Here is a 57,671-nt window from a genome sequence, read left to right on the forward strand (position 1 = left end):
AGCGTTCATCCTGAGCCAGGATCAAACTCTCATAAAAAAGATTGATTCGTTCAGAATTAACACTTGGCTAATTCATCCCTTTTTACTGTTTTAAAGGATCGTAATCAATTCGTTATCTCCCTGCGAACAGTTCGATAACCCGTTGAATACTTTCGATCGTTCAAACAAAAATTTTATAAAACTTCATTTGAATTTTCGAGGATGTGTTTTACTGTTCAGTTGTCAATGTTCATAACGGGATCACAACTCTGTCGCGTTCTGCAGCAGTGTTCCGATCCAGCGGAGATGAAGAGATTTGAACTCTTGCGCCGCTATTAACGACCTACTCCCTTTCCAGGGGAGCCCCTTCGGCCAGCTTGGGTACATCTCCATTCTGCTCGAATATCTCGACCAATTAAATTGTACTGCAATGCCGCGTTAATATTTCTCGCGCGAACAAATGATATGTTAGCACAACACATTTGTTTTGGCAAGCACTTTTTTCATTATTTTCATTTTCTTTTTCCCAGGGTCAAACGAAACATCCAACACCTATCTTTTTGCAGAGTACCGCGTCCACAGCACGCGAAACGGCGCATGGGCGTGGGGGAATGCCAAAACAAATCTTAAACGATTTTTATTAGTAGAGATACGTATTAGAAAATACCTCTTCCAGAACCTTAGCGGCTGTTTTACCGGTCTCTCAGATACAGCTTCGGGTCCGATCAACCGGCACATAATCCGGAATATCCGTTCCCGCATACCTGCTGATAAACGACGCCAGAATATGTCCAGTGAGCCCCCAGATTACTCCCTTTTCGGTTCTGTAGAAATATACCAGGTGTTTTTTCGAATGCCACGGGTAATTTTTTCCATCGGGAATCAATTCAAAGGGAAAATCCTCGGATGGCTGCGTAACAACGTGTGCAACATAGGTTTCTGGTTTGTGCTCCCGGAACCAGTCAAGCGGAACCGTAAAGGTATGATCCACTTCATCGCCGGACCAGGTATTCTGATAATCACGAAGGACTCCTACCACTGGCCACACCGGGGCACCTGCCGGGCCCATTACTCCGTCCATCTCTCCAAGAATCTCAATCTGGCTGCTTCCGACCAGAAGTTCTTCCTTTGTCTCCCTGACCGCCGCCTGCACTGCATTTTCTCCTTTTTCAAACCGTCCTCCCGGGAAACAGATTTCTCCCGGCTGTGCATGAAGAGAGGAAGCTCTTTTCTCAAACAAAATTCTGACCTCGCCGTTTTCTTCAAGCAATGGGATCAGGACAGCCGACGTCTGCCGCATCGGATATTCGGGATATCCCGGAGTTCGGCCAAGAAATCTGTCCCGTATTCTTTTCTCTTCCTGTATGATCATGTTTTCATCCTCTCTGATCATGTTCTCATTCTCTTTGATCACATTTTCCTCCACTATTTTCTTCCCGGCAGTGTTTGTACCGGAAATGCCACGGGTACACAGTCTGTCTGATCCGGAATTTATATCACGCTATACAGGAAGCAGCGCCGTCATATGATCCGAACTCAATAACCGTGTAAAAATGGTATAAGCCCGGAAGCTATGTGCCTCCGGGCTTATAAGCGCAGCGTGAGGGATTCGAACCCCCGTGCCGTTTCCAGCAAACGGTTTTCAAGACCGCCTCGTTATGACCGCTTCGATAACGCTGCCTGCAAAATATGTATGACCTGCCGTTTCTCAACGACAGATCATACTATACCATACGATTTTGTATATTTCAACGGAAATTTCAGCAATTCAGGTTTTTTTCTCCAGGAAACGCTCGGCAATATCCAGATCTTCCGGTGTAGTGATCTTTATATTAAAGTAATCTCCCTGGAATACATGCACGTCGCTGTTGCCCATCTCCTCCAGAACCATGGCGTCATCGGTGATTCCATCCTTATCAAACATCTGCAGTGTATCATATGCCTTCCGGATCAGATCGTATCGGAAAACCTGCGGAGTCTGCACGCTCCAGACCTTTGTCCGGATCGGAGTTTCCGATACAACGCCTTTTTCGTTCACAATCTTTATGGTGTCCTTAGCCTGCACCGCACAGACAGCAGTACCATACTGACGTGCCGTCTGATACCCCCGTTCGATGATGTCACCGGTGACAAAGGGACGGACGCCGTCATGTATAAAAACGTAATCCGAATCCACACAGGCAAGCAGGCCGGCATAAACGGACTCGTAGCGCTCCGCCCCTCCGATCACCAGCCTGGATACCTTTGTGTATCCGTATTTCTCTACGATATTTTCCCGGACATAATCTGTCGTATCTTTTCCAACAACCAGAATGATCTCATCGATTCTCTGAGAATTCTGAAACACGTCCAGCGTATATGCCAGCAGAGGTCTTCCCTTAAGTTCCAGGAACTGTTTGGATACCTTTCCGCCCATCCTCCTGCCGCTCCCGGCGGCAACGATCACAGCCGTGCATTTTTCCAGATTTGCAGCCATATGATCTCCCCTCTCCGTGCGGGACTGCACATTTTTTTACATTCTTCTCTTGTCCGTGCGGGACTGCACATTTTTACATTTTTCTCTTGTTCGTGCGGGACTGCACATTTTTTACATTCTTCCATTGTCCATGCAGGCTGCGTGTGTTCAGTGCTTTTTCCTTCGCCCGTGCGTCTTGCATGACTCCAGTTCACTGTTCCTCACCCGTGCGGGCTACATGTCTTCAATGTTTTTTCATCTTTCCCCGAGCTTGAGATTCGGCACGGCATTCAGATCCCATCCGCTTCTCGCGCCCTTCCGGAATTCATAATATCCGGCAACCGCGATCATTGCCGCATTGTCCGTACAATATACGGGTGACGGACGGTAAAACTTCATCCCGTTCTTTGCACAAGCCTTCTCCATCGCTGCCCGAAGCGCGGAGTTCGACGCCACACCGCCGGCTATCGCAAACTTTGTCACATGGTAATCTCTGGCACCGCGCATAGCTGTGTCCACAAGTGAATCCACAACCGCCTGCTGAAACGATGCCGCGACATCCGCCTGATTCCACTCCTGATGCATCATCGCACACTTGTTCAGATAATTCAGAACCGCAGATTTCAGGCCGCTGAAGCTGAAATCATAGTCCGTCATCTCCTGGTTCCCTCTGGCAAAGGTGAGCGAAGTCTTCCCCGTATCTGTGACATGAGATCTCGGGAATTCAATGGCGTGCGGGTTTCCTTCCTTTGACACCTTATCAATCTTCGGCCCTCCCGGATACCCGAGGCCGATGGCTCTTGCCACCTTGTCAAACGCCTCGCCGGCTGCATCGTCTCTCGTCCTGCCGAGGATCTCGAATTCCCCGTAATCCTTCACGATGACAAGATGCGTATGTCCCCCGGAGATAATCTCGCACATAAACGGCGGTTCCAGGTCCGGATGCTCAATATAATTAGCACTGACATGCCCTTCGATGTGATGCACGCCGACCAGTGGAATTTTTTTCGCATAGGCGATTGCTTTTGCCTCCGCCACGCCTACCAGGAGCGCCCCCACAAGACCAGGTCCGTACGTCACAGCAATTGCACTGATATCGTCCAGTGTCACCCCCGCATTCTTCAGTGCGAGACGAATGACCTGATTAATTTTCTCGATATGCTTCCGGGACGCAATCTCCGGGACTACGCCTCCGTATATGGTGTGGAGATCAATCTGTGAGGAAATCACATTTGACAGGACCTCCCGCCCGTTTCTGACAACAGCTGCGGCGGTCTCGTCACAGGAGCTTTCAATTCCAAGGATCAATGTATCTGACATATTCTTCTCCGTCATTTTCAATGTCCGGACCGGAAGCCCGGATTTCTTGTATTTCCGGCGTCCGGACCGACAGCCGGATTCCTTCCCTTCCAACATCCGGACCGGAAGCCCGGGTTACTGGTTATTCCTCATCAAATTTCAGTTCTGCCGTTTTTCCGTCCTTTCCGAGCTCTGTCCGCGGAAAAACCTTCTGCACCTCTTTAATATACCACTCCGGATGCACCATGGACGGGGAAAAATGAGTAAGCCACATTTCTCCGGGATCCGCCTCTACGGCGAGAGCAGCCGCCTCATACATTGTCATGTGCTTATGCTCCCTGGCCTTCTGTTCTTTTTCCGGTTCTCCGTACATTCCCTCCAGAATCATCAGATCCGACCCCTCTCCGTGCTCCGCGATCTGCTTTACTGGTCTGGTATCTGTGCAGTACGTTACCTTAAGTCCTCTTCGCGGAGGTCCCAGAACCATGTCCGGCGTGTAAACGGTGCCGTCCTCCTCCATCGTCTCGCCCTTCTGCAGAGGATTCCAGAACTTCAGCGGTATGTTTGCCGCTTTTGCCCTTGCCGCGTCAAACCTGCCTGCCCGTAGAATTTCTACGTTGTATCCGTAGCAGATCATATTGTGCTGAACTCGAAAAGCCGTGATACGGTAGCCGTGCAGCTCAAAAACCTGCTCCGGTTCAGTAATCTCAATCATTTCTATTTCAAACGGAAGTTCGGGCGCGATGACCCTCAATCCGCCGATGACCCGGTGCAGTCCCTTCGGTCCGATCAGCGTCAGCGGTTCCGTTCTGTCCGCATTGGCCATTGCAAGAAGGATTCCCGGCAGACCGCTGATGTGATCCGCATGAAAATGCGTGAAACAGATGATATCGATCGGCTTAAAGCTCCATCCGTTCTCCTTCATCGAGATCTGTGTTCCTTCGCCACAGTCGATCAGCAGACAGCTTCCGTTATATCTCGTAAGCAGAGACGTCAGCCAACGTTTCGGAAGCGGCATCATCCCGCCGGTGCCCAGCAGACAAACATCTAACATGTAATAACCTCTTTTTCTGTAAAATCTGTATGTTAATGTACCACAACCCTTACGTTTTGCCAACGCAAGATTATTCTGCGTGGAAAAAAACATGTCCTGATTGCTCGAAGAGAAGCAGAACGAGATAAAACACGCGGCGCGAGTTTTATCTCGCTATCGCGACGCTCGCGTAAAAAATATGAGCACCTGTGTGACACGCAAGTGACACTTAGGTGCTCATAGCAAATAATTGTAATTTACAATGTCAGTTCTCTTCCGTGACGCCTATGCGCACGGAGATTCTCAGCAAGTTCTCATGCCTCGCTAGCGGGATGCCACAAACGGTATAAGCTACAAATTGCTCCGTGCTCCACACCCGCACCCTATAAATATTCGGATCTCACGCCTAAGCACTTCATCCTCAGCGGATGGCATCCTTCATGCTTTTTACATAGCTGTAGATATATGGTGCGGCATCTTCTCCATACTTTGCCACAAGCCTGACAATTGCGCTCCCGACAATGACACCGTCCGCAATGGATGCCATTTCCTTCGCCTGCTCCGGCGTATTGATTCCGAACCCGATGGCCGCCGGAATCTCCGTGACCTCTTTGATGTGTCCGAGAATGGAACCGAGATCTGTCGTGATCTTCGATCTTACCCCGGTGACTCCCATGGACGATACAACGTAGATAAAGCCGCGCGCCTCGCCGGCAATCGTCCGGATTCTCTCCTCTGATGTCGGAGCAATCATGGAAATCACGTCGACGCCGTGCTTCGCGGCGATATCCGCGCACTCTCCCTTTTCTTCATATGGCATATCCGGGATGATGATTCCACTGATCCCGACCTCTTCACAGCGGTTAAAAAATCTCTCATATCCGTAATAGAATACGATGTTCAGGTATGTCATGAATACAAGAGGCATATCTGTTTCTTTTCTCAGATCCTCCACCATATCAAAGACCGTATCCGTAGTGGTTCCTGCCTCCAGAGACCGGAGATCCGCTTCCTGTATCACGACACCTTCCGCGATCGGATCCGAAAACGGAATGCCGATTTCGATCAGATCTGCTCCTGCCTTTTCCATCGTCAGGATAAATTCCTTCGTTTTTTCGATGGACGGGTCGCCCGCGGTGATAAATGGGATGAATGCCTTACCGTTTTTAAATGCGTCTGCTATTTTTTTACTCATCGATATCCACTCCTCTGTACTTTGCAATAGATGCCACATCCTTGTCACCGCGTCCGGACAGGCAGATAATGATGATCTGATCCTTGTCCATGGTCGGAGCAAGCTTTCTCGCATAGGCCACCGCGTGTGCACTCTCAACGGCAGGTATTATTCCCTCCGTACGTGAGAGGTACTCAAAGGCATCCACCGCCTCATCATCGGTCACCGGAACATAATCGGCACGTCCGATACTTTTCAGATACGCATGCTCCGGCCCGATTCCCGGATAATCAAGGCCTGCGGAAATCGAATACACCTTATCGATCTGTCCGTAATCATTCTGGCAGAACAGCGATTTCATTCCGTGGAAGACGCCGAGCTTTCCGACTGCCATAGTTGCCGCCGTTTCTCCTGTGTCCACACCTCTTCCTGCGGCCTCGCAGCCGATCAGTCTGACACCTTCATCCGGTATGAAGTTATAAAAGGCACCGATTGCGTTGGATCCTCCGCCGACGCAGGCCATCACGACATCAGGAAGGCGTCCTTCCTTCTCCAGAATCTGTTCCCTTGCTTCCTTTGAGATAACCGACTGGAAATCACGGACGATGGTCGGGAACGGATGCGGTCCCATGCAGGACCCGAGCACATAATGCGTATCTTCCACACGGCCGGCCCATTCGCGCATTGCTTCGTTAACAGCATCCTTCAGTACCATCGAGCCGCTTTTTACATGATGAACCTTCGCACCGAGAAGCTCCATCCGGTAGACGTTCAGCTTCTGCCTCTGGCAGTCGAGCTCTCCCATGAAGACCTCGCACTCCATGCCAAGCAGCGCGGCTACGGTAGCTGTCGCCACTCCGTGCTGTCCGGCTCCGGTCTCTGCAATGACCCTTGTTTTTCCCATCTTCTTCGCGAGAAGCACCTGTCCCAGGCAGTTATTGATCTTGTGGGCTCCCGTGTGGTTCAGATCTTCTCTTTTCAGATAGATCTTTGCTCCTCCGAGGTTCTTCGTCATTTTCTCCGCATAATAGAGGCGGGATGGACGGCCCGCATAATTCTTCATCAGCGAATCCAGTTCCGCCACGAATTCCGGATCATTCTTGTAATGGTTGTAAGCCTTCTCAAGATGAATCAGTTCATTCATCAGTGTTTCCGGAACATATTGTCCTCCAAATTCACCAAATCTTCCGTTTTGATTTGTCATTTTTTCCTCCAGTTCATAATACGAATATCATATGGTCGTTTCCTGAATAATCTCGCCCGCAGATCTACGCAGCAGCCGGTAAAATCTATCCCGACGGATCTACGCCGTGACCTGTTGGTTAATTACGCTTTGTAATCTTCTGTAAAATCTACCCCAACGGATTTGCGCAGCAGCCGGTGCTGTCCTGCCTTCGCAGATTCTCAATTGCCCGGCGGATTTTTTCCGGGTCCTTTACCCGGTCCGTCTCTACGCCGCTGCTCAGATCCAGGCAATATGGCCGAAACCGTTCCGCTGCCTCGCGGATGTTTTCCGGTGTGATGCCGCCGGCCAGAAAAAACGGCCTGCCGATATCCCGAATCAGCTTCCAGTCAAATCGCTGTCCGGTTCCGGCTCCGCTGTCGAGCAGCACATAATCTGCGATACTTGCCTTTGCGCGAAGCATGTCCCTCTCCGACGAAATCTTGAACGCCTTGATCACAGGCACCAGGGTATCCTGAAAAATCATGACCTTCCGCAGCTGCCGGATGTAATATTCGTCCTCGTCTCCATGCAGCTGAACAGCATTGATAATTCCTCTTTTCAGGTATTCCGCGATATACTCATAGGGCTCATTCACAAAAACGCCACAGGCCGTGATCGAGGGATCCAGCATAGCCCGAAGCTCCGCCGCCTGTTCCATCGTGATGTACCTCCAGAAACGGGAGGTACAGATGAAACCGATCGCATCCGGTCTCCAGCGGTTCGCCGCCCGGATATCCTCTTTCCTGCGCATTCCGCAGATTTTTATCTTGTACTGTTCCTTCCGCTGTTCCTTGCGCTCTTCCTTCAAATTTTCCTCCGTATTCGTGTATTTCTTTGCAAATGCTGCCGTAGAATCCCTTGCCTCAGTATTGGACATGTCAATCAAAATTTTTTATCTTACGAATATGTTCCTGTCTTTCGAATATATTCCTGTCTCTTGAATATGTTTTTGTCTCTTAAAGATGTTTTGTCTTTTGAACAGTTTCTTGTTATCTGACGGCACACTCCCGGCGAAGCAGGTCAAGCTCTGCTTTCTTGTCCGGGCTGCGCATCAGGGTCTCCCCGATCAGCACGGCATCGGTGCCATTACGAAATAGTTCTCCGACATCCTCCGGGGTCCGGATCCCACTCTCGGACACATAGAGAACGCCTTCCGGTATCCGGTCTCTGAGCCTTACAGAGTTCCGGACATCAACCGTAAAATCCTTCAGATTCCGGTTATTTACGCCGATAATCCGCGCTCCCGCGCGTACTGCCGTCTCAACCTCCTGTTCGTCATGTGCTTCCACAAGCGCAGAGAGTCCCAGCCCCTCCGCGATCTCCCGGTATTCCCGGATCTGCTCCTCGCTCAGGATGGCACATATCAGAAGTACCGCTGAGGCTCCCATCACCCTGGCCTGCCAGATCATATACGGATCAACGGTGAAATCCTTTCGAAGAACCGGTATATGCACCTCAGCAGCGATGTCTTCCAGATACCTGTCACTACCCAGAAAATAATCCGTCTCTGTCAGACAGGATATCGCGGACGCGCCCGCCTCCTCGTACTCTCTTGCGATTTTCAGATACGGAAAATCCGGCGCGATCAGTCCTTTTGACGGCGACGCCTTTTTGACCTCACAGATGAAGGACATCCCCGGTCGCGCCAGTGCCGCCTCAAAGGGGAATCCGCTATCCGCGTTCATGGACTCCGCCCGACGGCGAAGTTCCTCCGGAGGAATCTTTTTCTTTTGTTCCCGGATGCGGTTTCCTGTGGCTTCCGCCAGATCGTCTAATATCATATCATGTATCCTCCCTGTCCAGGCTGTTTCCCGATGCCGTGTGGCTCTTATATATCATATATCTTCCCTATCCCGGTTGCTTTTTGAATCCGCGTTGTTTTATTCATTGGATTCCCGGATATAAGCATCCAGAATTTTTTCTGCGCTCCCATTATCAATCTGTTCTGCGGCCTTCCGGATTCCCTCTTCGATGCTGTCAGCTTTTCCCGCGACATAGATTGCGGCTCCGGCATTCAGAAGCACCGCGTTTCTCTTTGTTCCCTGAATCTTTCCGCTCAGAATCTCCCTTGTGATGCGCGCGTTTTCCTCTGCGGTGCCTCCCACAAGCTCCTCCTTTTTGCCGCGTGCCAGGCCGAACTGTTCCGGTGTGATAACCATCGACTTGTAGTATCCGTCACGGAGCTCACAGATTGTGGTCGGAGCGCTTGCGGAGATCTCATCCAGACGATCCTGCCCGTATACAACGAGTGCACGTTTTACGCCGAGTTTATCCAGTACCTTGGCAATCGGTTCCACCAGATACTCATCGTACACGCCGAGGAGGAAGTACTCCGGATTTGCCGGATTCGTTAGCGGCCCAAGAATATTAAATACGGTCCGGATGCCAAGCTCCTTGCGGATCCCTCCTACATATTTCATGGCTGTGTGATACTTCTGGGCAAAAAGGAAACACACTCCCACATCTTTCAGAAGACGCAGTGCCTTCTCCGGATCCTGATTGATATTTGCTCCGAGCGCTTCCTGGCAGTCTGCAGTTCCGGAAAGTGAGGAAGCCGCGCGGTTTCCGTGCTTCGCGACCTTTACCCCGGCTGCCGCAATGACAAAGGCGCTCGTTGTGGATATATTAAAGGTATGGGACTTGTCGCCGCCTGTTCCCACAATCTCGAGGACCTCCATCCCGGGGTGTCTGACCGGAGTCGCGTATTCTCTCATTGCCTGCGCACATCCGGAAATCTCATCGATCGTTTCTGCCTTTGCGGATTTTGTGGATAGTGCGGCAAGAAAAGCAGCATTCTGGGTCTGCGTCGTCTTTCCGCTCATGATCTCATTCATTACGGTGTATGCTTCGTCATAGGTAAGATCCTGTTTGTCTACAATTTTTTCAATAGCTTCTTTGATCATTTTCGTTCCTCCTGTCCGACTGCACTATTCTTCACTTCTCTATGCCGCTCTGCTGCTCATTGCTTTTCTATCTGGTTCCGCTATTCTTCGTATCTTTATGCCGTTTTGTTAATCTTCGCCCTGTTCCTTTGCAGCGATTCCGCTGCTCGTCAGAAAATTGCGAAGCATCTGTTTTCCCTCCGGCGTCATAATCGATTCCGGGTGAAACTGCAATCCGTAAATTTTTCTTTCGATATCTGCTACTGCCATAACCTCCCCGTCGTCGGCCCTTGCGATTTCCCTGAGATGCGGCGGAAGCGTGTTCTCGACAACTGCCAGCGAATGATACCGCCCGACGGTCACCTCCTCCGGAAGCCCTGTAAAAATCGGTGCCGCCACGTCAAGCTTCACCCGGGACTGCTTACCGTGCATCAATTGTTTCGCATAAGAGATCACGGCGCCTGATGCTTCACAGATCGCCTGATGTCCGAGACACACCCCGAGGATCGGCACCTCTCCTCCCATCTTTCTCACAACCTCTTCGCAGACACCGGCATCCTTCGGCTTCCCGGGTCCCGGTGACAGGATGATGCAGTCCGGCTTCATGTCTCTGATTTCCCCGACGGTTTTTTCATTATTCCGAATCACCTGAATATCCGAATTCAGAGCGCCAATCAGCTGGTAAAGGTTATAAGAAAAACTATCGTAGTTATCAATTAACAGAATCATTCTTCTTCCTCCGCTTTCTCAAGAGCTTCTACAACAGCCCTTGCCTTGTTCCGGCATTCCTGATATTCCTTCTCGGGTACACTGTCTGCCACGATTCCGGCACCGGAGCGAACGAATACCTTCCCGTTCCGCTTATAAGCCAGTCGGATAGCGATGCAGACATCCAGGTTTCCCGTGAAATCCACATACCCGATTGCGCCGCCGTATATCCCTCTTTTGTCATGTTCCAGCTCATTGATCAGCTCGCAGGCCCGGAATTTCGGAGCTCCGGAGAGCGTTCCTGCCGGAAGCACGGAATCTACCGCATCAACAGCCTGCCTGTCATCGCGAAGCTGTCCCTTTACCGCCGAGCCGATGTGCATGACGTGAGAATACTTCTCAATGCACATATATTTTTCGACCTCTACGGTTCCAAATTTACATAACCTTCCAAGATCATTCCGCCCGAGGTCCACCAGCATGTTGTGCTCCGCCCGCTCTTTTTCATCGGAAAGAAGTTCCTTTTCAAGGCGCTGATCTTCCTGATCGTCGCGTCCTCTCGGCCGTGTTCCCGCCAGAGGAAATGTACGGATTTCCCCGTTTTCCACCTTCACGAGCGTTTCCGGAGAAGCGCCGGCAATTTCCACATCATCACCGGAAAAATAAAACATATAAGGGGACGGGTTTGTCGTTCTCAGAACACGATACGTATTCAGCAGGCTTCCCTCATATGCCGCCTTCATTGGATTTGAAAATACAAGCTGAAAAATATCCCCCTCCCGGATGTAATGTTTTATTTTTTCCACCTTCCCGGTGAACTCCTCCAGGGAGAGCTTCGGCTTCAGCGGCTCAAGCAGATGTCCCGCAGGCACTTTCTTCGGCTTCCCGTTCCGGATGATGTTCTCCATTTCATCGAGCTGCAGAATTGCCTTATTGTAATCGGTTTCCATGCACTCCGTGTGGATGTTGACAATCAGGAGAATCTTCTGGCGGAAATTATCATAGCAGATCAGCTTGTCAAACAGCATCAGGTTCACATCATCAAACCTGTCCTCATCCGGCGCGTCCAGCTTCAGCTCCGGTTCTCCGTACTGTATATAATCGTAGGAAAAATAGCCCACCAGTCCGCCGGTCAATGTGGGAAGCCCGGGAATCCGGGGTGATCTGTTCTCATGAATAATCTGTTTGATGTAGATGCCCGGGTGAGCGGTCTCCATCCTGATTTTGCCCCCGGCATTCACGGTCAGGATATGATCCTTACAGGAAATCTCCATCGACGGATCAAATCCAAGGAACGTGTATCTGCCCCACTGACGGCTGTCCTCTACACTTTCCAGAAGAAAACAGTGCGTACTGACATTCTGCAGAGCTCTCAAAGTTTCCACCGGGGTCCGGATGTCAGAGAGAATCTCTCTCGTCACCGGAATTCGCTTGTAATCACCGGATGATGCAATCCTCTTCACTTCTTCGAACGATGTCTGCTTCATAACCTTCCCTCCGTAATCAAATTCCCTGATACCGCTTACGCATGCACCGAGTCGTTTACATCAGGTTGCACGCCCCAGGTCTCCTTCAATTTTTTCGCCGCACACGAATACTTCGCATTCGGCTGCGGCTCACTGTTCGCGTAAATAACAAACCCGCCCATGACAGATTTTGTTCTGTCAAGGGCGGGTATAATCGTACAGTTTCGATTCCCGTGGTGCCACCTTGTATTTGTGTCTCCACACACTCATGAGATACCATCATATCTCCGGCATGTAACGTATGCCCTGCGTCAGAAGCTACTTATACCATAACCTGTTTTCATAATCCCGGTATTTTCACCCTGCCCTCAGTGGTCCATTTACGGATCAGCGTCCTGCCCGGCTCGCACCTCCCCGGACTCTCTGTGAGTGCCCCTTCCGCTTTATCTCCACTTCATCGGTTTAAACTGATGTAGTCTTAAATTATGTTGATATTAAACCACGTTTCACAGCTTCTGTCAAGAAAACTTTCTGAGAAATCCGCACCAAATTCGCATCTGAAATTCGTGCATTGCCGGCCTGTAATGCGCACGATTTTCCCACCTGATTTTTCGCTTTTAAAGCAAGGGTGATAAAGCTCTCGACTTTTCAGTTACCTCGCGGTTTCCCTGTGGTATTCACGCACCCAGCCGCCCAGCAGGGAGTTTACATCTCCTTCCGGCTTGTCCACCTTCAGGTCCCTGATCTCAGAAGCCAGTGATTCTCTGGTCCCCGTATCCGCCTTCAGATCATCCGCCAGCCTTTCAAAGGCTTCTTCTCCTTTTGCCAGATAAACAGAGCAGAGATAGTTTTCCAGTGTTTCCCTGGAATGAATACTGTTATAGGCTTCTCTCAGACATTCGACCGCTTCATCCATCTCGAAGAGTCTCGCATATGTAACTCCCATATTGTTGTATACCGTCCCGAGAAACTGCTCGCCGAGTCCTTCCATGTCTTTCATCGCAAGGATCCTCTTGTAGTCCTCGATTGCCTTCGTATATTTCCCGTAACCCACCAGAGAATCGGCCCGCAGACGCAGTCTCTCCGGTCCCGGCAGCTTCCGGTTGGCCTCGAGAGTTTTCTCAAAATTCTCACGATCCTGTACATAAATCCATCCCGTCTCGGCGTTGAGCGCGTGCAGTATTCTTCCAAGCGTCTGCACTCCCTCTCTGCGAATTCTCTCCAGAGACCTCACAAAATTACGGTCCTCCAGCTCCTCTCCAATCCATCCGATCAGGGCATCGTCAAAAAAATCCTCTTCGACCAGAGCCAGATTGTGGTCTGCAAAATAGCAGAGCTCCTCGATCGAATAGATATTCAGGTCAATGTCACGAATATAAAAAGGATGTTCCGCCCTCTTTACCTGACATAACACAGCCATGCTCATTCGTCTCACTCCTCCAGAATCTCACGCCAGACTTTCCCGGTTGCCGGATACATGTCTCCGAATCCCAGGTCTTCTACTTCGATGACACAGCGTTTTGCAGATTCACATGTCAGGTGAATTCGAAGACGGGTCGTCCCGTCCGGACGGTCATCGAGCTCCGGCAGCTGCATCACCGACACCTTCTGATCATTCTCATCCATGCGGTTGATCAAAAATCGAAGCTCATGCTCCTTGCCGATCAGAATGATCTCACAGACCTTGTCCGCCTCATACCAGTTTACTCCCGCGGCGATCAGAGGATAATAGGTCTCCCTCCCCTGAATGTTCATCTTCATGCCGATATTATTGCGGATGATATCATCCCCAAGATACAGACAGTCCGGGAATTTTCGCTGAACAACCTTCTCCCGTGCCGTATAACAGGCGCCTCTCGCATATAGATTGTCAACCACAAACACTTTCCGTCCCGCCCGGCACAGCAGTGCAATGGATCGACCCGCCCACGCACGGTCAAAAGTATCGCCCATCAGGAAGATACAGGAATACATATTCTGCCGCAGCGACGCATTGATCATATTATAGAACTGCTCATCCCAGAGACTTCTGTCCTGTTTCAGGCAGATCGTTATCCCCTCTTCCATTGTAAAAGTCACCGGCCTGGTCTGCGGATTCATATTCATCGACAGAAAAGATACCTTTTCCTCCTCAAAAATAAAAAATCCAACATTCCGGTTCCAGAGCTCTCTCTTCTGATAAATCGTGTGATAAAAACAACTCTCCTTATAATCCTGAAGAAAGGCGCGTGCCTTTGCGAGGCCAAGCTCCCGGTAGATTGATTTCACCAGATGCACCACCGGGCGGGTCAGGACAGGAACCGTGATCGTGATGCCCGCAATCTGTGACTCCGGATCACTCAGACCAAGTGTGTACAGTGCCTTCCTCATGGTCTCCGCGGCCTTCTGCTCAAGCTCGTTTCTCCGGCGGTCCCTCTCCTCTTCGTCCGGAAAATCATGAACCAGATTTTCGATTCCGTCGAGAATCTCCCGGAAGGAGACCATGTCATTTCCGACCTTCATCGGCGCGGTGACCGTATTTTCTTTCTCACGTTCGTAGTAACAGATCTGCGGCTGATTTCGATTGAGATCTATCCCTACAATCAATTCTCTTGCGCTCATCTGCTCCCCCTCAATTCATCAGCTTCAGCAGCAGCTGATCCTGCCGTTCTGCTCTGATAACTTTGCATCTGTTCCTCCTCAATCCATCAGCTTCAGGAACCGGTTGACAAAGCATTCCTGTCGCAGATACTGTTCCTCTGCTTCCCGCAGTTTTCCGTCATCTCCCTGATCCCGTGCCTCAAGCATGCGATTGAGAAGCCGGAACTTCGTTGCGCCGGAAGTGTCCATGTCTACAAGAGAAACCTCATAGGTATCGGAATCGCTGATTTTTCCATCGTCCATGACACTCATGTAATAACGCAGGCTCTCTCCATAGAACAGAAGAAACTCCTTCACAAAAATGCCGTGGTAGACATTATTCATCGGCTCGCTGATCCATTCTGTCTGTTCGCCGTCCTGTTCCTTCAGCTGATAATGAAGAATTACCCGGCTTCCCGGCCGGAACTGATCCTGAACAAACACCTTATCCTCGATCTGATATGCCTGAATCAGCCGCTTCGGAAGCTTGTGATAGAATTCGAAACGGAGCCCCTTCTCGTCCATCTGCTTCAGCAATACACCGGCTCTCTCCATCCGTTTTGCATCCAGGGAATCCAGGGTAGAATAATACCGTAAAAGAGCCAGCTTGCAGATCGTATAATCGACCTCTCCGCGGTCCATTGCATTTTCCATTGTGACAATCTCCGACTCAGATATCGCGCGTCCCCCGAGGAAATAATAATCCGAAAGATAGGACAGAAACGCCGCCGTTACCTCCGGTCTTCCCTGCTGACGGACGTAATCACAAAGAATTTTTCCCTCGTCGTCCGGGAACTGATGCGTCCGGATTGACTGCAGCAGGATCCGCTCGTCGAGGCTGAGCGTCTCCAGCTGAAATCCCTTCAGCTTTCTCCAGAGTCTGCACAGATTCCGGACAGAGCCCCGGTAATGATCCCGGAGATAACTCAGCATGACCTCATCGTATTTTTCCTTTTTAAATACATACTCAGTCAGCTGCAGCAGCTTCTCCCCGTCCTCTCCGTCACCGAGAATCAGCCGGCTGGACAGACGCAGCAGGAGCCTTGTGGGTACACCCTCACATCCGAATTCGGATATCACATGAAAGGCTTCCTCATATCTGCCCTCGCGGATCAGAAGCACAATTGTGCTCACTTTATCCGCCTCCGCATAACGATCGATTTCCTCCTCACTCATGTTCCGCGGAAGAACCTCTTCATCGGGATGCGCCATGTCATATTCCAGAAGCTTCCTCCGCAGAATTTTGCGGTACTCATCGGTAAACGCCTCATCTGTCACTGCCATCCGGTAAGCAGAAACCGTGCGGCTGTTGACGTCCATCTGAAACGCCTTCTCCCGGCAGATGGAAAGCTCAGCCCCAGGATGACTCACGCCCTGCTCCAGAATCGCATGCGCACTGTCCCTGGCGTCCATCAGCCTCGTTACTTCAAAAGGAATGGTTGTCGCGTACCGCCGATGATGCACATCCTCCATGAGCACAGCGGCATCATCGGTATAAATCCGGGGATAAGCCACCCCGTCCTTCACTGTCGCCGTTTCCTCTTCTTTCAGTGCGTAATGACTCACCACCACCTGCCGCACCATCGGATCCGTGACCGTGACCTTATGTACAAACAGAACATTCCCGAGCAGCTCCGCGATCTCCGGCGATTCCGGTTTCCGGAAATACTGCTGGTAAAGAACCGCGTAATTTTCGTTCATGCGTCCCTTTCGCAGAGATTCCATCGCGAAAGTCCGGATATAACGCCCATAGTTCAGAAAACTGGTATCGTCTTCCTCCCGGTTCAGTACGATACTGGCATAGAGCAGTGCACGTTTCTTCTCCGCAAGCTCGGTATTTGTCGCAAAATACATCAGGATCTGCTGTGGAAGTCTCTCCCCCGCCGGCTTGTGATAAGTCTCCATATAATATTCGTAGAGCCTTGTAATACGGAGATCATGAAGCACAGCCTTCTCATACCACGGAAAACAGCGCGAATCCACCGGATTTCCCTTGATCAGCAGCTTGCAGATCGCCTCAAGAACCGCATCGTTCGGATATTTTTGGTACCCGGCAGAAAGGATCCGGTACAACGGCCGGTTAAAGTTCTTCTCGTTATCGCTCAGAAAAGCAGTTCTCTGAAGCAGTCCCTCGGTGATAAAATTGTGCTTCAGACCGAAATTCAGAACCTGAATCATGAACGGTGAAAGTCTGCGCAGGAGAGACTCCTCCCTCGCCAGAAGGTTCCACGCATCCAGATACAAAAAAGGGCTCATAGATCCGGCGTTGAAGCAGTCCTCATATTCCTGCATACGGTCCGCCGAATTTATGATCTCCGTGTTCTCTTCCTGATGGCAAAGCTTCAGCAGAAGATAGCTTCCCGGATTCTTCCGGTAGTATTTTGCAAGAAGCGGAAGAATGTCACGCTTCTCCTCAGGCAGCAGCCCCACCTCCTTTGCCAGCGAGAGATAAATTCCCTTCTCCTCGCTGTTCGCGGGGCTGACCCGGCCGTCTTTCATCGGCCACAGCCGCTCCATTGCCTTACCATTGTCGTCTCTGGAAAACTCCAGATAGGCAGCATAAAGAATTGCGGCCGAATCGTCTGGATTCTCCTCGAGCATCTCATGCACTGTCATGGAAGATGACTCCAGCCAGCTGCGGTAATCCAGCTTGTGAAGCTGAAGGCTCAGAAAATCTCTCATCAGCCAGGCGACCTTCCTGCTCCGAACTGCAGATGGAAGGATCTCCGACTCCTCTTTTCGGGATGCCTCAACAATATATTCGAGATTCTGGTGAACACTGCGGATCCGGATTTTTCCAAACGATTTTCCCTCACCGAGTCTGTCACTGTGGACAACATATTCCAGTCCGTAGACCTTCCCGATAAAGTCCTCGGTGGTAATCACCTTTTTCGTCACCTCGAGGAAATCGCCCTCCACCTCAACCTCAAGCCGGATGTATCCCCATGTATTGCGATAGACATACAAGGTATCCTTCTGAGATACATCCAGGTGATATACTGCCTTCTGCTGCTTATCGAGAGTGATCTCGATTGGCTCCTTCTTGCCGGTCGAGACGAGAAATTCCTCAAGATGCTGGTAGGTAACCGGATTGTGTGACATCCCGCGGTACAGTCCCAGATACTGCCGGTTGTTCCCGTTCAGGATTCTCGCAAATCCCGGATCCGTAAACATCAGAAATCCCTCCCTAAGACTTTTCTGGCAAAGCCTGGAGAAATCATCCAGTGTCCGGACCTCCGATTCTTCTCCATCTCCCGGAACATCCACGATCTCCGCGTACACAGGATATTCTTTCTCGGCAATATTGCTGCTGACCAGGATACTGCCCCGGATACTCTGCCCGGAGAGCAGCCCTTTGGTAATCACAAGGAAGCTGATCTCACAGTCCTCTCCCTCAAATTCCGTTGTCAGAAGATGAATCCTGTAATCCTCCGACAATACGCTTCCCCGGATGGTACTGCCGTCCGATGCGCAGACATGAAGGGTCCCTCTGCGGACCTCTCCCTCTCCTACTACAATACGATATTCTTCTTCAGAGAAAACCAGCTTCGGAAGATCATACACGAACCCGGCTTCAATTACTCCGTCCTTATTCTTCAATACTCCCACCTTATCTTAAGCGGACACACGTCATGCCGCCACGATGTTCCCTGGCTCAGCGCGCATATACGATCTTTTCTGTCAAATCGAACGTATATTACGCACTGTCTCAGCACATTTACGATACTCTCTGACTCATCAAACATATACGTTTCTTTCTGACCCGGACAGCACATACGCTTGACGAATATCCGCATTCGAATTAAACTTAGTTCCGAATGAGAACGCCTTTTGGAGTCTCATCCACATTGAAGTATACAACATCCACAGAACCTGCGCAATGTTCTGACCGGTGCACGTGATATCTGTTCATGTGTATGTGCAATTGACAAGGCAGAAAACCGCTCTAAGTTAGAAATCGAGGTGTCATCTATGGCTCAGTTTACCTTGAAGCACAAGGATCATTTTCATGGAAGCGACCTGGAAAAAATAGAAGAGATCTACCATATCCCAAAGGAAAAGATCACCAGCTTTTCCGCCAACATCAATCCACTCGGAATCTCCCGCAATCTTCGGGAATCCATCAGTGAGCACATCGACGTCATTCAGGCCTATCCTGACCGGGAGTATAAGGACCTTCGAAAAGTGATCGCAGAGTACGCGGGCACCACCTACGAAAATGTCATTGTCGGAAACGGCTCCACCGAGCTGATCTCCCTGATGATTCAGGCAGATGCACCGAAAAAAGCAATGATTCTCGGTCCCTCATATTCCGAATACGAAAGAGAAATATCTCTGAGAGGCGGTCAGACCGTCTATTATCCCCTGAAGGAAGAAGAGGATTTTCAGCTGAATCCTGACGATCTGTGCCGTCATCTGACGGACGACCTGGATCTCCTGATTCTGTGTAATCCGAACAATCCGACCTCAACCGCGATCTCCAACGAGAAGATGCGCACCATCCTCGATGCCTGCATGGTGCACGGCATTTTTGTGATGGTGGATGAGACATATGTAGAATTTACGCACGCAGATGAAAAGATCTCCTCGGTTCCGCTTACCGACTCGTACACAAACATCGTTGTCCTGAGAGGCACTTCCAAATTCTTTGCTGCTCCGGGTCTCCGTCTCGGCTACGCGATCACCTGCAACACAGACCTGATCCGTAAGGTCATCTCCCTGCAGAACCCCTGGTCCATCAGCTCCATCGCCGAGGTCGCCGGAAGGCTGATGTTCGGCGATACGGAATATATCAATCAGACACGTACTCTGATCGACACCGAACGCACCCGGATCTACCGTGAGCTTGAGACCTGGAATACCATTAAAGTATACCGCCCGAAGGCGAACTTCATCCTCGTGCGGATTCTCCGGGAGGATATGGACGCGGACATTCTCTTCGACCACTGCATCCGGAAGGGACTCATGATCCGCAACTGTTCCACCTTCCCCTTCCTCTCCAACAAATACTTCCGGTTCTGCTTCATGAATCCCGAAGACAACGACCGCCTCCTCGCCCAACTCCGCAGAGACGTGAGTGTATAAGCTCTTCGAAAGCATATCCAGGATCGTCACACGCGAAGCGTGTGTAAGAGACTGGATATGTTTTCGAAGGCAACAAGCATGAGCACGAAGGGACGCGCCAGCGGGACGAAAGTGCTCATGCTTGTAGGATTGCGGAAGTGCGCAGCACAAAGCAATCCGCAGCTTATACAGTCACAATCGATCATAAGCTCTTCGAAAACATATCCAGGCCGCCTTCCGCGAAGCGTGTGTAAGAGACTGGATATGTTTTCGAAGGCAACAAGCATGAGCACGAAGGGACGCGCCAGCGGCACGAAAGTGTCTAAACCATCTCATTGATCACGCCGCTGCGGTAAGCCTTCAGTAGCTCCTTCAGCTCATCAATCCTCTCCTTCAGCCGGCGTCCGATATCTGTATCGCTGACATGAAGCCTGTGCGGCGCGTTCATAACCAGAATCCTGTCTCCGTGAATATCTGTCTCATTCCGGACGGCATCCTCCGTGGAGGTAAAAGGCTTCAGCGCCACCAGCTGCATTCCGTACGAATTGTAGATGAGAGTATACCCTGCAATCCCCGTCTTGCCCTGATATGCTTTCGAAAAGCCTCCGTCGATGATCAGCACCTTCCCGCTGCATTTCACGGGACTTTCGCCGGAACTTTGCAGCACCGGTACATGTCCGTTCACAATATGCGCGTCTTCTGGAAGACCGAATTCCCGAAGAACCCGGTTCATGATCTCCTCATTGTTTAAAAGCTGGTAGTACGGGTTTTTATGCTCGACATGTGTTTCCTTCTCCGCAATGAAATATCGCTCGAAGGTTGCCATTTTATCCTTCCCGAACAAAGGCGACTGCGGGCTGCACCAGATCCAGTAGATGATATCACGTCCTTTTTTCCGCTCTTCTTCGTTTACGGCGAAAAACGCCTTCCGGACGTACTTTTCCAGCTCGTCGTACAGCTCCCTCCCGCACAGTTTTTTCCCGAACACGTCTACCTTCATAAATTCTCCGTCTTCGGTCAGCGGCATACAGCCATGATAGAGAAGATTGTTGTTGTAGATACAGTACAGTTTTCCCTTGTTCAGGAGAAGATTCATATGCTGATAGAGCTTCTCACATTGCGTGAACGCCCGCTGCATCCGCTCCATCACCTCCGTCTCATCCGCCGTCAGGCGGTACGGATCCGATGGATCAATTGTCGGAAAATTATGATCAAGAAGTGCGTATTCCTTTCCGTCCAGCCGTATGACCCCTCTTTCGTAATCAATCTTGTCAAGAAGCATACGGTCCTCCATATGGAACTCCGGATGCTCTCCAAAGAGCTGTCCCTCCAGCTTAAACTGAATGATGGAAATTGCCTTGTGCATTCTCATGTTCAATTCATTTTCATTGGGCAGCCGGGTGCTGTTCTCTCCCTTCAGCCTGAAGAGAGAACAGGGATCATCGCCGTAGACCCGGGTGGCGAACGTTGCCAGAGGGATCATATTGATGCCGTATCCGTCCTCCAGAATGTCGAGATTCCCATATCTCGCACAAATTCTGAGAACTGTGGCGATACAGGGCAGCGATCCTGCGGAAGCTCCCATCCAGACGATGTCATGGTTGCCCCAGCAGATATCCAGAGAATGATAGCTCATCAGACGGTCCATGATTCTCTCCGGACCCGGACCCCTGTCATAGATATCACCCAGAATATGCAGATGATCCACAACCATCTGCTGAATCAGATGGCAGAGTGCCACGATAAAATCTTCCGCTCTCTGGATATCTATGATCGTATCCACAATAGAATTATAGTACGCCTCCTTGTCCAGAACATCCGGCTTCTCCGTGATCAGCTCCTCGATCACATAGGCATAGTCTTTCGGCAGCTGCTTACGCACCTTTGACCTCGTATATTTGGAGGATGCCTTCTTGCAGATCTGAATCAGCCGGTACAGAGTGATTTTGTACCAGTCGTCCATGTTCTCTTCCGTCTGACGTATGAGTGCCATCTTCTCATTTGGATAATAGATCAGCGTTGCCAGAGCGCTCTTGTCCGCCTCACTGAGCGTATGGTCGAACACCTCATCGATCTTTTTCTTTACGGAACCGGAGCCGTTCTTCAGCACATGCGAAAAAGCCTCATATTCTCCGTGAATATCCGTGATAAAGTGTTCGGTACCCTTGGGCAGATTTCGTATAGCTTCCAGATTTATAATTTCTGTTGACGCAGCGGCAATGGTCGGATACAGCTCCGCCAGCCGCTGCAGGTATCTCAATTCCAGATTTTCCATGTAAAAGTCCTCCCTGTTTGCGCCCCTTTATCCAGATACCCTCCGGCCTGGTCTTGGATTTTTCCTGCCCGGTCTGTAGTTCTTCCGCCCAGATCTGTGATTCTGCTCACCCGGCCTGTGGTTCTGCCGCCCAGATCTGTGATTCTGCTCACCCGGTCTGTAGTTCTGCCGCCCAGATCTGTGATTCTGCTCACCCGGCCTGTGATTCTGCCGCCATGAATCTACCCCGCCTCCATCTGAAAATCAAACAGCGAGATCTGATTCGTCTCCGGCAGATCGGATATGATTCCCAGCCGATCCAGTGTATCCGTAATGCTCTTGCCGACCTTCCCCCTCTGCCGCAGATCATCCTTGGACAAGAACTTTCCGTCCCGCGCCGCCAGTACGATGCTGTCTGCCGCAACGGAACCCAGGCCGTCAATGGCATCCAGCGAAGGCATCAGCTTTCCGTCAATAATCTGAAAACGATGCGGCTGCACCCGGTAGATATCTATCGGCATGAACTCAAAACCGCGGGCGTACATTTCCTCGACGAGACACATGTCGCCATACTGGTCCTGCTCCATCTTTGACAGAGAATCCTTGCGGGAATTGAACTCGTCCATGATCTCTTCCAGGTGGCGCTGCCCCTGACACATTTTCTCGTAGGAGAATGCCTTCGCCCGGATTGAAAAATAGGCCGCGTAATACGCCAGCGGCCGGTACACCTTGTACCACCCCACGCGGTAGGCCATCATCACATAGGCCACGGCGTGGCCTTTCGGGAACATGTACTTGATCTTTTCGCACGACCAGATATACCAGTCGGGAACGCCGTGCTGTTTCATGTCGGCCGTCCATTCCGGCCAGTTTTTACACTGTTTCTTCGCCACCTTCCCCTTTCGCACCATCTCCATGATGGAAAAGCTCTCCTCAGAATCCATCCCCTTGTTGATCAGGTAGACCATGATGTCGTCACGGCAGCAGATGGCCGTTCCCAGCGTACATTTTCCCTCCTTGATCAGCGTCTCGGCATTGCCGAGATAGACATCCGTTCCGTGGGACAGACCTGAGATCCGGCATAGATCCGTAAAGTTCTGCGGCTTCGTATCAAAAAGCATCTGCATCGCAAAGCTTGTGCCGAACTCCGGGATCCCGAGTGTGCCCAGCCTGATGCCATGAATCTGCTCCGGCTGAAGTCCCAGCGCGCTGAGATTCTGGAACAGACTCATAACCTTTGTCTCATCGAGAGGGATTTTTGTCGCGTCTTCTCCGGTCAGGTCCTCCAGCATACGGATCATTGTCGGATCATCGTGTCCGAGAATATCCAGCTTCAGAAGGTTTGAATCAATCGAATGATAATCAAAATGTGTGCTGACGATATCCGAATCCGGATCATCAGCGGGATGCTGCACCGGCGTAAAGGTATTGATGTCCCATCCCTGCGGCAGTACAACGATACCGCCCGGATGCTGCCCGGTGGTTCTTCGTATTCCTACGCAGCCCTGTACGATCCGGTCGATCTCACAGCTTCGCTTGTGTATGCCTTTTTCCTCATAGTAATTCTTCACAAATCCGAAGGCTGTCTTGTCCGCCAGCGTACCGATGGTCCCTGCCTTGAACGTCTGACCCGCGCCGAAGATAACCGCGGTGTATGCGTGTGCCTTCGTCTGATACTCTCCCGAAAAGTTAAGGTCGATATCCGGCTCCTTGTTCCCCTTGAAGCCGAGGAAGGTTTCAAAAGGAATGTTAAAGCCCAGCTTGTCCATGACTCTGCCGCAGACCGGACATTTCTTGTCCGGCATATCACATCCGGAATATCCCATTTTGCGGTATTTCACAACATCCGGCGTATCGAATTCCACATGATAATCGTGATGACACAGATAATGCGGCGGCAGCGGATTTACCTCTGTGATTCCAGACATGGTCGCCACAAAGGATGACCCGACAGAACCTCTCGATCCTACGAGATATCCGTCTTCATTGCATTTCCACACCAGCTTCTGCGCGATAATGTACATCACGGCATAACCGTTTGAAATAATGGAGGTAAGCTCCCGCTCAAGTCTTGCCTGAACGATCTCCGGAAGATCCGGCCCGTAGATCTCATGCGCCCGGCGGTAGCAGATGGTGCGCAGCATCTCGTCAGAGTGCGGAATCACCGGAGGACATTTTTTCGGATAAATCGGACTCATCCGCTCAATCATGTCGCAGATCCTGTTCGTATTGTCGATGACAACCTCTCTCGCCTTTTCTTCTCCGAGATAAGCGAACTCCTCCATCATTTCTTCCGTAGTGCGAAGGTACAGCGGAGCCTGATTGTCCGCGTCCGCAAATTTCTTTCCTGCCATGATAATCCGCCGGTAAATCTCGTCCTGAGGATCCATGAAATGAACATCACAGGTAGCGACGACCGGCTTGTGGAACTGTTCTCCCAGCCGGATGATTTTCCTGTTGAGCTCCTGGAGATCCTCCTCGCTGCTGACCGCCGGATTCTTCTCATCCTCAATGAGAAAACGATTGTTTCCGAGCGGCTGTATTTCGAGATAATCGTAAAAACTCACAATCTTCGCGATTTCCGTATCCGGCGCTCCCCTCAACAATGCCTGGTAGAGCTCTCCGGCCACACAGGCGGATCCGATGATCAGTCCCTCGCGGTGCGCCTGCACAAAGCTCTTGGGAAGCTTCGCCTGACGGTTAAAGTATTTCAGATGCGATTCAGATACACAGCGGTACAGATTTACTCTGCCCGCCTCGTTTTTTGCGAGAATGATTGCGTGGCTGGATTTCATCTTGCGGATCGCGTTCTGATTCACGCTTCCTTCCCGGTTCAGCGAATCCAGGTCATTAATCCCCTGTTCGCGAAGCATCGCCACAAATTTCACAAAAATCCAGGCCGTACATTCGGCGTCATCCACGGCACGGTGATGATGTTCCAGAGAAACTCCCACCGCCTTGGCAACCGTATCCAGCTTGAAACGGGAAAGGTTCGGCAGAAGAAGCTGTGCCATCGCCACAGTATCCACATAGGTAAATTCCCAGTCAATCTTCTGCCTGCGGCACTCCATCTTGATAAATCCGGTATCAAAATCCGCGTTGTGGGCAACGAGAACAGCCCCTTTACAGAATTCGCGGAACCTTGGAAGAATCACCTCAATCGGCGGCGCGTCCTGAACCATTTCATCCGTAATGCTGGTCAGCTCCGTGATCCGGAAAGGAATCGGGACTTCGGGGTTTACGAATTCCGAAAAACGGTCGACAACCTCCCCCTTCTCCACCCGTACCGCACCGATTTCGATGATCTTGCATGTCAGGTTGGACAGACCGGTTGTCTCGATATCAAAAACCACGTAGCTGTCCTCAAGACTCTGTCCCCTGCTGTCCGTGGCAATTCCTTTCAAATCGTCCACCAGATATGCTTCCATGCCATAGATGACCTTAAAGGGTGCCCTGACCTTTTTCAGTTCATTCTTATCCGCATCCGGATGTTCCTCGGCATATTTTTTCTGATAAGACTCATCAATGGCCTCGAGGGCATGATTTGCCTCCGGGAAGGCCTGAACCACCCCGTGGTCGGTGATCGCGATCGCCGGCATTCCCCAGTCGTACGCCCGCTGTACCAGCTTTGAGGCGTCTGTAATGCCGTCCATATCGCTCATCTTTGTGTGGCAGTGCAGCTCCACGCGCTTCACCGGGCTGCTGTCATAGCGTCCCTGCCGGAAGCTGGCCGACTTCCGGATTCCGATCACCGTCGATACGGTCAATTCGTGCTCATAGCTGTCCAGCATGATCCTGCCCTTCAGCTTGATGAATTTTCCCGCCTTCAATTCCCCGGCAAGCTCCTCCTTCTGCGACTGCATAATGAAGATTTTTGCCTGAATGGTGTCCGTATCATCGGTAACCGCAAAAATAACGAGTGCCTTCTCATTTCGCAGATCCCGCATGTCCATCGACAGAATCTGACCTCTGATAACCGCCTCCGAGGTTGTCTCATCGATCGACTCGATCGGAATGCTGTCCTCATTGAAGTTTCTTCCGTAGATCAGATTCGGATCATCATCCATCTTCAGACGGTCGCCAAAGCCGAATCCTCCCCGTCCGGATCTCCGTGAAAAACGTCCTTTTCCGCCGGTGCCCTGTCTGATGCCGAAACCGCCTCGCCCAGACGATGCCGCAGTTCCCCCGTCTTCCCGCTTTCCCGAAACAGCTGCAGAATCCCTCTTTCCGGTCTCCGCACTCCCGTCTCCGTCCCCGGCAGTCTCCGCTATACCGTTTCTCTCCCGGCCTGCCCTGGAGTTCTCGAAGATATGCTTCGCCTGCGCCCGCATCTGCTGCGCGCTTCGCTTCAGGTCCTCCGATTCCTTCACCGGATAGAACTCCGTCGCGATCTCGATCGGCAGCCCGCAGCGGTACGTGAAAATATGGTCCAGAATACGGGTGAGCTCCGCGCACCGCTCATGTCCGATCACAGAATCTTCCAGCTCGATCTGCATGAGATTTTCCTCAGGAAAACTGATTTTCGCCGTCCGGAACAGGTACGCCAGAAAGATGTCCTTTTTCTTCAGCTCGTACAGAATGCTCGTGCGGTATACCTCCAGCATTTTCTCCGGATTATACTGTCTGGAAAGGCGGAATTTCTCTGTGACCTTCACCGCAAAAGAAGCATCCGAAAAAAGCTGGCGATGGATTTCCCTCTCCAGCTGATCGATATATTTTTTGTGAATCCACTGCGGGCTCTCCAGATAAATGTGCAGAATACCGCGCTTCCGGTTATATGCAGCCTTTCTCACAACCGCGAACTGCAGATATTCCTCAAGCTCCCCCTCGAGCTCCAGATTTGGAAAAGCCTCTGTCAGCTTTCTGCTCTCCGGCGCTTCCGCATCTGCCGCACTTCCTGTTGAATCCTGCCGGATATCTGTTTCCTTCCGGATTCCCTTCTCGCCATGGATTTCAGTTTCTCTTTGCATTCCCTTTTCTTCCAGGATTCCAGTTTCCCCTTGCATTCCGTTTTCTTCTAGAATTTGCGTTTCACTCATCTGAGATCTGACTCTCCAATCACAATCCGGGATCCTCCCAATGTTCCAGTTCATCTCTGAGGGCATCCAGGAGCTGATCCTCCGGAACCTTTCGGATGATTTCGCCCCTGCGGATCAAAAGTCCCTCTCCCTTTCCTCCGGCGATTCCCAGATCCGCCTCTCTCGCTTCCCCGGGTCCGTTTACAACGCATCCCATCACCGCCACCTTCAGATTCAGCGGATAGTTCTCTGTCATCTTTTCTACTTCATTTGCCAGATGGATCAGATCGATCTGCGTTCTTCCGCAGGTCGGACAGGATACCACCTCAATGCCTCCCTTCCGAAGTCCGAGCGTCCGAAGGATAAACTTCGCGGTCCGGATCTCCTCAAGAGGATCTCCCGTCAGCGATACACGGATGGTATCACCGATTCCCTGATACAGAATGATGCCAAGTCCGATCGCCGATTTCAGATTGCCGGAATAAAGTGTCCCGGCCTCGGTGATGCCCACATGAAGCGGGTGATCGGTCCTTTTCGATATCAACTCATGTGCCTTCGCGCACATCATGACATTCGACGACTTAATGCTGATGACGAGGTTATCATACCCCATGTCCTCAATAATGGCAGTCTGCTTCAACGCGCTTTCCACAAGCGCCTCAGCAGTTACACCGCCGTACTTCTCCAGCAGATCCTTCTCCAGCGAGCCGCTGTTAACTCCGACACGGATCGGAATTTTCCTCTCCTTCGCGCAGTCTACAACCGCGCGCACCCTGTCGATGCTTCCGATGTTCCCGGGATTGATGCGTACCTTGTCTGCTCCGTGCTCCATCGCCGCAATCGCCAGCCGGTAATCAAAATGAATATCCGCAACAAGCGGTATCGCAATCTGTTTCTTTATCTCTGTGAGAGCCTCCGCGGCTTCCATCGTCGGAACCGTGCAGCGGATGATATCGCATCCCGCCTTTGTCAGCGCACGGATCTGTGCAACCGTCGCTTCCACATCCTCCGTCCTCGTATTTGTCATGGACTGAATCAGGATCGGATTTCCACCACCGATCACTCTGTCTCCGATGCGTACTGTCTTCGTCTTCATCATAAAATCCTTTCGTTTGCTGCAGCATCTGCCTCTGCCTTCTGCCCTCTACATTTCAGGAAACGCGGTGTGATACTTCCTGCGGTATTTTCGAAAAACAAACTCGATATCAAAGCAGGTCTGTTCCTCGCTCTCCTCTGTCAGTTCCCATTCCGGCATATAATCCAGATTTGGAAAATAACAGTCCGCCTGGTAGACAAAATCAACCCGCGTCGCCAGAACCTCATCACAATACGGAAGCATCAGCTCATAGACCGAGGTGCCTCCGATAATAAAGATTTCATCCGTATTATACTTCTTCAGCTCCTCCAAGAGCTCTCTTTTGCTCCGGACTACAACAGCACCTGCCGGGTGAAAATTCGGATCTCTGGACAAAACAATGTTCACCCTTCCCTCCAGAGGCCGGCTCCCCGGAAGCCCGTCATAGGTTCTTCTTCCCATCACCACGACATGACCGATCGTCGTATCCCGAAAAAACTTCATATCAGAAGGAATGTTCACCAGAAGATGTCCCTGATTACCGATTCCCCATTTCTGGTCTGCACAAACAATCGCTTTCACTATCCAAACACCTCATCATTGTACAATTTCTTAAAAAACGCACACAGGATCGCCGTGCCTGACTGCGATTCGCTCTTTGCATAAACGAGATAAAACACGCTGCGCGAGTTTTATCTCGCTATCGCGACGCTCGCCGCACACGAATACTTCGCATTCGGCTGCGGCTCACTGTTCGTGTAAATAAAAAAAGACCTGTTTCTCACAGATCTTCTGCCGGCCGCAACGGTCAGATAACAAGGCTGCCATCCTGAAGATCCCCGCTGCTCCTGCAGGCATTTCCATTCAGCTTCTATTCTATAAATCACGCCACAGGTTGTCAACCGGAAGGCTTACCGGCCTTGCGGGAGCATGGCTTCATCCCGTCCGTCAGCTCTCGCACAAAGCCTGCAGGGCAGGATTTCACAATGCCTGTACCATATGTAAATCCACAAATGGAAGCAGGCATGTGAGACTCTTCACCCTTCTGACCAGCCGTGATCAGCTTGTCCATTTTCTGCCACGGCCGGATCAGGACCAGCTGGCTGCATTCTTGTCCGAACAGATCTCAAACATCGTCTTGCCCGGATTCAGCAGAATCTTATTGCCGTTGCTGTCAAAATATTCTGTATTGTCATTCTGATCAGCTTTCTCCCATGTAATCGGAATGGCTTTTCCATCCGTGAAGAATACGCCTGTCCCGGAAGTAAACAGATTCATATCGAGATGCACATTATCGTCCAGATGCCACTCACTGACATACTGTACGATGATGTTCTTGAACTTCAGCTGCTCACCCGTCTCCTGATCTATGTGCTCCGAGCCGTACTCATACCGGTAGTACTGCCGGTCCTCTGTATTGAACACAAAATAAGGATCATCGTACTTGAACGGAATGTGAACGGTATTCGCCACCTCTCCGTTGATGTCCGTATCCGCGGTATTAAATGCAAGATTCGGCGCATAGCCCTCGGGGTAAGCCCTGTTATATCCAAGGCTGTCCGCATCACTTGTAAGAGAAGATCCCGCGACATAAACATTGTGAGGCGCCTTGCGATCCTCCGAGCGGTAAAACCCGCCCGCAGTCATTCCATTGATGTCCTCCATGTTCTGAGATGTGATCAGATCCTGTGCCTGCTGACTCCAGCCGTAATGAGAATAGACCGCCTCGTTATCCATCGCAAAATATACAAAATACGGGCGCGCACTTCTCACAGGTCCGATCTTGCCGATGTTGGTAGGATCCTGGAACACCGCCATCAGACGTGTGATATTTCCCTCAACCTCAATCTCATACAAGAGGTCCGCCTGATTAATGCCGGATTGTGGCACCGCCGGCTGCAGGTTATTAATCATGATCGCTATCGGTCTTCTGGTCCCAGCGGCGACATCTACCGGCTCTCCGGTCAGGTAACTGTACATCTGCCCTTCCGGAAGTGTACTCTCCGGCTCCGGTGCTTCCGTCGGAGTCTCCTCAGGCGTCGAAGTCGGTGTCGCAGAAGGCGTAACCGTCGGAGTGCCGGTCGGTGATGGCGTAGCGGTGACCAGTGCTACCGAGTCATCAACAGTTTCCGCCTTCCCGCACCCTGCGGCAAGCCCTGCGCCGATCGTCAGACATAACAAAGCCAAAATATATTTCTTTCTCAATCGTTCAAATCCCCCAATTCCTGTCTTTGTAAGGATATCCTGCATCTCTGCAAATGTATCCTGATGCCAGTGTTGATGCTGTTATCTCTGCACCGATACCTTGCACGGACAGCCTCTGTACCAATGCCTCCTGCGGGCAGCTGCGTGCCGCGCACAGCCAACAGCCAACAGCCAACAGCCAACAATCACATTATAGTTCATCGCGCATGATATGGCAAGTTGTTCAAAGGATTGCCCTGTCATTCATATTTTATTATGCGTTTTTACCATTTTCGTCGACTGTTTCGTACAAAAACAGATATTTACCCACCTCCAGTACTCTCACCTGGATACTTTTTTATGCCTCCTCTTTATCAAGCTGAGAGGTGCAGTGCGGACATCTTGTAGCCTCAAGCGGAATCTCAGACTTGCAGTACGGGCAGATCTTCGTGACCGGTTTTTCCTCTTCCTTCTGCTTTCCGACAAGTTTGTCAGCACCCTCATGCATCTTGTTGATCGTTTTGATTACCATGAACAGCACCAGCGCGATGAGCAGGAAATTAATGACGGCAGCAATAAATGTGCCAAGTCCAAGCACCGGTGCATCCTTTCCGGCGCCCATCGTAATATTCCACTGATCAAAGCTGATGCCGCCTGTTATCACAGAGATCAACGGCATAATGATGTTGTTCACCAGCGCATTTACAATGGCGGTAAAAGCACTGCCAATGATAATGCCGACTGCCATATCCATGACGTTGCCGCGCGAGATAAACTCCTTAAATTCCTTCATAAATCCTTTCATCGATTCTTCCTCCTCTGGTCTGTACCTGATTAAAGCATCTGTTTCTGCCGGCGTTCTGCACATCCCGGCTTAATCTGATTATAATCAATTCTCCTGTGCCGCACAACGCAAAAATAAACTCCTGTGACAGGGCCCCACAGGCCTTGCACACAGGAGTTTACAATTTCGATTAAACGATACCTGACTGCTGTCAGAAGACGCAGACAGTAATGGCCATACGATAAGTCGTGCCACACACTGTATAAGTCCCCGCGTCACTTCGCTGCTTCGCAGCTTCCGTGCCGCTAACAGGTATGAGCATTCCCGCGTTGCGTCGCACCGCTCCATGCTCATACCTGTTGTCGTCGCTAATGTTCTTGCCCACTGGTGAGCAAGCTCCCCGTGGGCCAAGAACATTGCGACTGGACTTATACAGTAAAATTCCGATTGTCTATCAGAGCTGCGGACCTGCGGAAACCAGAGCCTTACCCGCTTCATTGCCCTCATATTTTGCAAAGTTCTTGATGAATCTTGCTGCAAGATCCTTTGCCTTCTCATCCCAATCAGATGCAGAAGCATAGGTATCGCGAGGATCAAGAATGCTGCTGTCAACACCCGGAAGCTCTGTCGGTACCTCAAAATCGAAGTACGGGATCTTCTTTGTCGGTGCCTTCAGAACATCCCCGTTCAGGATGGCATCGATGATACCACGGGTATCCTTGATAGAGATACGTTTTCCGGTTCCGTTCCATCCGGTATTCACGAGATAAGCCTTTGCTCCGCTCTGCTCCATTCTCTTGACCAGTTCCTCTGCATATTTGGTCGGATGCAGCTCAAGGAATGCCTGTCCGAAGCACGCAGAGAAGGTCGGTGTCGGCTCAGTGATTCCACGCTCGGTTCCTGCAAGCTTTGCAGTGAATCCGGACAGGAAATAATATTTTGTCTGTTCCGGTGTCAGAATAGATACCGGCGGAAGAACTCCGAATGCATCGGCAGAAAGGAAGATGACATTCTGTGCTGCCGGGCCGTGAGAGATCGGCTTTACAATCTTCTCAATGTGATCGATCGGATAGGACACACGGGTGTTCTCTGTGACGCTCTTGTCCGTGAAATCAATCTTTCCGTTCTTGTCTACCGTTACGTTCTCAAGAAGAGCATCTCTTCTGATTGCGTTATAGATATCCGGCTCAGAATCCTTGTCCAGGTTGATAACCTTTGCGTAGCATCCGCCCTCATAGTTGAATACTCCGTTGTCGTCCCAGCCGTGCTCATCATCACCGATCAGCAGACGCTTCGGATCAGTGGAAAGTGTGGTCTTGCCGGTTCCGGACAGGCCGAAGAATACAGCTGTGTTCTTGCCGTTCAGATCTGTGTTTGCGGAGCAGTGCATGGATGCGATGCCCCTCAGCGGCATGAAGTAGTTCATCATAGAGAACATACCCTTCTTCATCTCTCCGCCGTACCAGGTATTGATAATAACCTGCTCCTTGGAGGTTACGTTGAAGACAACGGCTGTCTCGGAGTTCAGGCCAAGCTCTTTGTAATTCTCAACTTTTGCCTTGGATGCGTTGTAGACAACGAAATCCGGCTCAAAGTTTGCCTCTTCCTCGGCATTCGGCTTGATGAACATATTTCTTACGAAATGTGCCTGCCATGCAACTTCCATGATGAAACGGACAGCCATTCTGGTGTCCTTATTTGCGCCGCAGAAACCATCAACGACATAGAGCTTCTTGTTGGAGAGCTCTTTCTTCGCGATTTCCTTAACTGCCTTCCAAGCTTCAGGAGAAGCCGGGTGGTTGTCATTCTTGTACTCGTCGGATGTCCACCATACGGTGTCCTTCGAGTTCTCATCCATAACGATGAATTTATCTTTAGGAGAACGTCCGGTGTAGATACCGGTCATAACATTAACCGCGCCGAGCTCTGTAACCTGACCTCTGTCATATCCGGTGAGTTCCGGCTTTGTCTCCTCCTCAAACAGCTTCTCATAGGATGGATTGTATACGATTTCTGTTGTTCCGGTAATGCCGTACTTTGTTAAATCTACGTTAGCCATTGAATTGCTTCCTCCTTTTACAGAAATACTCATGAATCACCCGGTATCTGGAAGTCATTCCCGGGTTTCCCGCATCTTCCGCGTCTTCAGCAGAGCGGAACGATAAACAGCTTCTCCGATATCTGTGTGATCAAATATAACTGCGTAATCTTCTACGGAAATCATTTTACATGATTCCTGCCTTAATGTCACCAACATTCGTTAAAACTGTGGATTTCGACAAAAATTTGTCAATTGTATCCTGAAAAATACATTTTTTCACAATGAATGCCTGCCGATTGCTAAAATAAAAGCCGCACAGTAGTCCTGAAGCTGAACAGCTTTGTTCATTGAACTTCCGCCTTCGAGAAAACCTCTTTTCCTTCATATTCATTCAGGAAGGAATCGGGCTTCCGGACAGATCCTGTCCTCTCAAGATGATCTTCGGTCCGCCGGTATGCTCTACATATTCCTTTGTCACTACAACCTCACTGATGTTGTCATCCTTTGGAATCTCATACATGATATCCAGCATAAAATCCTCTATAATTGCCCGAAGCGCACGGGCACCTGTATCTTTATCAAGGGCCTTTTTTGCAATGGAATGCAGCGCACCGTCGTCAAAGACAAGCTTCACCCCGTCAAGCGCAAGAAGCTTCTCATATTGCTTCAATATCGCGTTTCTGGGCTCGCGAAGAATCTTAACGAGCATATCCTCGGTGAGGCTCTCGAGAGAAAAAATAATCGGAAGCCTTCCGAGGAACTCCGGAATCATTCCGAAGGCCCGGAGATCTTCATTCGTTACCTTCTGCAGAATATCGGGGTCCTCTTGGTACCGGTCCTTCAGTTCTGCCTGGAATCCCATGGACGATGTGCGGTTCAGACGCTCCCGTATCACATCCTCGAGGTCCGGAAAGGCGCCGCCGCAGATAAAGAGAATGTTCTTCGTGTTCACCGTCTCAAGAGGAACCATGGCGTTCTTGCTTGTGGCCCCTACCGGAACCTCTACCTCACTTCCCTCAAGAAGCTTCAGAAGGCCCTGCTGAACTGCCTCGCCGCTCACATCTCTCTGACTGGTATTTTTCTTTTTGGCAATTTTGTCGATCTCATCGATGAAAATGATGCCGTGCTCCGCTCGATCCACATCATTGTCTGCCGCCGCGAGAAGCTTCGACACAACGCTTTCGATATCATCTCCGATATATCCGGCCTCTGTCAGACTCGTGGCATCCGTAATGGCCAGGGGCACATCCAGCAGTTTTGCCAGCGTCTGAACCAGATACGTCTTTCCGGACCCGGTCGGACCGATCATCAGCATGTTTGATTTCTCGATCTCTGTCCCGTCTTTCATCTGCTCCGGAGTCTGAAGAATTCTCTTGTAGTGGTTATACACTGCAACAGACATCACCTTCTTCGCATGCTCCTGACCGATGACATATTCGTCCAGTTTTGCCTTGATGATATGCGGTCTCGGCACATCCTGCATTGTGAGCTTCTTTCTTGGAGTCTTCTGTTTTTCCTTCTTTTTATGGTCGCGGGCAGGCATGCCGAAACCAAGTCCGGACAAATCGATCATGCCGACGTTAGGCGGAAGTTTGCTCAGCATCTCATTCATTCCGGGATTCTGTATTGCCTCGAATCCCTTCTGCATGCAGTCCGTACAGATGTACATCCCGCCGGGCAGTTCGATCTGCTTCCCCGTGCTGCTTTCCGGACGATGACACATCATGCAGTAATGCCCGCTGTGACGCTTTTCTTCATCGTCCGTATCCTCTTCCCGCGTCTTCCATGTTCCGGCAGAAACGGATGAATTTTTTCCGTCCCCATTTACCTCGTCCGGAGTTTTTTCGTTCTGGTCCTTATCAGCCGCATCCCCTTCGTCCGCATTCTTCTCCCCGGAATCCGGCACTTCCCGAAAATCTCCGTCAATAATATCCTTATCGTCAATCATAATTATCCTCTCAGTATCCGAAAATTTGTCCAAAGATATCTCCGCTGTTGCCGTTTCCGCCCGGCTCTGTTCCCGGCATACCCGAAGAATTGTTATCCTGTCCCTGGTCCTGCGAATCCGGATTCTGAATGCTGCTGATCGCATCACTTGTTCCCAGCGTCACCTTCACCGTCTGTTCCTTGTAGGAGCTCCCGCTCGCGCGCTGTATCACAACCGGAACTTCTTCACCCGAAGAATAATACTTCAGACGGTTTTCCAATTTGGAATATGAAGCAACACTCTTGCCGTCAAATTTGGTAATCACATCGCCCTTCCGGATTCCCGCCTGATCCGCAGGTCCTCCGGATACCACAGAGGTAACACAGACGCCCTCCGGCATGTTATAGATCTGTGAGTACTCGCTCGTGACATCTGCGCATGTGATTCCCAGATACCCCCTCTCATCGTCATCCAGCCGTGTTCTGGTATTCTCATTCATGAGATCCTCCAGAATCGGTTCCGCCTTTGCCATGGGAATTGCAAAGCCCACATTATCGACAGAAGCCTGTGAGCCATTACCACTTCGCTTTGCTTCATTGATGCCGACCAGCTCTCCCTTCATATTCAGGAGCGCCCCTCCTGAATTTCCGGAGTTGATGGCGGCATCTGTCTGAATCAGACCGTCTGAATTAAATGTATTTGTGCCATCAGACAGCTGAAGCGACCGGTTAAGCGCACTGACATATCCGCTTGTCACCGACTGGCCGTATCCGAGCGCATTTCCGATAGCCACCACCTGCTGACCCAGAACAAGTTTATCAGAATCCCCGACGGTTGCCACACGGATCTGACCCATTGTATCATCCGAGATATCCGAGAGTTTTACCGCAACCACTGCAAGATCATGATCCTCGTCAAATCCCTTGATCTGTGCGGAAATAACCGACTCATCCACAAATCCCACGGATACCTGCGTCGCGCCTTCTATCACATGATTATTTGTAGCGATCAGAAGCTCTGAATCATTTTCTCCGATAATAACGCCAGTTCCGGCTCCCTGAACCTGATATTTCTGTGTGCCTCCGAAAAAGCTCTGCATTTCTTCTACGGACATGGTAGAAATCGTCACCAGCGACGGCATAGCGGCCGATGCGACCTCTGCGACCGTCATCTCCTGATCCTTGCCTGTAGACGCAATATCCGGCGTAAGCGCTGTCCCGGAAGAAGCCGTGACCTTTTCCGTCTCATCCGAAGCATCCTTGCCGGAATGGTTCGGGGTATCTGTGTTTTCTCCTGCCGATGCCGATGAATAGACAGGGTGGATCCGGTTTCCGACATAATTAACGCCGTAGGCAACCAGCCCCGCGATCAGGCCGAACACCACTGCCATGGCTGCCACGGTTGCCCAATGTCTGCCGCTGCGTCGCGGTCGTTTCACCCGGTGATCCTGGTCAAGATTTTTCCGTCCTTTCCGGTCCCTTCGACTGCTGCCAGCCGAATAATCAGAATAGTCATTTCTGCCCCGGCCGGACCAGGGATCTCTCCTGCCCTCCTCCTGATGAGCATCGGCATCTTCTTCCCCTCTGTGCTGTTCTCCCTGTCCTTCTCCGTTTCCGGTATGGTCACTGTATCTCCAGTAATTCCCATCACTTCCGCCGGACCAGGGATTATTTCCTGTCTGCTCCGATCCACCCTGCCGGAGTTTCGGATTCACCCAGCTGTAGGTAGTCTTCGCTTCTGCATCCCGATTTCCGCTCTTTTCCTTTTGAGACGAATCTGGTGTTCCACTGTCTTCTCCCGATGACGCACCTGATGCTCCACTGTCTTCTCCCGATGACGCACCTGATACTCCACTGTCTTCTCCCGATGACACATCCGGCGCTCCGATGTCTTCGCTCGGTGACGATTCCGGTGTTCCAGTATTCTCTTCCGATGACGAAACGGAATTTCTGTCTTTGTGTATATCACTCATAAGCAAGCTCCTCCGTTCTCAACGCCAGTATAGCGTGAAAGCCCATTGATATACGTATTTTACCCGTTATTTGTGTAAAATATGTGAAAACAGCAATCTAAACTGCGGTAATCCTCTGCGCAGCGAACACATACCGGACAGCCCTACTGATGTAGGAAATATGTGTGAGGCAATCATCTGCGTGTCGCATCAGCATAGCTTATTTACATGGTCTGCCCTCCACTTTATGCCATATCGGCACAGATAAAACCCGCCGCATGTGCAGAGAATGCCCCGGCAGCCGTTTCCATATGGCTTTCCGGGGCATTCTTGTCACCTTCCATTATCCTCTTATATCCGTTTCTCATGCCAACGCCCGGCAGCATACCGTGCCATCGGCAGGCACCTTTACCTCTCCCGGAGAGGAACAGCCTCCGTTTCCTCCGAAAATACCTTCGCGACCTCATCCAGGGCTTCTTTCTCATCGCAGCCTTTGCAGCAAAGCACAACCTCGTCTCCATCCTGCAGACCTGCCGCAAGCAGACTGAGTACACTTCTGGCATTTGCTGTGGAAAGACCCCCGTTGTATTCTAGAAGAATCTCGGATTGAAAACGGAGCGCCGTCTCGCTGATCCTGCCGGCGGGTCTAAGATGCAGCCCGTTTTTTCCTTTTATCACCATTGTTCTGCTGACCATTTCCGTTTCCTGCTGCACATGTCTGCCGGGCATTTTCGGGTTGCTTTTCTCATGCACTCACTGCTCACGCATATTCGCACTTCCATGCCGCTTGCGCGTCACTTCATGCTCATACCTGTTGCCTTCGAAATCGCATACAGTCTCTTACACACGCTTCGCGGCAGGCGGCCTGTCTGCGTTTTCGAAGAGCTGTTCAGTTATGACACGGTATAAGCTACGAATTGGTTCCGCCTTTATCACTCCCGGACGAGGAGCTTGCTGTCGCCTTTTCCTTCAGGTGTACCGGTATCGAAACCGCATCATCCAGCGATACTCCCGTTGGAAGCGCAAACGATACATTTACGGTATAATCGCCCGTGTCCTTGCCCTTGAGGTCGATGGAAGCCTTGATGTCTGCCGTCTTCAGATCATCGATCACGGATCCCGCTCCGTTCAGCCGCACCTGTATGCTGGTCTGGTCATAGGAGATCGTCAGATCCGGATCCAGGTTGTTTGTAGCTATATCATCCACATCCAGCTTGAATTCCTTGGTTTCATCCGAAAGGATCGTAACGGTTACCGTGACCGTCCCTGCCGTGCTCGATGCCAGCCGCAGACCGTCCGGAAGCACGTCACTGAGTTCAACTTCCGCTGTAACATCCGAGGAGGCGTCTGAGACAGACACATAACCCTCCGGAATCGTGATAATATTCCCGTTTGCCGCAAGCTGGCTCAGTGCGTCGTCTGTTCCAACCACGGTAATTGTCTCCGGTGTCGTGCTCACAGCCGTTACGTTATATCCCTCGGCCGGTTCTCCGGAGTACTCAACCTTCATCCCGACACCGGATTGCTTCTTCCACAAATCTACATATACCGAAACATCCGGCACACCGCCATCGAACGTCAAATCATCCTGAACTGTCTCCTGCGACAGCACTTCGCCGTTCTTGTCCATAATTTCGAGCTCTGCCTTTCGGTTTCCGTCCTGCGTCATGCCTGTGACATCGATCTTGGCGACCACGCTGTCAATCTCATTGATGATGGATTCCGGTCCGTTAATCACTATTTTCTCCGGATTCGGAGTCGCGATTCCCACCTCGTAGCTGGATCCCGGAACCGAACTTCCTGTGTCCACACTCACAGCGAATTCCTTGCTCGCGACATCTTCAATCGTAATCGGTATTGCCGTTCTGGACAGTGTCACATTTGAAGCCGATATACCGGGAACCGTGACCGATAATGGAACCATGACAGGATCGCGGTCTAGATCAACAATCTGCGTCAGATCGGCTGTAACAGTGATATTGTCCGCGGAGATTTTCTTCAGCTCCGACCGGTTTCCCTTCACGTATACGGTAACTGTCTTGTACTGATCCTCGATCATGTAGATCTGTTTTCCGTTTGAGATGTACGATTCATTCGCCACCGTAATGTGAACACTGTAAGACTCTGTCTCCACAGGATCATTGATGTCCACTACCGAGTACCAGATGACAATCGCTATCAGTAATGCCAGCAGCTTGTATCCGATATTGGAACGCAGACTAGCTAGGATTCTTCGTATCACGGTTTCTGCGTCCCCCTTTCAGTATGCGGATTTTATCATTGTACAGCACCTGGACATCCTGCAGAACCTCTCGCAGCTGGCTCGGAGAAATCGCCGTGTGAAGCCGTCCATTCATGGCGTAGGATACGCTCCCGGTCTCCTCCGACACAATGATCGTCAGAGAATCTGTGATCTCGCTGATACCGACACCGGCGCGGTGTCTGGTACCGAGTTTTTTGCTCAGCTCCATATTGTCAGAGAGCGGCAGATAGCAGGTAGCTGCCGCAATCCGGTCATTCTGAATAATAACCGCGCCGTCATGAAGCGGGGTGTTATGTTCGAAAATATTAATCAGCAGCTGACCGGACACAATAGCGTCCAGACGAATACCGGTGCTGATATACTCATCCAGCAGCGTCTCCTTCTCGATAACGATCAGGGCGCCTGTCTTCACATCACCCATTTCAAAGCAGGCCCTGACCAGCTCGTTTATCGTGTGGTTACTGAATCGCTTATTGTCCTCACCGGTTTTGCTGATGGAAAAAAAGGAGCGCAGTACGTTGCTGTGTCCCATCTGCTCAAGCACTTTTCGGAGCTCCGGCTGAAAGATGATGACGATTGCCGTAAAAGCGACAACGCTCAGATTGCCGAGAAGCCAGACGATCACTTCCATATGCAGAATGTTCGCGACAATGACAAACGCTCCGATAAACAGAATTCCCTTCAGCAGAGTGTACGCACGGGTGTTCCTCATCCAGATGATCAGCCGATAGATCAGAAAAGCCAGAAGCAGAATCTGGATAATATCAATGACCTGAATTGTCTTTGGCGGCTTCAGCCATGAAAGGATGTAATACTGAAACCTGCTCAGAAAAGCATTCATATGTTTCTCCTTCTACTCTGACTTAAGCCGTATAACGCAAGAAGCAATCCTCAGCCTGTACAGTCCGTGGCAGAAACCAGCGTTTGGCCTTGTACACCAATATGGCACATCCGTTTACTTTCTGATGATCCTGGTCTGGCCCATATCCTCATCCCGGGCATTTGCTTCATCTCCGGTTTTTGCTTCATCCCCGCTCTCAGGAAAAACCGGATCCAGTCGGATCGTCTCTCCCCCAATGCCCGAATTGCTGTCCTTATGAGCATCTGTACGTGTCTGACGGCCCTCACTGTCTATGGTAAGGTTTATGGTTCTCATCTTCTCATCATTGTCTGTGTGCCGGGCAGCAGCAGATGAAGAACCGTCAAGGCCATTTTCCCGGCCGTTTTGGTTTGTATTCAGAGACTTCAGGGATTCCTCAAGTCTGGACTGAAGATTGATTCCCTCAAATTTCTTCTCATAGATATTGTTCTCCCGGGTGACAAAACGCTTCTCATCCGCGTCTGCCTCCACCTCTTCCGTTTCGTCCTCTTCCTCTTCGAGATTATATCTCGGTCTGCGCTTTGGAGTCACCTTTACATAATAATAGTTGTTGTCGTCCTCAAACTGAAGGAACTCCGTGTGAGAATAGTCCGCATTATAGCAGAAAAACTCAAAGATAAATGCGACGGCAACTGAGAGCGCGGTTTCGATCACAGTCATCACAAGATTTATCTTCACATTCAGAATGCTGGCACCGGCAATCATCAGACCGAGATAAATAATCGCGCTGACAATGATGCTGATCTCCCACGCATGGCTGCTGACCAGCTCACGGATACAGGTAACAATCAAAAATACCACCACGAATGTCACAAGCATGAGAATCGTCTTCGAATTCATCATCGCGCCGGGTATTGCCTGAACAATGTCAATCATACTGGCACCTTTTGTATTCGCGACCGCTTCGACGGTATCCGGAAGACCGTTTACAAAGGACCAGGAGAGCACGCTGAAGATCAGCGTGATTGCCGACACCGGACCTCGCATAAGCCCCAGCACAACAGGAACCGTCATCGGCATGTGCAGAGCTCCCGCCACCGGCGTAAGAATAATCGCCAGCGCATCCTTCGGAACAAAGCGGAAGTACAGAAGCAGCATCAGCAGATACAGAACAACCGCGAATGCGCCGACTCCGACATTCAGTCCAAAGCTGTTCGCGACAATCAGAACGGTACCGATAAAGACGATCCCGTTAATCGGAAGGATCGCGCAGATGACAGACAAAATGATGATCACGAGCAGATTGTTTAACTGACTCATATAACCGATCTTGTCATTCAGAGTAATAAACGTGATCACCGCCAGCGCAAACCGGAAAAGCGGACGTATATATACGTCATAATCCGTATAAAAACGGATCAGTCTCTCTCTTAATTCAAGCAACTCGTTCATTCTTCCTCTTCCTCCTGCTTTTCCCCTTCGCCGCTTTCCTCGTGATATCCCCGCCGGTACATGCGTCCCAGCCTTGCGAGTGCGCGCTCATATTCTTCCATGTCGCTCTGCATCCGAACATAACGGATCCGCGCCAGTATATACGCAATGACAGAATAGATACCTACGAAAATAACGTAGCTCACAATCAGCACCGCAACAACAGGCCGGATATCCGCGGCATTCAGCCGGGAAAAGAAGGTATCCATATTGGCCAGCATCAGTACGCCGAGCAGCAGAATATACGCAATGGTGCTCAGCAGCAGATTCCGGATCAGCGCAAAAGCCGTATAATCTCTCTGATAATACCGGCTGATCCGGAAAGACCCGTCCGCGTGTTTCTTCTCAAATCTCGCCAGACCGATCATCAGGTACAGTCTTTTCTTGTCAATCATTTTCCTGTCCTCTATATACTACTGTATAAGCTCTTCGAAAACGCAGACAGGATTGTCGCACGCGAAGCGCGCGTAAAAGACTGTATGCGATTTCGAAGGCAACAGGTATGAGCACGAAGTGACGCGCAAGCGGCACGGAAGTGTTCATACCTGTAGGATTGCGAGAGTGCGAAGCACGGAGCAATCCGCAGCCTATACAATTTGTGGCCCCGCTTGCAGGGCATGTCGGTATAAAAACATCAGTTTATTTTATCATACTTCCGGAGCCATTGAAAGTGTGTGTTCTGGCGCCTGCTTTCCCCTACAGCCCGTCTGAATCAGTCATACACTTTGACCCGGCGCTATGGATACGCAGGCAAACCATATCCTGCATGCCCCGGCTTCCGCTGCCGTCTCCGCAAGCGCATCCAGCGTTGCCCCTGTGGTATAGATGTCGTCAACCAGAAGCACCCTCTCCGGCAGGCTTACACCATCCCTCGCCGCAAACGCACCTGAAAGGTTTTTTCTTCTCATCGAAAGAGTAAGCCCTTTCTGCGGCCGGGTGTTTTTTCTCCGGTATATTTCATTCGTCGCACAGGGAATTCCGAGTTTCTCCGAAAGATGCCGGCCAACCTCTTCCGCTTGATTGTATCCCCGTTTCCGGTACCTGTCCAGATGGATCGGAACAGGAAGAATCAGCTCCGGCTTCCACTCTTTCAGATGTATGCCGCCGTGTTTCCAGATCGCGGTCGCATAAAACCCGGCATATTCTGCCCGGTTTCCGTACTTAAAACGGGTGATCGAATCCTGCACCATCCCCCGATACGTAAAGGGTGCAAAGCCCTGAATAAAGCGATGCTCTCTTCTCCGGCAATTATCACAGTATTCCGCGGTATCAGACTCCAGCGGTCTTCCGCACTTCATGCAGACCGGTCCTGTGATAAAGTTCAGAATGCCCGCGCATTTCCGGCACAGATATGGTTCTCCGGCAGACAGCAGACAATCGCAAAACGGACAGCGGCGCGGATAAAACAATCCGGCAATTTTCCGCGCGCACAGCATTCCGTCCCGCCGTATGACCTGCTTACTCTGCAGGAATCCATCTTCCAATATCCTGTCCAGACTTTTTCGCAAGACTCTCCCTCCTGTCCGCGCCGATTTCCGCCGCGTATAACATCTGTGCTCCGCTGCCTTCCGGTGAAACTTCCGGTGAAACAATTCTCATATGCTGCTCAATCCTTGCTTTCCACGTAGTACATCTGGGTTCCGATGCCTTATGGTGAAACGCATTCATAGCGTCCGATGCCGCAGGCTGGTCCATCCTGCCGCCCGTCCCTGCCACCGGAAATCCACCTCAGATCTCCTGCCGTTTCAGCTCGATGATCCGTTCCGCCAATGACGTGTAGCGGTTTTCCTCGGTTGCATTTTCAATCATCGCCTGGAACACCTGTCGGCTTCCTGTCAGAACCACACATTTTCTGGCCCTTGTCACAGCAGTATAGAGGAGGTTCCGTGTCTGCAGCATATGCGGAACTCCGAGAAGAGGAATGACTACGGCAGGGTATTCGCTTCCCTGTGCTTTGTGAACCGTCGTAGCATATGCCAGCTCCAGTTCATCCAGCTGGCGGAAGGTGTAATCCACAGTCTTTCCCTCTTCATATTCAACCGTAAGCAGCTCGTTCGGCGTATCAATTCTCCGGATGATGCCCATATCACCGTTGAACACCCCGAGGCCCCGCTGCGCGACGATTCCGTATTTTCCCCTCAGCTGCCATTCCAGCTGATAATCGTTCCGGATCTGCATGACCTTGTCTCCCTCCCGGAAAATTCCCCGTGAGGTTTCTCTCTCCTGCTTGGCAGGAGACGGCGGGTTCAGATAAGTCTGCAGAATCCGGTTGAGACTCTCGACGCCAAGTGCTCCCTTTCGTGTCGGTGTCAGAACCTGTATCTCCGAAGAATCCGCCTTTACATACTTCGGGAGCTTTTCCTGCACCAGAGCGAGCACAACTCTCTGTACGACCCGCACATCCTCCCGTTCAAGGAAAAAGAAGTCACGGCTCCGGTTATCTGTGCGAACGGGAAGCCCGGCATGGATCCGGTGTGCATTGACCACGATATCGCTTTCCTGCGCCTGCCGGAAAATCCTGGTAAGCATAACAACCGGAAAACATCCGGACCGTATGATGTCCCTGAGCACACTGCCCGGTCCAACGCTCGGAAGCTGGTTCTGGTCACCCACCAGAATCAGCCGTGTCCCCGGAACAATCGCTGAAAGAAGTGAATGCATCAGGAAAATATCAACCATCGACATCTCATCAATGATAATCACGTCCTGCTCCAGCGGATTTTCAGCATTCCGTTCAAAGCGTACATTCATCGATTCTTCATCAGCCGCACCTGAAATCTCAAGCAGCCGGTGTATCGTAGACGCCTCATAACCGGTTGCCTCCGTCATCCGCTTCGCCGCGCGTCCGGTCGGTGCTGCCAGCGCGATACTCAGATGCTCCGATTCAAAATACCGGATCATCGTATTGATCGTTGTTGTTTTTCCGGTTCCAGGCCCTCCTGTCAATACAAAAATACCGTTCGTGGCCGCTGCCGCAACTGCCTTGCGCTGAAGATCGTCAAGAACAATCCGGTCGGACTTCTCGATCCTTCGGATCCTCTCATTTACCGCCTCTTCGTCCTCACGGATATGAAGATTCAGATCCTGAAGCATTCTTGCGCAGTTCAACTCGGTCAGATACGATCTCTCCGCGTAAATCCTCGCGTGAGAATCACCATTCTCATCCTCAAAGACCAGCGCTTTTATTTTTTTGTCGAGAGCAAGGTCCATCAGATACCGGTCGATGTCACCGGGATCTGTTCCCAGAAGTTCTCCGGCTCTCTGCACCAGGATCTCCTTCGGAAGGTAAATATGGCCCTGTGCGCCAGCCTGATTGAGCGCGTACAGGATTCCGCTCCGGATCCGGTATTCTGAATCCGGCCGGATTCCAGCCCTGGAAGCAATCTCATCGGCGATCCGAAATCCGACCCCGTCAATATCATCTGCCATCTGATAAGGGTTCTCACGCATCACCGTATACAGCCTGTCCTGGTAACGGTTATAAATCCGGATGGCGAGAGAAAGGGAGATCCCGTACTGGGAGAGAAAAATCATAGCGTTCTGCATCTGTGATTTTGCCTCAACCTGCTCTCCGATCTCCCGGGCTTTCCGGTCACTGATCCCCTTTACCTCGGCCAGCCGCTCCGGCTCCTCCTCCAGGATCCGCAGGGTGTCATCACCAAACCGCTTCAAAATGCGTGAGGCCAGCGCTGCACCTACGCCTTTGATGGCTCCGCTCCCCAGATACCTCTCCAAGGCTACACTGTCTCTCGGAATTGTAACATGGACATTCTCTGCCCGGAATTGCTTTCCATAGCTTGGATGAACACTATACTCTCCCTCCGCCTCGATATACTCTCCCTCGTTGACCGAGGAGAAGCTGCCGACACAGGTCACATCCTCGTCCAGCGCGGACAGATTCAGAACGGTATAACCATTATCCTCATTTCGATAGATGATATGCTCCACATATCCTTCTATTTTTTCCGACATGCTGATCTCCAAATGTCCGGCCTTACCGGAACGCATCCGGCTTCCTCAGCGGAAGCTCTTCTGCTTTTCAAAATCCGACATTGCACGAATATACAACCCGGTACCGACAGCGACTGCCTGCTGCGGATTGTCCGCCAGAAGGGTCCGGATTCCGGTTGCCTTCTCGATTTCTCCTTCCAGCCCGTCCAGCATCGCGCCTCCTCCGGTCAGAACAATCCCCCGTTTCGCTATATCTGCCGCAAGATCCGGGGGTGTTTTCTCCATCACTACACGGATTGTCTCTATAATCCGGCGCACCGCCGGAGAGACGGCTTCTCTTACCTGATCCGAGGTAATGCTGACCGTCCGCGGAAATCCCGCATCCACATCGCGTCCCGTCACAGAGACCTGTCTCAGGCTCCGGTCCGGATCTGCGGATCCGATCTGAATCTTGATATCCTCTGCGGTCTGGCTTCCGATGATCAATCCGTAGATATCATGAATATACTGACAGATTGCCTCGTCAAATGCTTCTCCTGCCGTCCGGATGGACTGAGAAATTACAATCCCTCCAAGAGACAGGACAGCGATTTCGCTGATACCGCCTCCGATATTCACAATCATACTGCCGCTCGCGCGCATGATATCCACACCGGCGCCCATCGCGGCGACGATCGGTTCCCGGACAATCACAGCGTCCCTTGCGCCCGCGCGGTACGAAGCTTCCTCCACCGCTCTTCTCTCGATATCCGAAACGCCGCTCGGCACACAGATACAGATCCTCGGCTTCAGAATATTCCAGTTTCCCATGGATTTTCGGATGAAATACCGCAGCATTCGTTCGGTAACGACAAAATCCGAGATCACGCCATCCTTCAGCGGACGTATCCCGACAATATTGCCCGGCATTCGTCCGATGCACTGCGCCGCCTCGGTTCCGAATGCCAGAATCTTGTTCGCGTCTCTGTCATAGGCCACAACGGATGGCTCCTGACAGAAAATACCCTTCCCCTTGACATATACAATAATTGACGCCGTTCCTAGATCAATTCCAATGTCAGTAACCGGCATATAATAATGTTCCTTTCTATCTTATCGGATTGCGAGAGTGCGAAGCACGGAGCAATCCGCAGCTTATACAATATCATAACTGAACAGCTCTTCGAAAACGCAGACAGGCCGCCTGCCGCGAAGCGTGTGTAAGAGACTGGTTGCGATTTCGAAGGCAGCAGGTATGAGCACAAAGTGACGCGTATCAACCTTCGTCACTTCAGATATTCTCTGAGATACTGACCGGTATAGGATTCCGGCACCTTCGCGACCTCCTCCGGCGTACCACTGGCGATCACCGTTCCGCCCTTGTCTCCGCCCTCCGGGCCCATATCGATGATATAGTCGGCAGTTTTAATGACATCAAGGTTGTGTTCAATGACAATAACCGTATTGCCATCTTCTGTGAATCTCTGGAGAATATCCACCAGCTTGTGCACGTCTTCAAAATGAAGACCGGTAGTCGGCTCGTCCAGAATATAGCAGGTTCTTCCCGTGCTTCTCTTGGAGAGCTCAGCCGCCAGCTTGATTCTCTGCGCTTCACCGCCCGACAGTTCTGTTGAAGGCTGCCCGAGCTTCACGTAGGACAGACCCACATCATACAGCGTCCTGATCTTGCGATAGATTGACGGAACCTTCTCAAAAAAGGGAAGCGCCTCCTCAACGGTCATATCCAGAATCTCAAAGATATTTTTCCCCTTGTATCTGACCTCCAGTGTCTCCCGGTTGTAGCGCTTTCCGCCGCACACCTCGCAGGGGACGTAGACATCCGGAAGAAAATGCATCTCAATCTTCACAATTCCGTCTCCGGAACAGGCCTCGCATCTTCCTCCCTTGACATTGAAGCTGAAACGTCCCTTCTTGTAGCCGCGTGCCTTCGCGTCCGGTGTCGCGGCAAACAGATCACGGATCATGTCGAATACACCTGTGTACGTCGCCGGATTCGATCTCGGCGTACGCCCGATCGGGGACTGATCGATATTGATCACCTTGTCCAGATGCTCCATTCCTTCAATTCCGCTGTGCTTTCCCGGAATCACAAGAGCATGGTTCAGCTCCCTCTGCAGATGCTTGTAGAGAATCTCGTTGACAAGAGAGCTCTTGCCGGAGCCCGAAACACCGGTCACACAGGTCATCACACCGAGCGGGAATTTTACGTCGATATTCTTGAGATTGTGTTCCTCGGCGCCCCTGACAATCAGCCATTCCTTTGGCTTCCTTCTTACATCGGGAACCGGAATCTTGCGCTTTCCCGACAGATACTGCCCCGTGATGGATTCCGGACACTTCATGATGTCCTCCGCGGTTCCCATGGCGACCAGCTCGCCGCCGTGGCTGCCCGCGCCCGGACCGATATCCACCACACAGTCAGCCGCCCGCATCGTTTCTTCATCGTGCTCGACAACGATAACGGAATTTCCAAGATCCCGGAGATGCATCAGAGTCCCGAGAAGCTTTCCATTGTCTCTCTGATGAAGGCCGATGCTCGGTTCGTCCAGTATATAAGCCACTCCGACAAGTCCCGATCCGATCTGGGTAGCAAGCCGGATACGCTGCGCCTCACCGCCGGAAAGCGATCCGGTGGCTCTCGCCAGCGTCAGATAATCCAGTCCGACTTCGTGGAGAAAGCTCACACGGTTCCGGATTTCTTTCAGGATCTGTCTTCCGATCAGCATCTGATGATCACTTAAACGGATATCGTCCAGAAATTTCAGAAGGCTCTCAATCGACAGGTTGGTCACCTCGTAGATATTCTTGTCCGCAACGGTGACTGCCAGCGAAGACGGCTTCAGCCTCTGCCCGTGACATGCCGGGCACGGGGAAATATTCATAAAGTTCTCGTATTCCTGACGCGAAGATTCCGACGCGGTCTCACGATACCGACGCTCCACATTCTTGATCAGCCCCTCAAAAGCAACGTCGTAGACACCTTCTCCACGCTGACCCTTATAATGGACCTTCACTGAATGCCCTTTTGTTCCATAAATCAAAATATCGTGGATTTTTTTTGGGTAATCCTTAAACGGCGTGGACAGAGAAAAATGGTATTCCTCCGACAGTGCTTCCAGCATGCACCGCGTAAAGCTTCCCTTCTGGGTGCTCGACTGCCATCCAGGAACGGCAAAGGCCCCCTCGTCGATGGATCTCGATGGATCCGGGATCATCAGCGATTCCGCGAACTCCATCCGATAGCCAAGGCCGGAGCACTCCGGACAGGCGCCGAATGGATTATTAAAGGAAAAACTCCTCGGCTCGATCTCATCTACACTGATTCCGCAATACGGACAAGAGAAGCTCTCGCTGAAATTCCGGGTATGCCCGTCCATTGTATCGACTACGAGAAGTCCACCGGAAAGTTTCAGCACGTTTTCCACCGAATCCGTCAGACGCTTTTCAATTCCCGGCCGGACAATAAGGCGGTCCACCACAATTTCAATGTTATGTTTCAGATTTTTGTCGAGAGCGATGTCCTCCGACAGGTCATACTGGTTTCCATCTATGACCACGCGGACATAGCCGGATTTTCTTGCCTGCTCCAGAACCTTCTCATGACGTCCTTTCCGTCCTCTCACCACAGGCGCAAGCAGCTGGATTCTGGATTTCTCCGGCAGCTCCATGATCTGGCCGACCATCTGATCCACGGTCTGTCTGCTGATTTCCCGTCCGCAGTTCGGACAGTGCGGAATCCCGACTCTTGCATACAAAAGCCTGAAATAATCATAGATCTCCGTGACCGTTCCCACCGTGGATCTCGGGTTCCGGTTGGTTGATTTCTGATCGATGGAAATGGCGGGCGGCAGGCCCTCGATGCTCTCCACCTTCGGCTTCTCCATCTGTCCGAGGAACTGCCTCGCGTAGGAGGAGAGACTCTCCATGTACCGTCTCTGTCCCTCCGCATAAATGGTGTCAAACGCCAGAGAGCTCTTTCCCGATCCGGATAGCCCGGTCAGCACTACAAGCTTGTCTCTTGGGATATCTATATTCAAATTCTTCAGATTATTCTCCGAAGCACCTCTGATCCTGATAAAATGGTTCTTTTCTGCCAATTTTAAACTCCTAACTCTTCTGCCGGCTTCATACATATTGCGGCGTCACGCCTGCGGGGGCACTGCACTTCGTATATGCTCCCGCGTCACAGAAGCTGCTTCGTATCTTCCGCGGCGCTGACATGTATAAGCATTCATACGTTGCTTCGCGCGCTCGCAAACCTACAGGAAATCCGCCATGACCGTATTTGACAGGGAGAGCCCCCGGCGGGTGAGAAACAAATTTCCTCTTTCCTCCCGCAGAAGGCCTGCATCCTCATACTTGCGGATTGTACTGCCGTATACCTCCATTACATCCTCTCCGAAGCGGCATCTGAACTCCTCTTTGCTGATGCCGGACGTCATTCTGAGCCCCAGAATCATAAATTCCGCCATCAGGTCTTCTTTTCCAAGAAATTCCGGTTCTTCCCGTCCGGTTTCCGACAGAATGTTCTCTTTTTTCTCCACAGATAAACGCTCTCCGCCAAACAACATCTTTCCTCTTCCGTCGTTCTCCGGTCCGGCGTACATCTGCAGATACGTTCCGATATCATCCGTGTTCCGGAACCGGAGACGCCCCGTAAAGGAAGACGCTCCCAGCCCCAGTCCGAGGTACGGAACCCCTGTCCAATATCCCACATTGTGGCGGCATTCTCTCCCGCTTCTCGCGTAGTTTGAGATTTCATACCGATGGAATCCATAGCCGGCAAGGATCTCCTCTGTCCGCTCGTACATCCGTCTCTCCGTTTCCTCACCGGGGAGCACTTCCTCAGATCTCAGATGATACTGTTCTTCTTCAAGTTCTCTTACACGGGCATCCGGATCTCCTCCGGCAATCAAACCGGAGACCCCGTGATATTTTTCGTAAAAAGGCGTTCCCTCCTCGATGATCAGGCTGTATGCAGATATATGCTCCGGGCCTGCCTCTGCGATCCGCCGAAGTGTTCTCTCCCAGGATTCCTCCGTCTGTCCCGGCAGTCCCGACATCAGGTCCACGTTCAGATTGGAAAAGCCCGCCTCCCTTGCGTACGCGAAGCTCTCCCGAAACGCCTGATACGTATGAATTCTGCCGAGGCGCTTCAATTCCCCGTCGTCGGTGGACTGACACCCGAAGCTCAGCCGGTTGATTCCCGCTCTTCGATAAACGGACAGGCTTTCCGGATGCACGGTTCCAGGATTGGCTTCCATCGAAATTTCCGCGTCTGGTTCCAGATGAAAGGTCTCTCTGACCGCGTGCATGATCTCCGCAATCATCTCTGCGGGAAGAAGAGAAGGGGTTCCACCCCCGATATATATAGAAGAAACACTCTGCCTTATACCGGAAAAACTCCGGATCTCGCGCAGCAATGCCTCCACATATCTGTCTTGTGTTCCGCACTCAGCGGGAAAACTGAGGAAATCGCAGTATCCACATTTTTTCGCGCAGAATGGGATGTGGATATATAATTCCATGCCGGCTTTAGTTCTCATCAAGCTTCAGAACATTGAGGAAGGCGTCCTTCGGGATTTCAACGTTTCCGATCTGACGCATCTTCTTCTTTCCTTCCTTCTGTTTCTCCAGGAGCTTCTTCTTGCGGGAGATATCTCCGCCATAGCATTTTGCAAGTACATCCTTGCGGAGAGCCTTTACCGTCTCCCTCGCAATCACCTTCGAGCCAACAGCAGCCTGAATCGGAATGTCGAAAAGCTGCCGCGGAATCTCCTGCTTCAGTTTCTCGCACATCTTTCTGCCCCGGTCATAGGCGGAATCTGCAAATACGATGAATGACAGGGCATCTACCGGCTCTTTATTGACCAGAATATCAAGTCTCACCAGCTCACTTCTCTGATACCCAATGATCTCATAATCCAGAGACGCATACCCTCTGGATCTCGATTTCAGAGCATCGAAGAAATCATAGATGATCTCATTGAGTGGGATATGATAGGTTAGAAGCGCACGGGTCGTCTCGATATACTCCATACCCTGGTATTCGCCCCTGCGCTCCTGACAGAGCTGCATAATCGGACCGACAAACTCGGTGGTTACCATGATCTCTGCCTTTACCATCGGCTCCTCCATGTATTCGATCTCTGAAGGATCCGGAAGATTGGATGGATTCGTCAATTCCACAACTTCTCCGCTCGTCTTGTGGATCTTATATACAACTCCCGGCGCCGTTGTGACCAGATCCAGATTATATTCTCTCTCCAGCCGCTCCTGGATGATCTCCAGATGGAGCAGACCGAGAAAGCCACAGCGGAACCCGAAGCCCAGCGCCGCTGAGGTCTCCGGCTCATAATACAGAGAGGCATCATTGAGCTGCAGCTTTTCCAATGCGTCCCGAAGCTCCGGGTACTTCGCTGAATCTGCAGGGTAGATACCGCAGTATACCATGGACTGTACCTTTTTGTAACCGGGAAGCCGCTCCGCACAGGGACGGTCCGCATTTGTCACAGTATCTCCGACGCGAGTATCTTTGATGTTCTTAATGCTCGCGGTGATATAGCCCACCATGCCGGCCTCAAGAACATCACACGGAATCATCTGTCCTGCGCCAAAATAACCGACTTCAACCACCTCTTCTTCCGCCCCGGTCGCCATCATCCGGATCCGGTCACCCGGCTTCACCGTGCCCTCACGGAGCCGGACGGAGATGATCACTCCCTTATAGGAATCATAGATGGAGTCAAAGATCAGTGCCTTCAATGGTGCCTTCACGTCTCCTTCCGGAGCCGGGATCTTATGCACGATCGCTTCAAGCACCTCCTCAACGTTCTGACCTGTCTTCGCCGAAATCTCGGGCGCATCCTCTGCGTCCAGACCGATAACGTCCTCGATCTCGCTTTTTACCTCCTCCGGATGTGCGCTCGGAAGATCGATTTTGTTCAGCACCGGGAAAATTTCCAGATCATGCTCCATGGCAAGATATACATTTCCCACCGTCTGTGCCTCCACTCCCTGTGTCGCGTCCACCACAAGAACAGCACCATCACAGGCAGCAAGGCTTCTGGAAACTTCATAATTAAAGTCCACGTGACCGGGGGTATCGATCATATTCAGGATATACTCTTCACCGTCTTTCGCCCGGTAGACCGTACGGCATGCCTGTGCTTTTATGGTAATTCCGCGTTCCCGCTCCAGATCCATATTGTCAAGAACCTGATTCTGCATCTCGCGGCTGGTGAGAAGGCCTGTCTTCTCGATGATCCGGTCAGCCAGTGTTGATTTTCCGTGATCAATATGCGCGATAATGCAAAAATTTCTGATTTTGCTCTGATCTATTAATGACAAGGTACTACCTCCGGTTTTTGAGATTATGTATCATATAGACATCTGCAGATTCTCCCTCCGGAATCCGTCACCGGGTCTTTCTTCTTTTCGCTTTCCCCGCATTCAGACAGACTCCGACAGATATACAGTGAGATTATACTCGACTTTGTCTGGAGCCGCAAGGTGCAGGAAACGTGAAAATCTTCGAAAAGAAGCCGGCTGACGGCAAAAAATGTTCAGCAGCCGTCAGGCGATGGTCTAAAGATGGTCAAAAGATTCACGTTTTTGATAATTTTAGATTCACGTTTTTTGATAATTACAGATTCACGTTTTTTGAAAATTTCAGTTGACAAACCCATATGAAATAGAATAATATGAATAAGCATGTTCGGAAGTGGAAAAGTGTCATCCTATAAAGAACATCCCATAAATATAAAATAAAAGGAGGTGTACAGTTTGGCTAACATCAAATCCGCGAAGAAGAGAATTCTCGTTAACAAAACAAAGGCCGAGAGAAATCAGGCCATCAAGTCTGCAGTAAAAACATCTATGAAAAAGGTAGAGGCTGCAGTTGCTGCGAATGACAAGGTAGCTGCACAGGCTGCTCTGCTGAATGCAACATCTGTCATCGACAAAGCCGAGACAAAGGGCGTTCTTCACAAGAACAACGCATCCAGAAAAGTTTCCCGCTTAAGCAAAGCTGTAAACTCTATTCAATAAATCAATAAACGAGCAAACACGAGGAGTCGTCGCCTCGTGTTTTTTTAGTGTATAAAGCCGTCGTCAAGCGGGCAGTTTTTGGGCATGCGAAGCATGCACAGAAAACTGCATGCTTGAACGACGCTAACATGTATGAGCATGGAGCGGTGTGAAACACCGCGGGAATGCGAATACATGTGGCAGCTGCGAGAGTTGCGAAGCAACGGAGCAGCTGGCTTTATACAGTATGTGACACGACTTATCGTACGGGCGTTTACTGTATAAGCTCTTCGAAAACGCAGACAGGATCGTCACGCGCGAAGCGTGTGTAAGAGACTGTATGCGATTTCGAAGGCAACAGGTATGAGGATGAAGCGCGAACGCGCGAAATCCGAATACCTGTAGGATTGCGGGAGTGCGAAGCACGGAGCAATCCGTAGCTTATACAGTGTGTGACACGATGTATCGTATGGCCGTTTATTGTATAAGTCCAGTCGCAATGTTCTTGGCCCACGGGGAGCTTGCTCACCAGTGGGCAAGAACATTAGCGACGACAACAGGTATGAGCGTTTTCACCGGCTCCATTTCACAATCATCATCTCCACACTCAGCTTGTCATCCAGCCGCCCCGTCTTCACCTCTTCCTCAACCTGCACAAATTCTCTTACAATGGATTCCAGCTGTGGAATTGAATAATTCCGGCACAGTCCGAGCGTGCGGCTGACCGCAAACGGTGGCATGCCAACTTTTGGTGCGATTTCCCGGTTCGGCATTCCGTCTGCCGCCAGTGTCTTCACCTGCAGGAGCTGATTATACTGTCTCGCCAGGAGATACAGAATCCGCATCGGCGCTTCCTTGAGTGCCAGAAGATCATAGTAATAATCCAGCGCCTTTTTCTGCTGATGTTCCGTAACTGCCCGTATCATGTCAAAAATCTGGTTTGTGATCTGGGGAGCGCAGACCGCGTCAATGTCCTGATTTGTGATGACCTCCCTGCCCATGGTATAGCAGAGCAGTTTTTCAAGCTCACTGCTGATATTTGCCATGTCTGTTCCTGTCATATCTAGAAAGTGGCTCATATCCTTCCTGGTGATTTTCTTCCCCTCTCTGGTCATGCGTGTCAGCACCCACCGGGTAAGGGTCTCCTCTGTCTGCGCCGCAAACTCCGCCACATGCCCCTTTTTCTGAATCTGCTTGTAGAGACGATTTCTCTTGTCAACCTCGTCCTCCACAAATATCATCACAAGGTAGTCCGGCAGATGATCCATGTAGTCATCCAGTCTCTCGGTCTTCCGGCGGAAAAATCCACTGTTTTCGACGAGAATAACCCGTCGGTCCGCAAAAAAAGGCAGTGTTTCTGCCTGCGACACAATCTCCTGCTCATCCACGTCCTTACCGGTGTATCTGGTAAAGTTCATGGTATCCCCCTCCGGAACAAGCGCCCGGATCAGAAGATCCCTGTACTGGTTTCTCAGATATGCTTCTTCCCCGTACAAAAGATAAACCCTTTTGAAATTGCCGCCTTTGATATCTTCCCGAATTGTCTTCAACCTTCTGCGACCTCCCTTTCCCGGGATTTTCTGCTCACTGTCTCATCTTACCATATCCGCTTCTCTCCGGAAAGTTCTGATCAATGAACTTCCCCTTCTCTCCCCGAGTTGCTCTGATCCGGAAGTTTCTTCCCTTTTCTCCGGAAAGTTCTGATCCGGAAACTCCCTCTTCCCTTCGTTTCCAGACAGATGGCGCCACAATCTCTCGTCACATAATATTCCGCTCCTGCCTCGCGAATCCTTGTCAGCGTCTCTCCCGCAGGATGACCGTACCGGCTCTTTTCCGGGGCGGAAATCATGCAGACAACAGGTGACGCCTTACGGAGAAACGCAGCAGAGGTAGAATTGCGTGAGCCGTGATGCGCGACCTTTAGATACTCCACGGGTCCGGTCTCCTCCAGAACTATACGCTCTCCTTCCCCTTCCAGATCTCCCGTCAGGAGTGCATCGAAATCTCCGAAAGACAGAAGCAGAACCATGCTGTCCTCGTTTCTTCCTCCGGCGGTGCCATCTGATCCGCCGCCTGCGGTCCCCGATGACGCATCTGCAGCGCTTCCATCTGCACCTCTGGTCTCCTGCACAGCTCCCGGCTCCGCATCCGGATGCATTACCCGGATCCGTAATTTTCTATCCTCAAGTATATCTCCTTTTTTCAGAAGCGCGACCCGGATCCCTGCCTTCCTGCACAGCTTTATAAGGCGTCTCCCTGCAGCGTCCTCCTGCATCTGCGCTGTCAGATAAAGTACGTCCACCCGGATGCGTACCCGTTGACCGACAATCTCTTCCAGAAGCTCCTCGATCCCGTTCAGGTGATCCTGATCTCCGTGACTGACAAAAATTCCCCGGATCCTTGTAACCCCTCGAGATTTCAGATACGGAATGATCCGGTACTTCCCCGGCTGCTTCACACTGCTGCTTCCTCCGTCGACGAGGTACACCGAATCCCCACCCGGCTTCCATATTTCGGGTCCCTGGGAGATGACGAGACTGTCTCCCTGTCCGACATCCAGCATAGCAATTGACAACGCCGGACTCCATTTCAGAGAAAGAACCAGCACCGCCGCAGCCACCACCAGCGCCGCGCGCCTTCCCATACCGTGTCTGAGGCAAATCCATACCAGAAGAAGGCAGAATCCATAGGCCATAAGCTGCCACCAATCCGGTTTCCCGACCGTCCATACCGAGCCCGGGATGGTTTTCACGAACAACGCAATTCTCTCAAACACCTGAAGTGAAAGATCGACCGGAATCAGCAGAAGCCACCCGGCCGAAGGACATAACATACCCATGGCACTCCCGACAATACCGAGGATCAGTACCGCTCCCATCGCCGGAACAATCAGCAATGTCGCGAATGGCAGCACAGGAATCTCTGAAAATGCGTAAGCAGCAACCGGGATCGTGCACAGCATGACTGCCACCCACATCAGAAATGCCTCGAGAATTTTTTCAAAAATTTTCTTGATCCGGCTTCCTCTGTGCCAATAATTCTTCGGTACCAGCCCAAGCAATGCTGGGTAAAAAACGGCTGCGCCTCCAACCGCCGCATAGGAAAGCTGGAATCCGGCATCGAAAAGATATCCCGGCCTTGTTAACAGTAGAAGAATGGCCGAGATCCCGACCGCGCACAGTACATCATAAGACCTTCGCAGAATTTTTGCCCCCAGGGCAAGTCCGAACATGATCATCGCACGGACAGCAGAGACCGGGGAGCCCGCAAACACGCAGTAAATTCCTGTCACCGCCGCTGCTCCGACGGCGGCAATGGCCTGCCCTGCCCGGATATGGAACGGCATACAGAGAAGAAGAACCCGGAACAGCAGCTCATAAAATATCATCCCAAGCACTGAGATATGCAGTCCGGAAATTGCCAGAACGTGCATGACTCCTCCGTACCTGTACCGTTCTTTGCTCTCTTCGCTCAGCATTGAGCGGTCTCCAAGCAGCATAGCCGACAAAACCCCGGCCTGTTTCGGATGCATCAGTTTCGCCTGCCGGGCGCTAACTCTTTCCCGAAACGATGCAAGATGCTCCCGTAAGCCTCCGCCCGGGTCTGTCACCATGGCTTTCTCGTTCAGCATTTCATAGAAAATCTTTCTGCACGCATAATATCTCCTGCTGTCAAATTCACCCGGATTTGAGGGTCCGTCAATTTCCGATAGTTTTCCCCGGAATATCACTTTGCTCCCGACCGGAAGCTGTCCAATATCGCGCTCCTTAAATTCTTCTTCGGTTAACAGTCCTGTCCCGGCAAGTTTATTATCGTCCGCAAAATTCGCCTCCGGCAACACTGTAACTTCCGGCAGCACTGTAACCTTCAGATAACCAATCCGGATACGGCAAACCTGATTCTCATCGTCCCGGAATTCAGCTCTGCAATCCTTAATGATATACTGAACAGATTTTTTCTTCCGATTCCTCTCCACAATC

The 57,671-nt window shown here is 51.1% G+C and carries 40 protein-coding genes and 2 tRNA genes (1 of these 42 running past the window's edge); 2 read left to right on the plus strand and 40 right to left on the minus strand.

The genetic code is table 11. The features are described from left to right. Nucleotides 1–280 precede the first annotated feature (280 nt). From ACTNDI_RS05550 to ACTNDI_RS05625, 16 genes are all read right to left on the minus strand, one after another. Nucleotides 281–370: transfer RNA gene (locus tag ACTNDI_RS05550), tRNA-Ser, on the minus strand. Between the two features lie 312 nt (nucleotides 371–682). Continuing rightward, the gene (locus ACTNDI_RS05555) at nucleotides 683–1,393 is read right to left on the minus strand and encodes an NUDIX hydrolase (RefSeq protein WP_441099771.1); all 711 of its coding nucleotides are present in this window, start codon (nucleotides 1,391–1,393) and stop codon (nucleotides 683–685) included. A gap of 180 nt (nucleotides 1,394–1,573) precedes the next feature. After that, nucleotides 1,574–1,659, minus strand: a tRNA-Ser gene (locus tag ACTNDI_RS05560). Nucleotides 1,660–1,747: 88 nt separating this feature from the next. Beyond that, nucleotides 1,748–2,455 (minus strand): 2-C-methyl-D-erythritol 4-phosphate cytidylyltransferase, encoded by a 708-nt coding sequence (ispD, locus tag ACTNDI_RS05565; RefSeq protein ID WP_441099772.1) that lies wholly within the window; start codon nucleotides 2,453–2,455, stop codon nucleotides 1,748–1,750. A gap of 234 nt (nucleotides 2,456–2,689) precedes the next feature. Then, entirely contained in the window at nucleotides 2,690–3,769 is a 1,080-nt protein-coding gene (gene tsaD, locus ACTNDI_RS05570; protein WP_441099773.1) for a tRNA (adenosine(37)-N6)-threonylcarbamoyltransferase complex transferase subunit TsaD, read from the minus strand. 106 nt (nucleotides 3,770–3,875) lie between these two features. Next, nucleotides 3,876–4,787, minus strand: coding sequence for a ribonuclease Z (locus ACTNDI_RS05575; protein ID WP_441099774.1), 912 nt, complete (start codon nucleotides 4,785–4,787; stop codon nucleotides 3,876–3,878). Between the two features lie 400 nt (nucleotides 4,788–5,187). Beyond that, nucleotides 5,188–5,961 (minus strand): tryptophan synthase subunit alpha, encoded by a 774-nt coding sequence (gene trpA, locus ACTNDI_RS05580; protein ID WP_441099775.1) that lies wholly within the window; start codon nucleotides 5,959–5,961, stop codon nucleotides 5,188–5,190. Beyond that, nucleotides 5,954–7,144, minus strand: a complete 1,191-nt coding sequence (gene trpB / locus ACTNDI_RS05585; protein WP_441099777.1) for a tryptophan synthase subunit beta — start codon at nucleotides 7,142–7,144, stop codon at nucleotides 5,954–5,956. Before trpB ends, trpA begins: the two co-directional genes overlap by 8 nt. A gap of 148 nt (nucleotides 7,145–7,292) precedes the next feature. Continuing rightward, nucleotides 7,293–8,042: a phosphoribosylanthranilate isomerase gene (locus ACTNDI_RS05590; RefSeq protein ID WP_441099947.1), complete on the minus strand. Its 750-nt coding sequence runs from the start codon at nucleotides 8,040–8,042 to the stop codon at nucleotides 7,293–7,295. 112 nt (nucleotides 8,043–8,154) lie between these two features. Continuing rightward, complete coding sequence (gene trpC / locus ACTNDI_RS05595) at nucleotides 8,155–8,946, minus strand: indole-3-glycerol phosphate synthase TrpC (protein WP_441099779.1); 792 nt, start codon at nucleotides 8,944–8,946, stop codon at nucleotides 8,155–8,157. Nucleotides 8,947–9,045: 99 nt separating this feature from the next. Further along, nucleotides 9,046–10,068 carry an anthranilate phosphoribosyltransferase gene (trpD, locus tag ACTNDI_RS05600; RefSeq protein ID WP_441099780.1) on the minus strand — a complete coding sequence of 341 codons (1,023 nt, stop codon included), beginning with the start codon at nucleotides 10,066–10,068 and terminating at the stop codon, nucleotides 9,046–9,048. A gap of 108 nt (nucleotides 10,069–10,176) precedes the next feature. Beyond that, a complete protein-coding gene (locus ACTNDI_RS05605) occupies nucleotides 10,177–10,776 on the minus strand; it encodes an anthranilate synthase component II (RefSeq protein ID WP_441099781.1) in 600 nt (199 codons plus the stop codon). After that, nucleotides 10,773–12,242 carry an anthranilate synthase component I gene (gene trpE / locus ACTNDI_RS05610; protein WP_441099782.1) on the minus strand — a complete coding sequence of 490 codons (1,470 nt, stop codon included), beginning with the start codon at nucleotides 12,240–12,242 and terminating at the stop codon, nucleotides 10,773–10,775. The genes ACTNDI_RS05605 and trpE overlap by 4 nt, the downstream gene beginning before the upstream one ends. 631 nt (nucleotides 12,243–12,873) lie before the next feature. After that, nucleotides 12,874–13,647 (minus strand): hypothetical protein, encoded by a 774-nt coding sequence (locus ACTNDI_RS05615; protein ID WP_441099783.1) that lies wholly within the window; start codon nucleotides 13,645–13,647, stop codon nucleotides 12,874–12,876. A gap of 5 nt (nucleotides 13,648–13,652) precedes the next feature. Continuing rightward, nucleotides 13,653–14,822 carry a DUF5716 family protein gene (locus ACTNDI_RS05620; protein WP_441099784.1) on the minus strand — a complete coding sequence of 390 codons (1,170 nt, stop codon included), beginning with the start codon at nucleotides 14,820–14,822 and terminating at the stop codon, nucleotides 13,653–13,655. A gap of 78 nt (nucleotides 14,823–14,900) precedes the next feature. Continuing rightward, nucleotides 14,901–18,440, minus strand: a complete 3,540-nt coding sequence (locus tag ACTNDI_RS05625; protein WP_441099785.1) for a DUF5717 family protein — start codon at nucleotides 18,438–18,440, stop codon at nucleotides 14,901–14,903. A 372-nt stretch (nucleotides 18,441–18,812) separates the two neighbouring features. Between ACTNDI_RS05625 and ACTNDI_RS05630 the strand changes: the two genes are divergently transcribed. Continuing rightward, nucleotides 18,813–19,925 carry a pyridoxal phosphate-dependent aminotransferase gene (locus tag ACTNDI_RS05630; protein ID WP_441099786.1) on the plus strand — a complete coding sequence of 371 codons (1,113 nt, stop codon included), beginning with the start codon at nucleotides 18,813–18,815 and terminating at the stop codon, nucleotides 19,923–19,925. Nucleotides 19,926–20,226: 301 nt separating this feature from the next. On the opposite strand, the gene ACTNDI_RS05635 is transcribed toward ACTNDI_RS05630, so the two are convergent. The 22 genes from ACTNDI_RS05635 to lepA form a co-directional block, all read right to left on the minus strand. Then, nucleotides 20,227–22,179 carry a fructose-1,6-bisphosphatase gene (locus tag ACTNDI_RS05635; RefSeq protein ID WP_441099787.1) on the minus strand — a complete coding sequence of 651 codons (1,953 nt, stop codon included), beginning with the start codon at nucleotides 22,177–22,179 and terminating at the stop codon, nucleotides 20,227–20,229. After that, nucleotides 22,161–22,373: a hypothetical protein gene (locus ACTNDI_RS05640; protein ID WP_441099788.1), complete on the minus strand. Its 213-nt coding sequence runs from the start codon at nucleotides 22,371–22,373 to the stop codon at nucleotides 22,161–22,163. The genes ACTNDI_RS05635 and ACTNDI_RS05640 overlap by 19 nt, the downstream gene beginning before the upstream one ends. 27 nt (nucleotides 22,374–22,400) lie before the next feature. Beyond that, nucleotides 22,401–27,128: a PolC-type DNA polymerase III gene (locus ACTNDI_RS05645; RefSeq protein ID WP_441099789.1), complete on the minus strand. Its 4,728-nt coding sequence runs from the start codon at nucleotides 27,126–27,128 to the stop codon at nucleotides 22,401–22,403. An 88-nt stretch (nucleotides 27,129–27,216) separates the two neighbouring features. Further along, complete coding sequence (gene ispG, locus ACTNDI_RS05650) at nucleotides 27,217–28,272, minus strand: flavodoxin-dependent (E)-4-hydroxy-3-methylbut-2-enyl-diphosphate synthase (RefSeq protein ID WP_441099948.1); 1,056 nt, start codon at nucleotides 28,270–28,272, stop codon at nucleotides 27,217–27,219. Nucleotides 28,273–28,320: 48 nt separating this feature from the next. Further along, the gene (locus tag ACTNDI_RS05655; RefSeq protein WP_441099791.1) at nucleotides 28,321–28,833 is read right to left on the minus strand and encodes a dihydrofolate reductase; all 513 of its coding nucleotides are present in this window, start codon (nucleotides 28,831–28,833) and stop codon (nucleotides 28,321–28,323) included. Between the two features lie 507 nt (nucleotides 28,834–29,340). Next, nucleotides 29,341–30,438: a DUF3048 domain-containing protein gene (locus tag ACTNDI_RS05660; RefSeq protein WP_441099792.1), complete on the minus strand. Its 1,098-nt coding sequence runs from the start codon at nucleotides 30,436–30,438 to the stop codon at nucleotides 29,341–29,343. 355 nt (nucleotides 30,439–30,793) lie between these two features. After that, on the minus strand, nucleotides 30,794–31,240 hold the full coding sequence (gene mscL / locus ACTNDI_RS05665; protein WP_441099793.1) for a large conductance mechanosensitive channel protein MscL: 447 nt from the start codon (nucleotides 31,238–31,240) through the stop codon (nucleotides 30,794–30,796). A 433-nt stretch (nucleotides 31,241–31,673) separates the two neighbouring features. Beyond that, a complete protein-coding gene (pckA, locus tag ACTNDI_RS05670) occupies nucleotides 31,674–33,278 on the minus strand; it encodes a phosphoenolpyruvate carboxykinase (ATP) (protein WP_441099795.1) in 1,605 nt (534 codons plus the stop codon). Between the two features lie 373 nt (nucleotides 33,279–33,651). After that, entirely contained in the window at nucleotides 33,652–35,208 is a 1,557-nt protein-coding gene (gene clpX, locus ACTNDI_RS05675; protein ID WP_441099796.1) for an ATP-dependent Clp protease ATP-binding subunit ClpX, read from the minus strand. 10 nt (nucleotides 35,209–35,218) lie between these two features. Next, the gene (locus ACTNDI_RS05680) at nucleotides 35,219–37,159 is read right to left on the minus strand and encodes a trypsin-like peptidase domain-containing protein (RefSeq protein ID WP_441099798.1); all 1,941 of its coding nucleotides are present in this window, start codon (nucleotides 37,157–37,159) and stop codon (nucleotides 35,219–35,221) included. A 387-nt stretch (nucleotides 37,160–37,546) separates the two neighbouring features. Continuing rightward, on the minus strand, nucleotides 37,547–37,834 hold the full coding sequence (locus ACTNDI_RS05685; protein ID WP_441099799.1) for an HPr family phosphocarrier protein: 288 nt from the start codon (nucleotides 37,832–37,834) through the stop codon (nucleotides 37,547–37,549). A 214-nt stretch (nucleotides 37,835–38,048) separates the two neighbouring features. Beyond that, entirely contained in the window at nucleotides 38,049–39,380 is a 1,332-nt protein-coding gene (locus tag ACTNDI_RS05690) for a CdaR family protein (protein WP_441099800.1), read from the minus strand. Further along, entirely contained in the window at nucleotides 39,358–40,242 is an 885-nt protein-coding gene (gene cdaA / locus ACTNDI_RS05695; protein ID WP_441099801.1) for a diadenylate cyclase CdaA, read from the minus strand. Before cdaA ends, ACTNDI_RS05690 begins: the two co-directional genes overlap by 23 nt. A gap of 114 nt (nucleotides 40,243–40,356) precedes the next feature. Next, complete coding sequence (locus tag ACTNDI_RS05700; RefSeq protein ID WP_441099802.1) at nucleotides 40,357–41,673, minus strand: hypothetical protein; 1,317 nt, start codon at nucleotides 41,671–41,673, stop codon at nucleotides 40,357–40,359. Beyond that, complete coding sequence (locus ACTNDI_RS05705; protein WP_441099804.1) at nucleotides 41,670–42,107, minus strand: hypothetical protein; 438 nt, start codon at nucleotides 42,105–42,107, stop codon at nucleotides 41,670–41,672. The genes ACTNDI_RS05700 and ACTNDI_RS05705 overlap by 4 nt, the downstream gene beginning before the upstream one ends. A 321-nt stretch (nucleotides 42,108–42,428) precedes the next feature. Then, a complete protein-coding gene (locus ACTNDI_RS05710; protein ID WP_441099805.1) occupies nucleotides 42,429–43,220 on the minus strand; it encodes a ComF family protein in 792 nt (263 codons plus the stop codon). Next, the gene (locus tag ACTNDI_RS05715; RefSeq protein ID WP_441099806.1) at nucleotides 43,171–43,428 is read right to left on the minus strand and encodes a hypothetical protein; all 258 of its coding nucleotides are present in this window, start codon (nucleotides 43,426–43,428) and stop codon (nucleotides 43,171–43,173) included. The genes ACTNDI_RS05710 and ACTNDI_RS05715 overlap by 50 nt, the downstream gene beginning before the upstream one ends. A 12-nt stretch (nucleotides 43,429–43,440) precedes the next feature. Continuing rightward, entirely contained in the window at nucleotides 43,441–45,684 is a 2,244-nt protein-coding gene (recD2, locus tag ACTNDI_RS05720; protein ID WP_441099807.1) for an SF1B family DNA helicase RecD2, read from the minus strand. A 45-nt stretch (nucleotides 45,685–45,729) separates the two neighbouring features. Next, the gene (locus ACTNDI_RS05725; RefSeq protein WP_441099808.1) at nucleotides 45,730–46,734 is read right to left on the minus strand and encodes a rod shape-determining protein; all 1,005 of its coding nucleotides are present in this window, start codon (nucleotides 46,732–46,734) and stop codon (nucleotides 45,730–45,732) included. 194 nt (nucleotides 46,735–46,928) lie between these two features. After that, on the minus strand, nucleotides 46,929–49,760 hold the full coding sequence (uvrA, locus tag ACTNDI_RS05730) for an excinuclease ABC subunit UvrA (protein WP_441099810.1): 2,832 nt from the start codon (nucleotides 49,758–49,760) through the stop codon (nucleotides 46,929–46,931). Between the two features lie 162 nt (nucleotides 49,761–49,922). Then, nucleotides 49,923–51,209, minus strand: a complete 1,287-nt coding sequence (hemW, locus tag ACTNDI_RS05735) for a radical SAM family heme chaperone HemW (RefSeq protein WP_441099811.1) — start codon at nucleotides 51,207–51,209, stop codon at nucleotides 49,923–49,925. Next, entirely contained in the window at nucleotides 51,199–53,013 is a 1,815-nt protein-coding gene (lepA, locus tag ACTNDI_RS05740; RefSeq protein ID WP_441099812.1) for a translation elongation factor 4, read from the minus strand. The genes hemW and lepA overlap by 11 nt, the downstream gene beginning before the upstream one ends. 435 nt (nucleotides 53,014–53,448) lie before the next feature. Here lepA and rpsT point away from each other — a divergent pair, with 435 nt between their 5' ends. After that, nucleotides 53,449–53,712, plus strand: a complete 264-nt coding sequence (rpsT, locus tag ACTNDI_RS05745) for a 30S ribosomal protein S20 (protein WP_441099814.1) — start codon at nucleotides 53,449–53,451, stop codon at nucleotides 53,710–53,712. A gap of 551 nt (nucleotides 53,713–54,263) precedes the next feature. On the opposite strand, the gene holA is transcribed toward rpsT, so the two are convergent. After that, on the minus strand, nucleotides 54,264–55,241 hold the full coding sequence (gene holA, locus ACTNDI_RS05750) for a DNA polymerase III subunit delta (RefSeq protein WP_441099815.1): 978 nt from the start codon (nucleotides 55,239–55,241) through the stop codon (nucleotides 54,264–54,266). Between the two features lie 80 nt (nucleotides 55,242–55,321). Then, nucleotides 55,322–57,671: the 3' portion of a ComEC/Rec2 family competence protein gene (locus tag ACTNDI_RS05755; protein ID WP_441099816.1), read on the minus strand. 155 nt of this gene lie beyond the right edge of the window; only the last 2,350 of its 2,505 coding nucleotides appear in the window; its start codon lies beyond the right edge, outside the window; it ends in the stop codon at nucleotides 55,322–55,324.

The organism is Bilifractor sp. HCP3S3_D3 (assembly GCF_052063915.1).
Taxonomy (GTDB): domain Bacteria; phylum Bacillota; class Clostridia; order Lachnospirales; family Lachnospiraceae; genus Bilifractor.

Excerpts from the sequence above, each read along its gene's own strand:
- trpC (WP_441099779.1), bottom strand. The coding sequence starts at position 8,946 with ATGATATTAGACGATCTGGCGGAAGCCACAGGAAACCGCATCCGGGAA.
- trpA (WP_441099775.1), bottom strand. The coding sequence starts at position 5,961 with ATGAGTAAAAAAATAGCAGACGCATTTAAAAACGGTAAGGCATTCATC.
- ACTNDI_RS05590 (WP_441099947.1), bottom strand. The coding sequence starts at position 8,042 with ATGTCCAATACTGAGGCAAGGGATTCTACGGCAGCATTTGCAAAGAAA.
- ACTNDI_RS05575 (WP_441099774.1), bottom strand. The coding sequence starts at position 4,787 with ATGTTAGATGTTTGTCTGCTGGGCACCGGCGGGATGATGCCGCTTCCG.
- hemW (WP_441099811.1), bottom strand. The coding sequence starts at position 51,209 with ATGAGAACTAAAGCCGGCATGGAATTATATATCCACATCCCATTCTGC.
- mscL (WP_441099793.1), bottom strand. The coding sequence starts at position 31,240 with ATGAAAGGATTTATGAAGGAATTTAAGGAGTTTATCTCGCGCGGCAAC.
- ispD (WP_441099772.1), bottom strand. The coding sequence starts at position 2,455 with ATGGCTGCAAATCTGGAAAAATGCACGGCTGTGATCGTTGCCGCCGGG.
- trpE (WP_441099782.1), bottom strand. The coding sequence starts at position 12,242 with ATGAAGCAGACATCGTTCGAAGAAGTGAAGAGGATTGCATCATCCGGT.
- ACTNDI_RS05615 (WP_441099783.1), bottom strand. The coding sequence starts at position 13,647 with ATGAGCATGGCTGTGTTATGTCAGGTAAAGAGGGCGGAACATCCTTTT.
- ACTNDI_RS05685 (WP_441099799.1), bottom strand. The coding sequence starts at position 37,834 with ATGGTCAGCAGAACAATGGTGATAAAAGGAAAAAACGGGCTGCATCTT.
- clpX (WP_441099796.1), bottom strand. The coding sequence starts at position 35,208 with ATGATTGACGATAAGGATATTATTGACGGAGATTTTCGGGAAGTGCCG.
- pckA (WP_441099795.1), bottom strand. The coding sequence starts at position 33,278 with ATGGCTAACGTAGATTTAACAAAGTACGGCATTACCGGAACAACAGAA.
- ACTNDI_RS05630 (WP_441099786.1), top strand. The coding sequence starts at position 18,813 with ATGGCTCAGTTTACCTTGAAGCACAAGGATCATTTTCATGGAAGCGAC.
- trpD (WP_441099780.1), bottom strand. The coding sequence starts at position 10,068 with ATGATCAAAGAAGCTATTGAAAAAATTGTAGACAAACAGGATCTTACC.
- cdaA (WP_441099801.1), bottom strand. The coding sequence starts at position 40,242 with ATGAATGCTTTTCTGAGCAGGTTTCAGTATTACATCCTTTCATGGCTG.
- trpB (WP_441099777.1), bottom strand. The coding sequence starts at position 7,144 with ATGACAAATCAAAACGGAAGATTTGGTGAATTTGGAGGACAATATGTT.
- ACTNDI_RS05635 (WP_441099787.1), bottom strand. The coding sequence starts at position 22,179 with ATGGAAAATCTGGAATTGAGATACCTGCAGCGGCTGGCGGAGCTGTAT.
- tsaD (WP_441099773.1), bottom strand. The coding sequence starts at position 3,769 with ATGACGGAGAAGAATATGTCAGATACATTGATCCTTGGAATTGAAAGC.
- ACTNDI_RS05705 (WP_441099804.1), bottom strand. The coding sequence starts at position 42,107 with ATGATTGACAAGAAAAGACTGTACCTGATGATCGGTCTGGCGAGATTT.
- ACTNDI_RS05645 (WP_441099789.1), bottom strand. The coding sequence starts at position 27,128 with ATGCAAAGAGAAACTGAAATCCATGGCGAGAAGGGAATCCGGAAGGAA.
- ACTNDI_RS05700 (WP_441099802.1), bottom strand. The coding sequence starts at position 41,673 with ATGAACGAGTTGCTTGAATTAAGAGAGAGACTGATCCGTTTTTATACG.
- recD2 (WP_441099807.1), bottom strand. The coding sequence starts at position 45,684 with ATGTCGGAAAAAATAGAAGGATATGTGGAGCATATCATCTATCGAAAT.
- ACTNDI_RS05680 (WP_441099798.1), bottom strand. The coding sequence starts at position 37,159 with ATGAGTGATATACACAAAGACAGAAATTCCGTTTCGTCATCGGAAGAG.
- ACTNDI_RS05620 (WP_441099784.1), bottom strand. The coding sequence starts at position 14,822 with ATGAGCGCAAGAGAATTGATTGTAGGGATAGATCTCAATCGAAATCAG.
- ispG (WP_441099948.1), bottom strand. The coding sequence starts at position 28,272 with ATGAAGACGAAGACAGTACGCATCGGAGACAGAGTGATCGGTGGTGGA.
- ACTNDI_RS05725 (WP_441099808.1), bottom strand. The coding sequence starts at position 46,734 with ATGCCGGTTACTGACATTGGAATTGATCTAGGAACGGCGTCAATTATT.
- ACTNDI_RS05605 (WP_441099781.1), bottom strand. The coding sequence starts at position 10,776 with ATGATTCTGTTAATTGATAACTACGATAGTTTTTCTTATAACCTTTAC.